57 protein-coding genes and 5 pseudogenes (1 of these 62 only partly in view) are annotated in these 57,671 nt (G+C 36.6%); 42 read left to right on the top strand and 20 right to left on the bottom strand.

Annotation, left to right across the window (positions count from 1 at the left end; genetic code table 11):
* Positions 1–131: 131 nt before the first annotated feature.
* Positions 132–770, top strand: a complete 639-nt coding sequence (locus tag ALFOR1_RS07880) for a peptidoglycan recognition protein family protein (protein ID WP_197709265.1) — start codon at positions 132–134, stop codon at positions 768–770.
* On the top strand, positions 767–1,156 hold the full coding sequence (locus ALFOR1_RS07885) for a hypothetical protein (RefSeq protein ID WP_104642612.1): 390 nt from the start codon (positions 767–769) through the stop codon (positions 1,154–1,156). Before ALFOR1_RS07880 ends, ALFOR1_RS07885 begins: the two co-directional genes overlap by 4 nt.
* Before the next feature lie 49 nt (positions 1,157–1,205).
* On the opposite strand, the pseudogene ALFOR1_RS07890 reads toward ALFOR1_RS07885, so the two are convergent.
* Positions 1,206–1,355 (bottom strand): annotated as a pseudogene (locus tag ALFOR1_RS07890) (IS110 family transposase); the annotation flags it as partial.
* Between ALFOR1_RS07890 and ALFOR1_RS20480 the strand changes: the two are divergent.
* Positions 1,347–1,490, top strand: a pseudogene (locus tag ALFOR1_RS20480) (transposase); the annotation flags it as partial. The pseudogenes ALFOR1_RS07890 and ALFOR1_RS20480 sit on opposite strands and share 9 nt — an antisense overlap.
* Before the next feature lie 84 nt (positions 1,491–1,574).
* Here the strand turns inward: ALFOR1_RS20480 and ALFOR1_RS20485 are convergent.
* A pseudogene (locus ALFOR1_RS20485) lies at positions 1,575–1,889 on the bottom strand (transposase); the annotation flags it as partial.
* Positions 1,890–2,327: 438 nt separating this feature from the next.
* Between ALFOR1_RS20485 and ALFOR1_RS07900 the strand changes: the two are divergent.
* From ALFOR1_RS07900 to ALFOR1_RS07925, 6 genes and pseudogenes are all read left to right on the top strand, one after another.
* On the top strand, positions 2,328–3,485 hold the full coding sequence (locus tag ALFOR1_RS07900; protein WP_104642613.1) for a DUF547 domain-containing protein: 1,158 nt from the start codon (positions 2,328–2,330) through the stop codon (positions 3,483–3,485).
* Positions 3,486–3,613: 128 nt separating this feature from the next.
* Positions 3,614–4,117 (top strand): annotated as a pseudogene (locus ALFOR1_RS07905) (transposase); the annotation flags it as partial.
* A 501-nt stretch (positions 4,118–4,618) separates the two neighbouring features.
* Complete coding sequence (locus ALFOR1_RS20490) at positions 4,619–4,699, top strand: hypothetical protein (protein WP_227006942.1); 81 nt, start codon at positions 4,619–4,621, stop codon at positions 4,697–4,699.
* Between the two features lie 751 nt (positions 4,700–5,450).
* Positions 5,451–6,503 carry an OpgC domain-containing protein gene (gene opgC, locus ALFOR1_RS07915; RefSeq protein ID WP_104642614.1) on the top strand — a complete coding sequence of 351 codons (1,053 nt, stop codon included), beginning with the start codon at positions 5,451–5,453 and terminating at the stop codon, positions 6,501–6,503.
* A 156-nt stretch (positions 6,504–6,659) separates the two neighbouring features.
* Entirely contained in the window at positions 6,660–7,076 is a 417-nt protein-coding gene (locus ALFOR1_RS07920; protein ID WP_104642615.1) for a retropepsin-like aspartic protease, read from the top strand.
* Positions 7,077–7,344: 268 nt separating this feature from the next.
* Complete coding sequence (locus ALFOR1_RS07925) at positions 7,345–8,148, top strand: Stf0 family sulfotransferase (protein WP_104642616.1); 804 nt, start codon at positions 7,345–7,347, stop codon at positions 8,146–8,148.
* Positions 8,149–8,273: 125 nt separating this feature from the next.
* Here the strand turns inward: ALFOR1_RS07925 and ALFOR1_RS07930 are convergent, their stop codons facing one another.
* Together ALFOR1_RS07930 and ALFOR1_RS07935 are read right to left on the bottom strand one after the other, a co-directional pair.
* Positions 8,274–9,317, bottom strand: a complete 1,044-nt coding sequence (locus ALFOR1_RS07930) for a methionine synthase (RefSeq protein WP_104642617.1) — start codon at positions 9,315–9,317, stop codon at positions 8,274–8,276.
* Positions 9,318–9,347: 30 nt separating this feature from the next.
* Positions 9,348–10,322: a DUF1852 domain-containing protein gene (locus tag ALFOR1_RS07935; protein WP_104642618.1), complete on the bottom strand. Its 975-nt coding sequence runs from the start codon at positions 10,320–10,322 to the stop codon at positions 9,348–9,350.
* A gap of 442 nt (positions 10,323–10,764) precedes the next feature.
* Between ALFOR1_RS07935 and ALFOR1_RS07940 the strand changes: the two genes are divergently transcribed.
* From ALFOR1_RS07940 to ALFOR1_RS07955, 4 genes are all read left to right on the top strand, one after another.
* The gene (locus ALFOR1_RS07940) at positions 10,765–11,778 is read left to right on the top strand and encodes a DUF5924 family protein (RefSeq protein ID WP_104642619.1); all 1,014 of its coding nucleotides are present in this window, start codon (positions 10,765–10,767) and stop codon (positions 11,776–11,778) included.
* A 71-nt stretch (positions 11,779–11,849) separates the two neighbouring features.
* The gene (locus ALFOR1_RS07945; RefSeq protein WP_104642620.1) at positions 11,850–12,086 is read left to right on the top strand and encodes a hypothetical protein; all 237 of its coding nucleotides are present in this window, start codon (positions 11,850–11,852) and stop codon (positions 12,084–12,086) included.
* 14 nt (positions 12,087–12,100) lie between these two features.
* A complete protein-coding gene (locus ALFOR1_RS07950) occupies positions 12,101–12,553 on the top strand; it encodes a hypothetical protein (RefSeq protein ID WP_104642621.1) in 453 nt (150 codons plus the stop codon).
* A 128-nt stretch (positions 12,554–12,681) separates the two neighbouring features.
* On the top strand, positions 12,682–13,431 hold the full coding sequence (locus ALFOR1_RS07955) for a hypothetical protein (RefSeq protein ID WP_104642622.1): 750 nt from the start codon (positions 12,682–12,684) through the stop codon (positions 13,429–13,431).
* Between the two features lie 133 nt (positions 13,432–13,564).
* Here the strand turns inward: ALFOR1_RS07955 and ALFOR1_RS07960 are convergent, their stop codons facing one another.
* The gene (locus ALFOR1_RS07960) at positions 13,565–13,873 is read right to left on the bottom strand and encodes a hypothetical protein (protein WP_104642623.1); all 309 of its coding nucleotides are present in this window, start codon (positions 13,871–13,873) and stop codon (positions 13,565–13,567) included.
* 11 nt (positions 13,874–13,884) lie between these two features.
* Entirely contained in the window at positions 13,885–14,928 is a 1,044-nt protein-coding gene (locus ALFOR1_RS07965; protein WP_104642624.1) for a YHYH protein, read from the bottom strand.
* Between the two features lie 227 nt (positions 14,929–15,155).
* Here ALFOR1_RS07965 and ALFOR1_RS07970 point away from each other — a divergent pair, with 227 nt between their 5' ends.
* Both ALFOR1_RS07970 and ALFOR1_RS07975 read left to right on the top strand, forming a co-directional pair.
* A complete protein-coding gene (locus ALFOR1_RS07970) occupies positions 15,156–15,815 on the top strand; it encodes an NADPH-dependent FMN reductase (protein WP_104642625.1) in 660 nt (219 codons plus the stop codon).
* A gap of 121 nt (positions 15,816–15,936) precedes the next feature.
* Positions 15,937–16,383: a hypothetical protein gene (locus ALFOR1_RS07975; RefSeq protein ID WP_104642626.1), complete on the top strand. Its 447-nt coding sequence runs from the start codon at positions 15,937–15,939 to the stop codon at positions 16,381–16,383.
* 114 nt (positions 16,384–16,497) lie between these two features.
* Here ALFOR1_RS07975 and ALFOR1_RS07980 read toward each other — a convergent pair whose 3' ends face one another.
* Positions 16,498–18,513, bottom strand: coding sequence for a TonB-dependent receptor (locus ALFOR1_RS07980; RefSeq protein WP_104642627.1), 2,016 nt, complete (start codon positions 18,511–18,513; stop codon positions 16,498–16,500).
* Positions 18,514–18,739: 226 nt separating this feature from the next.
* Here ALFOR1_RS07980 and ALFOR1_RS07985 point away from each other — a divergent pair, with 226 nt between their 5' ends.
* Complete coding sequence (locus ALFOR1_RS07985; protein WP_104642628.1) at positions 18,740–20,557, top strand: protein kinase domain-containing protein; 1,818 nt, start codon at positions 18,740–18,742, stop codon at positions 20,555–20,557.
* A 52-nt stretch (positions 20,558–20,609) separates the two neighbouring features.
* On the opposite strand, the gene ALFOR1_RS07990 is transcribed toward ALFOR1_RS07985, so the two are convergent.
* Positions 20,610–21,119, bottom strand: coding sequence for a hypothetical protein (locus ALFOR1_RS07990; protein WP_141378470.1), 510 nt, complete (start codon positions 21,117–21,119; stop codon positions 20,610–20,612).
* A 207-nt stretch (positions 21,120–21,326) separates the two neighbouring features.
* Between ALFOR1_RS07990 and ALFOR1_RS07995 the strand changes: the two genes are divergently transcribed.
* Positions 21,327–21,758: a DUF3859 domain-containing protein gene (locus ALFOR1_RS07995; RefSeq protein ID WP_058550019.1), complete on the top strand. Its 432-nt coding sequence runs from the start codon at positions 21,327–21,329 to the stop codon at positions 21,756–21,758.
* Between the two features lie 102 nt (positions 21,759–21,860).
* Here ALFOR1_RS07995 and ALFOR1_RS08000 read toward each other — a convergent pair whose 3' ends face one another.
* From ALFOR1_RS08000 to acuR, 3 genes are all read right to left on the bottom strand, one after another.
* A complete protein-coding gene (locus ALFOR1_RS08000) occupies positions 21,861–22,277 on the bottom strand; it encodes a VF530 family protein (RefSeq protein ID WP_058550020.1) in 417 nt (138 codons plus the stop codon).
* Between the two features lie 73 nt (positions 22,278–22,350).
* Positions 22,351–23,343, bottom strand: a complete 993-nt coding sequence (acuI, locus tag ALFOR1_RS08005; protein WP_104642630.1) for an acrylyl-CoA reductase (NADPH) — start codon at positions 23,341–23,343, stop codon at positions 22,351–22,353.
* A gap of 49 nt (positions 23,344–23,392) precedes the next feature.
* Positions 23,393–24,028 carry an acrylate utilization transcriptional regulator AcuR gene (gene acuR / locus ALFOR1_RS08010; RefSeq protein WP_104642631.1) on the bottom strand — a complete coding sequence of 212 codons (636 nt, stop codon included), beginning with the start codon at positions 24,026–24,028 and terminating at the stop codon, positions 23,393–23,395.
* A gap of 427 nt (positions 24,029–24,455) precedes the next feature.
* Between acuR and rmf the strand changes: the two genes are divergently transcribed.
* Positions 24,456–24,626, top strand: a complete 171-nt coding sequence (gene rmf / locus ALFOR1_RS08015) for a ribosome modulation factor (RefSeq protein ID WP_004586522.1) — start codon at positions 24,456–24,458, stop codon at positions 24,624–24,626.
* Positions 24,627–24,694: 68 nt separating this feature from the next.
* Here the strand turns inward: rmf and fabA are convergent, their stop codons facing one another.
* On the bottom strand, positions 24,695–25,210 hold the full coding sequence (gene fabA, locus ALFOR1_RS08020; RefSeq protein ID WP_058550023.1) for a bifunctional 3-hydroxydecanoyl-ACP dehydratase/trans-2-decenoyl-ACP isomerase: 516 nt from the start codon (positions 25,208–25,210) through the stop codon (positions 24,695–24,697).
* 203 nt (positions 25,211–25,413) lie between these two features.
* Here fabA and ALFOR1_RS08025 point away from each other — a divergent pair, with 203 nt between their 5' ends.
* From ALFOR1_RS08025 to ALFOR1_RS08035, 3 genes are read left to right on the top strand one after another with little or no spacing between them, the layout of a single operon-like run.
* Positions 25,414–26,271, top strand: coding sequence for a 6-carboxytetrahydropterin synthase (locus ALFOR1_RS08025; RefSeq protein ID WP_104642632.1), 858 nt, complete (start codon positions 25,414–25,416; stop codon positions 26,269–26,271).
* Positions 26,264–27,082, top strand: a complete 819-nt coding sequence (locus ALFOR1_RS08030) for a M23 family metallopeptidase (RefSeq protein WP_058550025.1) — start codon at positions 26,264–26,266, stop codon at positions 27,080–27,082. The genes ALFOR1_RS08025 and ALFOR1_RS08030 overlap by 8 nt, the downstream gene beginning before the upstream one ends.
* 5 nt (positions 27,083–27,087) lie before the next feature.
* Complete coding sequence (locus ALFOR1_RS08035) at positions 27,088–27,522, top strand: acyl-CoA thioesterase (protein WP_104642633.1); 435 nt, start codon at positions 27,088–27,090, stop codon at positions 27,520–27,522.
* A gap of 185 nt (positions 27,523–27,707) precedes the next feature.
* Here the strand turns inward: ALFOR1_RS08035 and ALFOR1_RS08040 are convergent, their stop codons facing one another.
* The 5 genes from ALFOR1_RS08040 to ALFOR1_RS08060 are packed head-to-tail and all read right to left on the bottom strand — an operon-like array spanning position 27,708 to position 33,302.
* Positions 27,708–29,030, bottom strand: coding sequence for a Na+/H+ antiporter family protein (locus ALFOR1_RS08040; protein ID WP_104642634.1), 1,323 nt, complete (start codon positions 29,028–29,030; stop codon positions 27,708–27,710).
* Positions 29,031–29,038: 8 nt separating this feature from the next.
* On the bottom strand, positions 29,039–31,009 hold the full coding sequence (locus ALFOR1_RS08045; protein ID WP_104642635.1) for a transglutaminase family protein: 1,971 nt from the start codon (positions 31,007–31,009) through the stop codon (positions 29,039–29,041).
* On the bottom strand, positions 31,009–31,995 hold the full coding sequence (locus tag ALFOR1_RS08050; RefSeq protein WP_104642636.1) for a DUF58 domain-containing protein: 987 nt from the start codon (positions 31,993–31,995) through the stop codon (positions 31,009–31,011). The genes ALFOR1_RS08045 and ALFOR1_RS08050 overlap by 1 nt, the downstream gene beginning before the upstream one ends.
* Positions 31,996–32,000: 5 nt before the next feature.
* On the bottom strand, positions 32,001–32,906 hold the full coding sequence (locus tag ALFOR1_RS08055; RefSeq protein ID WP_104642637.1) for an AAA family ATPase: 906 nt from the start codon (positions 32,904–32,906) through the stop codon (positions 32,001–32,003).
* Between the two features lie 12 nt (positions 32,907–32,918).
* Complete coding sequence (locus ALFOR1_RS08060) at positions 32,919–33,302, bottom strand: response regulator (protein WP_058550031.1); 384 nt, start codon at positions 33,300–33,302, stop codon at positions 32,919–32,921.
* Positions 33,303–34,077: 775 nt separating this feature from the next.
* Here ALFOR1_RS08060 and ALFOR1_RS08065 point away from each other — a divergent pair.
* The 9 genes from ALFOR1_RS08065 to gmtX all read left to right on the top strand — a co-directional run bounded on the left by ALFOR1_RS08065 (position 34,078) and on the right by gmtX (position 46,015).
* The gene (locus ALFOR1_RS08065; protein WP_104642638.1) at positions 34,078–35,409 is read left to right on the top strand and encodes a hypothetical protein; all 1,332 of its coding nucleotides are present in this window, start codon (positions 34,078–34,080) and stop codon (positions 35,407–35,409) included.
* 144 nt (positions 35,410–35,553) lie between these two features.
* Positions 35,554–36,861: an ABC transporter substrate-binding protein gene (locus ALFOR1_RS08070; protein WP_104642639.1), complete on the top strand. Its 1,308-nt coding sequence runs from the start codon at positions 35,554–35,556 to the stop codon at positions 36,859–36,861.
* A gap of 124 nt (positions 36,862–36,985) precedes the next feature.
* Positions 36,986–37,858 (top strand): carbohydrate ABC transporter permease, encoded by an 873-nt coding sequence (locus tag ALFOR1_RS08075; protein WP_058550034.1) that lies wholly within the window; start codon positions 36,986–36,988, stop codon positions 37,856–37,858.
* 3 nt (positions 37,859–37,861) lie between these two features.
* Positions 37,862–38,692 carry a carbohydrate ABC transporter permease gene (locus tag ALFOR1_RS08080; RefSeq protein WP_104642640.1) on the top strand — a complete coding sequence of 277 codons (831 nt, stop codon included), beginning with the start codon at positions 37,862–37,864 and terminating at the stop codon, positions 38,690–38,692.
* Positions 38,693–38,702: 10 nt separating this feature from the next.
* The gene (locus ALFOR1_RS08085; RefSeq protein ID WP_104642641.1) at positions 38,703–39,716 is read left to right on the top strand and encodes an ABC transporter ATP-binding protein; all 1,014 of its coding nucleotides are present in this window, start codon (positions 38,703–38,705) and stop codon (positions 39,714–39,716) included.
* Positions 39,717–39,919: 203 nt separating this feature from the next.
* Entirely contained in the window at positions 39,920–40,879 is a 960-nt protein-coding gene (locus tag ALFOR1_RS08090) for a sugar-binding transcriptional regulator (RefSeq protein WP_104642642.1), read from the top strand.
* 374 nt (positions 40,880–41,253) lie between these two features.
* On the top strand, positions 41,254–42,714 hold the full coding sequence (gene gmtY, locus ALFOR1_RS08095) for a gamma-mobile-trio recombinase GmtY (RefSeq protein ID WP_104642643.1): 1,461 nt from the start codon (positions 41,254–41,256) through the stop codon (positions 42,712–42,714).
* A complete protein-coding gene (gene gmtZ, locus ALFOR1_RS08100; RefSeq protein ID WP_104642644.1) occupies positions 42,711–45,350 on the top strand; it encodes a gamma-mobile-trio integrase GmtZ in 2,640 nt (879 codons plus the stop codon). The genes gmtY and gmtZ overlap by 4 nt, the downstream gene beginning before the upstream one ends.
* Positions 45,350–46,015 carry a gamma-mobile-trio protein GmtX gene (gene gmtX, locus ALFOR1_RS08105; RefSeq protein WP_104642645.1) on the top strand — a complete coding sequence of 222 codons (666 nt, stop codon included), beginning with the start codon at positions 45,350–45,352 and terminating at the stop codon, positions 46,013–46,015. Before gmtZ ends, gmtX begins: the two co-directional genes overlap by 1 nt.
* Before the next feature lie 75 nt (positions 46,016–46,090).
* Here the strand turns inward: gmtX and ALFOR1_RS08110 are convergent.
* Positions 46,091–46,261, bottom strand: a pseudogene (locus tag ALFOR1_RS08110) (IS481 family transposase); the annotation flags it as partial.
* 64 nt (positions 46,262–46,325) lie between these two features.
* Between ALFOR1_RS08110 and ALFOR1_RS20495 the strand changes: the two are divergent.
* The 5 genes from ALFOR1_RS20495 (at position 46,326) to ALFOR1_RS08130 (ending at position 49,614) form a co-directional block, all read left to right on the top strand.
* On the top strand, positions 46,326–46,604 hold the full coding sequence (locus ALFOR1_RS20495; protein WP_208728944.1) for a transposase: 279 nt from the start codon (positions 46,326–46,328) through the stop codon (positions 46,602–46,604).
* A 159-nt stretch (positions 46,605–46,763) separates the two neighbouring features.
* Complete coding sequence (locus ALFOR1_RS20500; RefSeq protein WP_208728945.1) at positions 46,764–47,336, top strand: IS3 family transposase; 573 nt, start codon at positions 46,764–46,766, stop codon at positions 47,334–47,336.
* A 495-nt stretch (positions 47,337–47,831) separates the two neighbouring features.
* Entirely contained in the window at positions 47,832–48,368 is a 537-nt protein-coding gene (locus ALFOR1_RS08120) for a hypothetical protein (protein WP_104642646.1), read from the top strand.
* Between the two features lie 64 nt (positions 48,369–48,432).
* The gene (locus ALFOR1_RS08125; protein WP_104642647.1) at positions 48,433–49,041 is read left to right on the top strand and encodes a hypothetical protein; all 609 of its coding nucleotides are present in this window, start codon (positions 48,433–48,435) and stop codon (positions 49,039–49,041) included.
* A 117-nt stretch (positions 49,042–49,158) separates the two neighbouring features.
* Positions 49,159–49,614, top strand: a complete 456-nt coding sequence (locus tag ALFOR1_RS08130) for a hypothetical protein (RefSeq protein ID WP_104642648.1) — start codon at positions 49,159–49,161, stop codon at positions 49,612–49,614.
* Between the two features lie 119 nt (positions 49,615–49,733).
* Here ALFOR1_RS08130 and ALFOR1_RS08135 read toward each other — a convergent pair whose 3' ends face one another.
* Together ALFOR1_RS08135 and ALFOR1_RS08140 are read right to left on the bottom strand one after the other, a co-directional pair.
* Complete coding sequence (locus ALFOR1_RS08135; protein ID WP_104642649.1) at positions 49,734–51,131, bottom strand: heavy metal sensor histidine kinase; 1,398 nt, start codon at positions 51,129–51,131, stop codon at positions 49,734–49,736.
* Complete coding sequence (locus tag ALFOR1_RS08140; RefSeq protein WP_004588805.1) at positions 51,121–51,807, bottom strand: heavy metal response regulator transcription factor; 687 nt, start codon at positions 51,805–51,807, stop codon at positions 51,121–51,123. The genes ALFOR1_RS08135 and ALFOR1_RS08140 overlap by 11 nt, the downstream gene beginning before the upstream one ends.
* 166 nt (positions 51,808–51,973) lie before the next feature.
* Between ALFOR1_RS08140 and ALFOR1_RS08145 the strand changes: the two genes are divergently transcribed.
* From ALFOR1_RS08145 to ALFOR1_RS08175, 7 genes are all read left to right on the top strand, one after another.
* Positions 51,974–53,797: a copper resistance system multicopper oxidase gene (locus ALFOR1_RS08145; RefSeq protein ID WP_036972186.1), complete on the top strand. Its 1,824-nt coding sequence runs from the start codon at positions 51,974–51,976 to the stop codon at positions 53,795–53,797.
* A complete protein-coding gene (locus tag ALFOR1_RS08150) occupies positions 53,794–54,657 on the top strand; it encodes a copper resistance protein B (RefSeq protein ID WP_036972184.1) in 864 nt (287 codons plus the stop codon). Before ALFOR1_RS08145 ends, ALFOR1_RS08150 begins: the two co-directional genes overlap by 4 nt.
* 22 nt (positions 54,658–54,679) lie before the next feature.
* A complete protein-coding gene (locus ALFOR1_RS08155) occupies positions 54,680–55,087 on the top strand; it encodes a copper resistance CopC family protein (RefSeq protein WP_004588802.1) in 408 nt (135 codons plus the stop codon).
* A gap of 11 nt (positions 55,088–55,098) precedes the next feature.
* Positions 55,099–56,007, top strand: a complete 909-nt coding sequence (locus ALFOR1_RS08160) for a copper resistance D family protein (protein ID WP_055016677.1) — start codon at positions 55,099–55,101, stop codon at positions 56,005–56,007.
* A 22-nt stretch (positions 56,008–56,029) separates the two neighbouring features.
* Positions 56,030–56,518: a YybH family protein gene (locus ALFOR1_RS08165; protein WP_008109928.1), complete on the top strand. Its 489-nt coding sequence runs from the start codon at positions 56,030–56,032 to the stop codon at positions 56,516–56,518.
* Positions 56,519–56,528: 10 nt separating this feature from the next.
* Positions 56,529–57,047, top strand: a complete 519-nt coding sequence (locus ALFOR1_RS08170) for a DUF411 domain-containing protein (RefSeq protein ID WP_024032684.1) — start codon at positions 56,529–56,531, stop codon at positions 57,045–57,047.
* Positions 57,048–57,187: 140 nt separating this feature from the next.
* Positions 57,188–57,671, top strand: the 5' portion of a protein-coding gene (locus ALFOR1_RS08175) for a DUF305 domain-containing protein (RefSeq protein ID WP_024032683.1). It continues 26 nt past the right edge of the window; the window shows 484 of its 510 coding nt (coding positions 1–484); it begins with the start codon at positions 57,188–57,190; its stop codon lies beyond the right edge, outside the window.

The following is a 57,671-nucleotide window of genomic DNA, read 5'->3' on the forward strand; positions in this document are numbered from 1 at the left end:
CTCTGGCTTTGAATTAAGCTAACCCACGAAAAGCGGAGGCTAACACCGTGTGGGAGTCATTATGTCTAGTTTGTTTTCAAGCTAACATGTAAATTTTGATATTTTATAAACACAATTTAAAAGGAACTTTAATGACAACAGTTACAAATGGAATAATCGTAGATAAGCGTATAACAGCCAAGCGATACAACTCTATTGAGCATGGAAATATTAACAACGTAACATCTATAGTACTTCATCGAACTGCAGGTTCGAGTGCTACTTCATCCTTGAATGGTTATGCAGCGGGGCAAAAAACTGGAGCTCATTTTTTAATTGCTAATGATGGAACAATATACCAAACAGCTAGTTTAGAAAAACTCTGTTGGCATGTTGGTATCTTATATTCTCGGTGTACCGACGAAAAGTCATGTGACCCTAAAGAATTAAAAACCGTTAATAGTTTACTTCATCAGAAAGGGTTTTCATTTTCCAAAAGAGTAAAAAATGTATCTAGGCATGAGTTAGCAAAAGCTTACCCTCTTCGTTATCCATCAAATAATGACTCATTAGGAATTGAGGTCGTAGGTCGATTTAACAAAGCTACAAATACCTTTGAACGACCAACAAATGAACAATTTAAATCATTAAAGCTATTAGTGGATATATTAATAAAGGAGTTCTCTTTAAATTTAAATAAAGATGTTTACGCACATGGTGTAATTGCTAGGAAAAAGAAGGCAGAAGGAATCCAGTTGCTTCAATACTTAAAAGTTGGGTTTGCTCCATGATAAAAAATATTATTTGTATAGGTGCTGTTTTTTTTATTACATCTTGTGCCTCTAATCATGAAAATAAAATTCAAATATTGACTACAGCAAAAGTTGTCGATATCACCAAGCAGGGATCTAAGGTTTGTGATAGCTTTCAATTGACAGAAAGCGAAATTACTTTGTACTTCCAAACAGCCGAGGAAGTCAGTAATGAAGAAGCTCATGGAGAGTCAATTATTATGCCTTGTAAATATTCAGGGGAATTAATAATGAATAAGGAAGTCTATTCATATGAGGTTTTTGCTGGGGGGGCTGGGTATATTTTCGATGATAAAGGGTGGGTTCTAAAAAACTTTATTTGTAAAAACAATAATTGCTGTAGTAGTTTTTCAAACCTGTGCTGATACGTTTTTAGGTTAACAACAAACTAACAAGAGACTATGGCGTCAATCGTTAATTATTAACTTTTGGCGCTTCCCACATTACACCGTCTCTTAGCATCGAATTTAATATCACAATCATCTTTCTAATACAGGCGATGATGGCTACTTTTTAGGGTTTCCCTGCCGCCAATAAACGTTGATATGTCACTTTGAAAACTGGTTAAAACTCACCACACAATTTACACGCGTATTTCATGGTGCAGAAGGCAGACCCACTTCACAAATAAGTTACTGTGAAAATTTGAAGCGCAAACGGCGTTCAAATATTAGCAACTGCGAAAAGCTACTCGCTTAAATCAGAAACCACTAAGTAAAAGTTAAAACTGCAATCCTGCAGTTATTTTCATGTATGAAATTTAGATCTAAGAATGCTAATGACTTATTTATTAGATGAAATGAAAAGTGACCGAGCAATAAAAGATAAATTCTTAATCTGATTGGTAAATTTATTGGTACATTTTATTTGTAAATAAAAGAGGGTGTCAAGTTTGGTTCTGCTTACTATAAGCTTTCTTATACAGGCAATAATAGCTACTTTTTTAGGTTTCCCTGCCGTGACTAGCCGATGATAAATAGCTTTAAATTTAGGGTTACATAGGGTAGCTGACATCATTGCCATATATATTGCGGTTCTATTTCTTGGCCGTCCACCTCGTATCATTCGTATACATTGAGACACGCCACTTTCTCGATTAAATAATGGCAAACGACTAGTCTGTATTGAACCGGCTTCCCTTTAAGTAAAAAGCGAAATATTATGGTGAATAAAGGGATAAAAAATCTGACCTTACGAGGTCAGATGAAAGTGAATGCCTTTACTTTATTGTGTAGCAACTGTATTGCCTTGTTCATAAAATAGAAAAGTTGCAAAACACGATGCATTAAGAAGGGTAAGCCCTTTTACTCTAAATTAAAGCTACTCAACCAGCCGCAACCCCTTCCAGAACGCCAATTAAAACAATTTCAAACACTTTTTTATATTCTGCGTAAAATTACAGCAGTCAATTGAACGAAAATAGAAACTCAGCTATGGTTTGTTTATCAATAAAAATAAATAAAAACGAGTTAATCTACAGACTCGTTATGTTGCTCATGAAGAATGTGAGCTATTCTACTAAAATAAGGATTTTTTATGAGTTTATTTAAATTAGTTAGTTTATTGATCAAGTTTAGTTGTTTGTTCTTGCTTTTAAGTGCCCCAAAATATCTTCTTGCTGAAGATAAAGCCTACCCTCAATTTAGCGGTTATTCACCTAAATCTAAGTTATTAATAAACTTTGAACCTGTGAACATATTATTAGAATCGAATGTTCTTGATATGGGGCCATCCAGAAGAATAAATGCTAAACTTGATAAACCCCCGATAGGTACTAAGTTAAGAAATGTTTTCCCCAGAGCTACCCATAATGAAAGTAACAGATTCACATATGAGTTGATAAAATCTCCTAAACAAAAAAGTTTAGTCAATGATGTTAAAAAATATTTAGAATCATTGCCTGACAAAAAAAGCCTTAATTTATATTCGAGACAAGAGCAATTGGCCTATTGGCTTAATCTTTATAACATTACTTTAATTAACGAAATTGTTAAGCGGTATCCAATAGTTGGTTTAGAAAAAATATTAACTGGTCCTGACTCACTATTGGATAAAAAGCTAGTAAATATTGGTAGTCTTCAGTTGAGCCTCAGTGACATACAGTATGGGATTTTAGATAAAAACTATAGTAAAGAACCTTTAATCATTTATGGATTATATCAAGGGTATATCGGCAGCCCAAATATCAATAAAAAAGCCTTTTCAGGTAAAAATGTATATAAGTTATTAAAAAATAATGCAACAGATTTTGTCAATTCAAATAGAGGTACAAACATTGATTCTCTAAATAGTTTAGAGGTCTCTAGTTATTATGCGAGAAATGCTGATTATTTTCCTAATTTTAGCAATGACCTCAAACTTCATCTGTTGCAATTTGCTGATGAAACAACCCAAGAAATAATAAATAAGTCGGATAAAATTGAGCCCATTATAAATAATTGGGCAATTGCTGATCTATTTGGAAGTAAAAGAGTCTTCGGTGGTGCCATGTCTACTAACTCAGCAGCTTCAATAGGAATGTCAAGAAATTATGCATTGACCGATAAAGTCACTAAAGATGCGAACACAGGTGGAGAGTTCAGACTTTCACCTAAAGAAATAACCAGGTTAAAGGAGTTAATGAAAGTAAGAGCTAAGAATTACGGTGAGACATCCGTAACGATAACAGACCTAGAATTACAAGATGAAAACTAAAATTTACAATATATGAACAGTAGCTCAGTATGATGAGCAAAAAAACAAAACAAATAAGGCACCCACCTTAAATTTTGCACTTTACTCAATTAGAGGCTAGCTTTTGCTTAGTGTGAAAAATAAGCAGAGTGTCATATGGCTATCGCAAGAAACGTCACATAAGTTTGGTTGATACAAAATACTATCACTGTATTTCACGTTGCGTGTGACGTGCATTTTTATGTAGCGAAGACCAGTTTTACTGGTCAATCTTACGAGCATCGCAGAGGGTGGGTTGAAGATAAGTTACTTGAATTAGCTAAGGTATTTTGTATCGACGTGTGTGTTTATGCCGTAATGAGTAATCACACCCATTTAGTGCTGTATGTAGATGATAAAAAACAAATTGGCTGAATGATAAAGCGATTGTTATTCGCTGGCATAAACTCTGTAAAGGCACATTGCTAACGCAAAAATATGTACAAGCTGAAAAGCTAAGTAAAGTTGAGCTCATCTTTTTCAATCAAACTGTTAAACAATATTGAGAACGCTCAGCAATTATCATCTGGTTTATGCGTGAATTATCCGAAATCAGAAATGAAGACATTGGTCGCAGAGCTAGTAAAGAAGATAACCGCACAGGTCGATTCTTTCATAGTGCATTAGGCAATCTCACCTCACAAGTGAGTTACTGAGAAAATTTAAAGCGCAAACGACGTTCAAATATTAGCAACTGCGAAAAACTACTCGCATAAATTAAAAACCATTCAGTAAATATTAAAACTGCAATCTTGCAGTTATTTTCATGCGTGTAATTCAGGTTTAAGATTACTAATGACTTATTTATTAGATGAAATGAAAGTGACCCAAGAATAAAAAATAAATTCTGAACCTGATTGGCAAATTTACGGCACTTTTTGTTTGTTACGGTTTAGTTCTGTTTTTTAGATAAATAGCTTAATCTAAATATTAAACAATGTGTTATGCGATTAATTTTTTATTAGTTGATGTAAGTACAGCGTGAGCACTCTAGTAATTTGCATCTATTTTAAATCTAATTAGAAAACAAGCAATGTATATGAATCCAGTATGTAAAAAAAGCAATCATTAAATTTGAAATATCAGAAACAGGACACTAAATTGTTAATGCTAAAATTAATGGCAAGCCTTTACGCTTAATTTTAGATACAGCCGCAGGATCGTCTGTTTTAGATAAAGCCTCCCTTAATGACTAAATATTATAGAAACACTAAGTGATGAAAATGCAGCGGGTTTGGGTACATCTGAGCATGCAATGGGAAATATTGGGGTTTCAGAAATTGAATTAGCTAGCGTTCTTTATAAAAAGCCGAGCTTTTTATCGTTAAATCTTGACTACCTGCAAGTAGCCGCTGGAGAGAAGGGGGCATGGTTTATTTGGCTCCCCTTTTTTTAGTGAGTGCAATGCAGTTATAAATTTTGAGAGGCATACTTGAGCTTTTAATGACAAAATAGGTTTGCTTTTCGTACCATCCATTCCTATTCATTTTTTCCTGAATGTTTAAACAATAATTTTCTTAATTTTGAACTGCTATGAAAGTTTTCTAATTTGGAAGATACACCAAAGATATCAAAGTGACTTTTCTATTAAAATTAAAAACAATTAACAAAACTATGCATTGTAACAATTGGTTTATCTAGCGTTCATATTGAGAGAGGTATAGTTAAATTAATACAAGGAATAAAGTTAATTCTTTCACCGCTGCTGTTTAATCTCATAAAAAATTTATAGATAACTTTTTTATAAAAAGTATGAATTTATATTGAAGTCAATATTGTAAATATACTATTAATGTAGATGGGTTGAAATTAATGTCTTTGACAAGAATGTTAAGCACTTAGTGAGTAGAATTGAGCTCGAAGCATATTTTTTCTGAATGTTAATTTTAGAATCTACACATAAAATAAATTCAAATTTACATTGATATTTTTCTCAAGGAGATGAGAGTGACCACTATAAAAAAAAAGAGAATAGTAGGTTTTGATATTGCTAGAGGAATCGCTATTTTGTTAGCTATGCTTTCCCACACTTTTACTGCTCTCAATTATAGTCCAGCAATGGAAGTTAATTTATTAGTACGTAGTTCAACTCCTACTTTTATTGTTGTATTTGGTTTCTTTTTGTACTTGTTATATTATCCGAAAATAGTAAAGAACGATTTTTATTATGTAAAAACTAAATTGTGGGGAAGGTCCTTACAATGTTATCTACTTTATTTTTTTACTTGTAGTATTTGGGCTTATGTAAACGATTTTAGTTTTATATATTTTATCAGGTTGACCTTATTTTTGAGCTCTACACCTTTTACTGATATTTTACGTTTTTATGCTATATTATTTTTTATATCACCTTACTTACTAATGCTGCTAAATTCACAATATCGTCTTTTTCTAATCCCAATAATAATGATTCCTCACATACTAATCTATTTTATTCCTTTACCGTCTTTAGACTTTATACCGTATGGAGTGTATATTTCAACACTATTGTATGGAGGTGGCAATGTAATAGCTGGCCCATCAATTTTACATTCATTAATTTTTGTTTTTTTAGGTGTCTATATAGCGAAAACGTTTCATGGAAATAGTTTGTTCAACAATAAATATATACTTTTAATAATGATATTATCATTAATTACGATTTTAATTCTTCCCGCTTCATTTAAAGATTTCTCAAGTATGAAATTTCGAAACTCAAACGCCTTTGAATATTTTGTTTTTTCAGCTTTTATGTCTTTAATAGTAATTGAATTATCTTTATTTTTTGCTAAAAATTTAAAAGGTTTATTTTTTGAACCGATACTTGTAGTTAGTCGTTCTTCCTTGGTTTTGTTTTGTTACGGAAATAGTGTGTTGTACGTTCTTTACAAACAGTACGATATTTCTAACGCTTTAATTATACTAATTTTTTCTATTTTTTATATGATTTGTAGGTTTGAATTTTTATTACCGAAATTTGATGTAAATAAGTTTCTATTGAAACCTCGTGGTAATATTTGATATATGTAAAAATTGACATTGCTGTTTATTCCAACGATTCTGCCAACCCGACTGATTTACTCAATTGTAACGATTTAGCAGCATGTGTGTGATGATAAAAAGAGGGCTAAAAAGATTTTAGCTATTTTAAATCTAAATAGAAAACAAGGAATGTATATGAATCCAGTATTTAAAAAAGCAATCATTAAATTTGAAATGTCAGAAACAGGACACCAAATTGTTAATGCTAAAATTAATGGCAAGCCTTTGCGCTTAATTTTAGATACAGCCGCAGGCTCGTCTGTTTTAGATAAGAGCTGCCTTAATGATTTAAACATCATAGAAACACTCAGTGATGAAAATGCAGCGGGTTTAGGTACACCTGAGCATGTAATGGGAAATATTGAGGTTTCAGAAATTGAATTAGCTGGCATTGTATATAAAAACCCGAGCTTTGTATCGTTAAATCTTGACCATGTTCAAGTTGCAGGTGGAGAAGAGGGGGTACATGGTTTACTTGGCTCGCCTTTTTTTAGTCAGCACAAATGCGTTATAGATTTTGAGAATCATACGCTTGAGCTTTTAAAGAGCTAGTTATGATTAATTGAATTTTAAATATGTACATAATTATTCTTTAACTTAGTTGAAGGTTGTATAACTTTTAAATTAAAGTGCTTAGACAGAAATAAAGTTAATATCCTATTGTTTGTTTGTTTTTTGAACTTTTTATATTCTTAAATATCAATTGTTTAAGCTTGCATGGTTGGTTTGGTAAAATTTTCTATATTTACAAGCATAATTTATACGTGTAGAATTTTTAATGCTTTATTACTATTTTTACTAAATAACAAAGGATATGTTTATGCACTTGTATAAGGAACAATTTTTAGAAAAGCATGATTACCCAAGAGTTTCTAAGCCGTCTAAGGTTTTGATTATCGCTTCTACAGAGCGTTGTGGAAGTCATATGCTTGGCCATGCGTTACATAATACTAATTCCTTCGGTTTTCCTCTGGAATATGCAAACCCTGCAAACCTAAATAAATGGAAAGAAAAATTAAAGATAGATGATTTTTTTGAAGTCATTGATGAACTTCAGCAAAGAAGAACATCACCAAATGGGGTTTTTGGAATTAAACTCCACTATCAGCATATTGAACAGTTTGGTGGGTTTGAGAATTTAGTTAAATATTTTCCAGATGCATATTATGTTTTATTAACGAGGGAAAACGTATTAAACCAAGCAGTCTCTTTATCAATTGCCAGTCAAACTGGGGTGTGGATTTCTGGGCAGCAACCTATGACAGAAAACCCTGAATATGATTATTCAAGCATTGATGAAAGTCTTAAAAATATAATAAAAAACAACTCTTCTTGGCGATATGCTTTAGCAGCTAGTGACTGTAAATATATAGAAATGAACTTTGATAATGTTAAGGACAACTTAAATAATACTATTTCTGAAATTGCTGACTTTATGGGGATCAGCGTTAACAACGAAGATATTCCTAAAGAGCAAGTTACAAGTAAACAAAGTAATAAGTTAAATGAAGAGTGGGCAGATCGTTTTTGCTCTGAATTTAATTTATCAAGCCAGTTAATTCCCGAGCAAAAACCTAAATTAATTAAAAAGATTAAGAAAAAGTTTAAGAAAACATTTTCATAACCCTGTAATTTGATTAATTAGTTAAGCTATTCAAACTTTTTTTAAAGTAACCATATTGTAGTGGTCAACTAATTTTATCCATTGTGTTTATTACTTGCTTTAAACACAATGGAGCAATTTTTGATTTAAATATTACTATTTTGTTTTACTAGCTCTTTTCTTACTATTTCAGCACCTTTACTTAGTGCATTGAGCTTACCATTTGCAACTTCATGAGAAAGCGGAGCCATGCCGCAGTTTGTACATGGATAGAGTTTATCAGCGTCTACAAACTGTAGGGCTTTGCGTAAAGTGGCGGCTACCTCTTCAGGTGTTTCTATTTCATTGCTGGCAACATCAATAGCTCCTACCATTACTTTTTTACCGCGAATGAGTTCTAGTAAATCCATAGGCACGTGCGAGTTGTGGCACTCTAGTGAGATAATATCAATATTTGATTGCTGTAATTTAGGAAAGGCTTCTTCGTACTGGCGCCATTCGCTTCCGAGTGTTTTTTTCCAATCGGTGTTGGCTTTAATGCCGTAGCCATAACAAATATGCACAGCAGTTTCGCATTTTAACCCTTCAATTGCGCGCTCTAAACAGGCAATGCCCCAATCGTTTACTTCATCAAAAAATACATTAAAAGCGGGCTCATCAAATTGGATAATATCAACGCCTGCGGCTTCTAGCTCTTTTGCTTCTTGATTAAGGATTATGGCAAATTCCCAGGCTAGTTTTTCGCGGCTTTTGTAATGGTCGTCATACAGTGTGTCTATCATGGTCATTGGGCCAGGTAACGCCCATTTAATAGGTTGGTTAGTTTGCGAACGTAAAAACTTAGCGTCTTGTACAAACACTGGTTTTTGGCGGCTAACAGGGCCCACTACGCTTGGTACACTGGCGTCGTAACGGTCACGTATTTTTACCGTTTTACGTTTTTCAAAATCAACACCGTTGAGGTGCTCTATAAATGTAGTTACAAAATGCTGACGTGTTTGCTCACCATCACTTACTATATCAATGCCTGCTTGCTGCTGGTCGAATAATGATAAGCGTAGGGCGTCGTGTTTGCCTTGGGTTAATTCATCTGCTTGCAACTTCCAAGGTGACCAAAGGGTTTCTGGCTCTGCAAGCCATAATGGCTTTGGTAAACTGCCTGCTGTAGATGTAGGTAATAAAGTTTTCATAATAAGTGATACCGTATAATTTAATTAAATTTAGATGTTTACCGTTGTAAATTGCTCAAGCGCCGATTGGTATGGTTTTATAAAGTGCTCTTCGGCAAACTTACCTTGCTCTGCAGCTAATCTACTGCGCTCATCTCTATCGTAAATAATCTGTGTGAGTGAATGGTCAGCATTTTTTAAATTAGGTTTGTAAGCTTTACCAGCAGTAGCATTTGCGTTGTAAATTTCTGGGCGATAAATTTTTTGAAACGTTTCCATGGTGCTAATTGTGCTTATTAGCTCAAGGTTGGTGTAATCATTAAGTAAATCCCCAAAGAAAAACAATGCAAAAGGCGCAGCGCTATTTGCAGGCATAAAGTAACGAACCTGTAAGCCCATTTTTTTAAAGTATTGCTCTGTGAGTGAAGATTCGTTTGGTTGGTACTCAATACCTAAAATAGGGTGCTCGTTTGCTGTGCGGTGGTAAGTTTTGTTATCAGACACGCTTAGGCATATTACTGGTGGCTTTCTAAAGTTTTGCTTATATGTATTTGAGCTCACGAACGATTGAAACAACTTACCATGCAGCTCACCAAAATTATCAGGAATACAAAACTGTGGTTTATCTTTATTATGTTGCTGTAGGAGTACGCTAAAGTCGTAGTCACGCACGTAAGACGAAAAGTTGTTACCAACAATGCCTTCTATGCATTTGTTTGTTTTGTTATCTACTATGTTGGTTTTAAGTATTTCTATTGATGGAAAGCTTTGGCTGTTTTCATCTAAAGCAATATCAACTGAAATAATTTCGAGTTCGATTGAATAACGATCTGCCGTTGGGTTATCCCAATTAGCTAGCGTATTAAAGCGGTTATTGATCATGTTAAGTGCTTTGCGCAAATTAGATTGACGGTGCTCGCCACGAGCTAAGTTTGCAAAGTTAGTTGTAATACGAGTATTTGTTGATGGCGTATAGTGCTCATCAAGGCGCTGACTTTTAATATTAAAGGTTAAGTTTTTACTCATGATGTTGGTATCCAATTTTTATTTAAAGGCAAAGCCATTGTTTTTAAAAGTGGCTGCTGCTTAGCTATAAACTAGAGGCTAGCTAAGCGCTGTTCGATGAGTAATTTATACGTAAATTGTGCCTTAAATAAAAACGGTATAATTTCACATGAAACATGAGTTTGATTCATTAATAAAATATGGCTCAGCGTTCGCACATAAGATAGGCTGAAATCAGGTATGTAAGTTAGCTGATAGGGTGAGTATTTATAGCGGTTTAGATGTCTAGATGGTTTTGTTGCGTTAATTTCATGTTCGGTATGAGTAATATTCAGGGCTCTGTTTTATAAACTATGTAATGTGTAAAAAGTCAGGTTATCTATCTGTTGTTCATCTACACTTAGTTACACTCGTTTACTAACTTCCTAATAATTAACTACATTGTGTACGCATAAGTAAATAGATGAATAAATTAAAAAACCTTATCACCCAGTTTATAGCTGCAATGCAAAAGCGCCCTGGGTTATTAGCTGTGATGGCGTTTTGCTCTGGTGTAGCAAGCTATGTCATGGTTGACAGGAAAGAGTCGTTTTCGCAGGTTATTGCTATTGTGTTATTAATAAGCTGGCTTTGGCTAATTATAGATAATTGGCTTCGCGAAAAAGTAGAAGAGAGGTTTGGTGTAGCGGTATCGCCAAATGTAATGCGTTTTGCACTGCAAATGGTGCAACAAGAGAGCTTATTTTTTGCGTTACCCTTTTTTTTAGCGGTTACGCAATGGGATCATCCACAAGCAATTTTTACATCCCTTATTGTTTTGTGTGCCGTAGTGTCGGTTATCGACCCGCTTTATTACAAAAAATTAGCTAGAAACCGGACACTATTTAGCGTGTTTCATAACTTTGCGTTATTTGTTGTATTGCTTGTAACACTGCCCATTTTATTGAACCTGACGACTAGCCAAAGTTTGGTAATTGCTCTAATTACGGCTGTTATTGTTACATTGCCGAGTTTAAACAATTTAATGCCTAATGCACGCTGGTGGCGTTTTCCTATTTTAGTTTTAATTTTATGTGCTTTTAGTGCCAGCGTTTGGCAGTTACGCAGCTTTGTGCCACCGGCAGCCCTTAGATTAACCGATATTACCTTAGCGCACAAAGTCGACTTACAACATAAAAAGCCTGTAGGTAGTATTAAAACGCTTGATTTACACACCTTACACCGTGAAGGTTTATACAGCTGGACTGCGGTTAAAGCACCACGGGGTTTAAACGAAAAAATATTTCATGTGTGGATACACAATAAAAAAGAGGTCGATAGAATTACCCTAAATATTAATGGCGGGCGTGAGCAAGGTTATAGAGCGTGGACACACAAAGTAAACTTCCCAAGTGATGCAACGGGTAAGTGGCAAGTAAAGGTAGTAACTGAATCAGGGCAGTTAATAGGTTTAACCAAATTTATTGTTACATCTTAATTATGGTAATAGATTTGTAAATGAATAAATATTTGATAGGCTATTTTTACAGTGTTTAATGGATGAACGTTATGAGTTTGGCATTTGATTTGTTTATTTGGTTAATGATAGAGACAATTTTAGGTTTTTTAATTTACTCAACAGGTTGCGCTATTCTGAAAATAGTTACCTTTGGTAAGTTTAAAAGCGAAATTACCGATTATGTATCGTTTAAGGCGAATAAAGCCAAAGATGTTTACTTAATTTGCTTACTCGGGTTTAGCTTTTATGTGCTGTTAATTGGCTTTATTGCTTATATTAGCCACTAACTTATACAAACCACATGAAACAAAATAGATTTTTGATTGCAGCAAGTGCTTTGAGCTTTATTGCCTCGCTTTTACATGTAGCGTGTATTTTTGGCGGGCCTGACTGGTATCGCTTTTTTGGTGCTGGTGAACAAATGGCTCAACTGGCAGAGCAGGGAAGTACCTATCCTACTTATGTGACTTTAGCTATTGCAGTTATTATTGCTCTTTGGGGCTTATATGCGCTCTCTGGTGCAGGCGTCATTTTAAAACTGCCACTTTTAAAAACAGCTTTGGTATTAATCACCGCAATTTATTTAGTGCGCGGTATTGCGGGTTTAATCATTCCTTTTTTAACTACAAGCCAAATAATTCACCACAACTCTATTAAGTTTTGGATTATAAGCTCGATAATATGCTGTATTTATGGGTTATTTTACTTATTTGGTACCCTTAAATTATGGCGAACGAAAATGTATCAACGCTAATTTCCCCCAACTCTTATACTCAAATTACTAACCACAAATAGCTTATTTTTATTGCTCATTTTTATAAAGGGCAATACTATGTGCGACTATTTTTTACGCGTATTTTTTTCGCTTTTGGTGTTATATAAATGAATAAAACTCTATTGAGTATTTTGTTTACAGCTATGCTTTGTGCATCTTTTTTAGTTAAAGCGCAGACCCAAGACGCACCTGCACTTGAACCTGAATTAGGTGTAGGCGGAAATATTAAGCTCGATGAGGCTAGTACAACGTATATTGATGACGGTGTTGATTTTCATGTGCATCCACTTTGGGAAAGCAGATATATCAGTGAGGGCCGCGACAATTTAGCGGGAAAAGGTATTGCCTCAATCGCATCTGAATTTAATTATAATGCAATAGCTATTATTCCGTGGCTTGCAACGGGTATTGATAGCGATTATACCGAGTTTAACTTAAATGCTATTTACGCAACTCAGTTATTTAATACCGTTGATATGTTTATTGGTTACAACCATTTAAGAACACGTGAAAATGCCTCTAATGCTCATGACAATGAGGTTAGCTTAGATTTATCGTACTTTTACGATAATAAATTTCAGCTTACTAGCAGCGCATATTATTCGTTTGATTCTCAAGGTACATTTATAGAGCTTGCAATTAGTAAAGGCTATGAGGTAAGTGAAGCTGTTAGCATTGATTTTCAAACGGGGGTTGGGTTTAACGCAGGCTATGTAAGTGACGGCCACAACGGTATTAACAACCTTAAGCTTAAAGCTAATGTGTCGTATAAAGTTATTACGCAGCTTGAAGTATACGCATATAGTAGCTACACCATGGCATTGAATAAAAACGCTGAGCGCTTTGTAGGTGATTAAACATTAAAAAATGTGTTGTTCAGTGGTATTGGTCTTAGCTATCAATATCGTTAAAAGTTAGCAGCACAATAAAACGATTGTGCTGCTTATATAAGCTTCCTTTAAAATTAAGCCCTAGATTTACATTGTATTATTAAGGTTGGGTTTTTGAGTCACTCTTTTCTTTATCGTGAGTGTGGCTTTTTATAGGGGTGGAAACTCCCTTATCATTTTTTTGAATTGGCTGACTCCGTACACACATTAAATCATCAGCCATATATTGGCAGCTACCTATATATAAATCATTATGGCTGCCTTCATATTTACATGATTGAGATTTAACTTTATTTGCGCAAGCTTTAACTGCAACACCATTTAACGGCCCTGAATGCGCATTTAAAAATGTAGGTGCTGCAAGTAAACTCATACCAAACAAGCACAAACAACTACTTTTTATAAACATGACTACTTCCTTTAATGTTTGTCAGGACTATTACCTGGCGGCGGACCTTGATGATCTCCCGGTGGACCTCCAGCGGGTCTTACGGACTGGCCATGTAAACAACCAATAAACATGTTTTCGCTAGGGCTTGCTGCATGATAATGATAACCACGGGTAGCGTCTGTATTTCCTCGGCATTCATCAAGTGACTCTTCTTTACCGCTTGCATCGCGCATTGCATAAATACCATAACCATCGATTGCGTAACCTATAAGAGGAGCGTGGCCATCTTCTGTATCATCAGAATTAGTACAGCCCGTTGTAGAATGGTAGTGATATCCTTGGTGTAAATTAATATGCCCACCACAATCATCAAATGCGGCAATTGTATAACTGCCCAAAATGGCATTAATTGGAGCAGGCCCAGATAGCTCGGTACCGTCTAATGCTATACCTACCGTTCTTAAGCGACCTGAACTTTTTGCAGGAATAGGTGTAACAGGAATTAAATACGTTAATGAAAAATTATCTTCTAAGTATGAAAGCTCACACTCAATACAATTTTGTTTATATTGCTCTTCAACATCAGGACGAGCTGCACCTGAGCAAGATTCTTTAGTTGCTGTGTATCTAATTTTATTTGTTTTAGTGTCGTAAAGTACCCACTTTTCATCGCCGTAATATTCATCTAGCTTTAGGATAAATTGGCCAGTTAAATCTACTAAATTGCCTGTTCCTTCTTTGCTAAACCAACTGCCAGACACATCCGCACCATCGGTTGTAGTGCGCGGGCAAAATGGGCCAGGCTCTCTGCCTGCTGGTGCGCCTGATGTAATTAACTCATAACACTTAGTTTTAGTGCCTTGTGCTGTTTCGCAATCAACAATGTTAGGCTCAGATAAAAAAGCACCTTTTTTGAACATTGATAAATTTAGCGAATGTTGAGTGGCCGATTGGCTATTTGAGTCAATATTAGTAGGGGTAATTGGCTTGTCTGTTGCTTCATCACACCCTGTTAGTATTAGGGAGCAAGTAAGGAGGGCTGTAACCTTGCTGCCAAATTTTAATAAGCTCATGCTTTATCCTTTTAAATATAAGTTTGTACTTTATATACAATGGCATACTAACGGCTAAATGTGTAAACACTATGGAAAAAGTATCCATAATAATAAAATACTTCTTATTTTATTTATGCGTTGTGATTTTTATGTTTTATATCAATCAATACTTTGTAATTTATAAAATTAACGAATAAAAATGTTAGGGTAGTGTTGTTGTATAAAAATACAAATGGAGAGTTGAGATGAAATTTTTAGTTTTTTTAGGCACTGTAAGAGATAGCACGCCTCCTAGGCCTGCTCGGTTAGGTGAGCGAGTAGCTAAAGCCTGTATTGAATGTTTAAATGAGCAGTATTCAGAGCACGAGTTTGAACTAATAGATGCACTTGATTATCCGAATGAGCAACTTTTTAAGCCTCACTTTGCGTATGCACAAGGTAAGGCGCCTTCTATGCTCAACACCTTAGCCGACAAGATTAAAGCGGCTGATGGCTATGTTATAATTAGCCCTGAGTATAACCATAGTATGAGCCCAGCCCTGAGCGACTTACTTAATCACTTTGGTAGTTCACTCTTTTCGTACAAACCCAGTGCCATTGTTACTTATTCTGCTGGGCAATGGGGCGGATTAAGAGCTGCAATAAGTATGCGCACATTTTTATCTGAGCTTGGCTGCTTACCTGTATCTGCAATGATCCACGTACCAAAAGCACAAGAAGTTTTTAATGATGACGGCAGTGTACAAACTGGGCAAGAACAATCTTCGTGGTTTAATTATTTTCATCGTACTTTTTCACAGATGGTTTGGTGGGCAAAAGCTACAAAAGAGCATAGTCAAAATGTAGATCCTCATCAAATGTTAAAAAGCTTTAAAACAGATCCTTCTCAGCGAAATGCTCCTTAACGAAAACTTTTAAAATATAATTTATTTAGCCCTTAATTGGGCTAAATTTGTTTCTTTTATAGAAACTTGAAATTTATAAATGCTAGAATTAACATCTACTTATAAAAAAGGATGTTATATATTGAAATACCTTACTCTTTTAAGTGTATTAACACTTAGTGCCTGCAGCTCTGTACAACACTTACCGGCGCTTGGCGAAGGCACTACTGCTAATATGAATTTAATAGCTCTTTCGGAGCAGAGCGCGCCACAAGGTGTTAGCGGTACATTTAAGTTTTATATTAAAACTGCGGGCTCTCAGTATGGTGACGTATTTTTAAATACCGAAGCTGACTATCGTGATCGACGCTCTATTACCATTGCAATTGATTCAAAAGTAGCTAATAAACTCAAAGAAAAATACGGACAACCAGCCGACACATTTTTTATTGATAAAACAATTGAAGTGACAGGTGAAGCAAAGCGGGTAACTATCGACTTTTTAAGTAAAGGAAGAAAAACCAATAAATATTATTATCAAACACATGTTGATGTTAATTCAATAAATCAACTTCGCATTGTTGAGTAACATCAGCCAGCTTGTCGAAGCATCGGATTAATTACTAAGCTACTTATTGGCTAGGGGTATGTTTTACAGGGGTACTGTTTTTATATACAGTACCCCTGTAAATCTCAATGAATACTAAAATAACAAGCTTAATGTTAGTCGCGCTGTTCTTGGCTCTATTGGGTGAAAATGATTACCTTCAACGCCTTGTGCAGTCTCACCGGGTAAACGCGATGCATAATAGTAGTCAATATCATGGTCGGTACTGTTAAATAAGTTAAGTAATTCAAAGTCTACTTTCCAATGGGTTTGCTTATAGCTTATTGAGCTATTAACAACCGTTAAGGGGTCTGAGCGTTTACTTCCATCGTCGGTTAATGTGCGCTTGCCAATATGACGAACTCTAATTGATGACTGCCATTGTTGTGTTATATGCCAATTTAAGCCTGTACTGGCAACAACAGGTACAGCGCCTTCAATGTAATTATTATCACCATTTATATCTAAGCGAGAATGTGTAAACGAGGCTTCTAAATCGATACTAAATTTGTCGTTAATCCAGTAATAAGCACTCATTTCTAAGCCATAGCGTTTTGATGCATCACTTGGCTCTGTATTACCGGCATCACCTACAAACAAGAGCTCTGAGTCGAGTGTTAACCACCAAAGTGCAGCCGATAAATTAAACTTTTGCTCATCAGCAAATCGTAATCCAATTTCAGCGCCTTCACTTTTTACTAATAAATCTACTTGCTCTGTTTGCTCACCTGTAACAGGGTCAATATTAATTGTAGATCCACGCGCATCATTAGAATGAAAAGATTGCCCCCAATTAGCATATGCAGCTAGTAAATCAGTTAAGCGGTAATTTAAACTTCCTTTAAAGCTGACTAAATCATCGTTTGCTTTACCTGAGTTTGCACCAGTATTACTGGTAACGTTAGTATCAAAGTAGTCGTACCTCACACCAGCAGTGGCCTCTAATTTTGGGGTAAGTAAAAATTTAGACTCCCAAAAGCTTGAGTAGCTAGTTTGCTTTAGTTCATCTTGCCTTACAGTGCTAAGTCGCTTTCTTGCTTGCGTGTTATAAAGCCCTACGTTATCTATGTCGTCGTGTCGAAGCTCAATCCCTGCAGTGTGTTGCATGTTTATATCTGATGTTTTAGTTTCAAACTCATAGCTTATATTAGTGCCATAGATATTGCGGCTATCTTGCTGATTAAACTGATCACCATTAATTGGATCATTTAAAAAATAACTAAAATTAGAATACAGGTTTAAATCGTAATTAATTACATAAGCGCTGGCTTTTATATGATCTCCTTGCCAGTTACTCGATAAGCTATAACGGCTAGAGCTACCGCCAAGCGTAGTATCAAGTGAACCAAACTGAGATATTAAATTTTGCGAGACCGCACGCTGTGGAATTTGATCTGCTGAATTCCATGTATTGTCGTATGCCATAGCAGTTATTGAGAGATCACCATTAAAAGCTTTACCAACATAGCGAAGTAGGGCATTTTTTTTATTTACGTCTTCGTTTATATCATCCCACGGGCCGTCATAGCCTTGCCATTCTGCTGCTGCAATAATTTTGCCTTTTGTTAAGTTAGTAGAGCCAAGTACAACAGCACGTTTATAGTTGTCCTCTCCAATACTGAGTTCTATTTGTTGATGCTTTTGGTTATCAGCCAATTTAAACTGTGCGCTACCTGCGGCTGAAAAATCGCCTTGGCTTGCGCTATATGAGCCTTTTTGATAGTTAATTGTTGAAATAGACTCAGGAATTATAAAATTTAGGTCGGTATAGCCTTGGCCGTGTCCGTGGCTTCGCATATTAATGGGCATGCCATCTATGCTGGTTGAAAAGTCGGTACCGTGATCTAAATTAAAGCCTCTAATAAAATACTGATTAGCCTTACCTGAGCCACTGTGTTGAGTAACCGCCATACCCGGTATTAGCTCTAACATTTCGGCGCTTCTTAACATAGGGCGCTGCTCTATTTCTCCTTGGCCAATAATGCCGCTAGATGCGCTGATTGACTCACCAATTAACCCATCTCGGTGGCCATATACAGTTAGTTTTTCTATGTTTGCGTGTACATAGCCGCTATATAAAGTGCCTATAGTTAAAATTGCTAATGTTTTCATGCTTAAAGTCCCTATTTAATATGCTTACTATTCAGTGCTGTTAAATTAAATACGGCTAAGTAATTTTTTTGGATGCAACATTTGTTGTTTAATTGTAATTATTTAAACACATTCTCTGTTTTGTAATTTAAAAACTACATTGCAAGCTATTGTAATATCGTTATATAAAACTAATAATCAGCGTGTTAAAAAATTCTACACAAATCACTCAATTAGAGAGTCTGTATTGAAAGCCAAAGAAATTCGCAATTTTTACATTAACGAAGAGCAATCTGTTTATTTGCTTTCGCACCGCGATGCTAAAAAGCATCGTCAGTGGCTTAACATTTGTATTAAACAATTAACGCTGCTTGGTTATAAAAATGTAGAAATGATAGGCTCTGGTGCCTTTGGTTTTGTGTTCGCCGGTGATGACGATAATGGCTTACCTTGGGTTTTTAAGTTCTCGCGTATTACGCTTGCCCAAAGTGTGCGCGATCGCCTTGAAGACGAAGCGTATATGCTCTCACAAATTAACAATCCGCTTGTGCCAACCTTTTACGCGTTTGAGCGCATTAAAAAGCAAGGCATATTAATGATGGCACGCGCTATAGGCGAAGATCTTGAAAAAGTATCTTTAAAAAAAGGGCGTTTTAGTGCATCGCAAATAATGGCACTTGCTCTAAGGCTTCGTAATGTTTTAGTTGATTTACGTAGTCATAAAAATGGCATTAGCCCACAACCTATTGTACATGGTGATATTAAGCCTTCGAACCTTGTGTGGGATGAAAAAACCGATGCGCTTTCACTTGTTGATTGGGGAAGCTCTGTGTATGCGCAAGTTGATAGTAACAGTGAGCCTATTTCCAGTAACTTTATGGATTTAATGTCGGGAGATTTAAGCACGACTAATGCGCGTATGGGGGATGTGTACTTCATTGGCGAAGCACAAATGTCGGGGGAGCAATCATCCCCACGTTTTGATGAGCAAGGTGTGGCAGCAACCTTGTATGCGCTAGCGTCGGCACAATCATGTCGTTTTGGATCGCAAGCTATTCCTGCGAGTTCTTTAGGCTTACCTAAAGAGCTGGCTAAAGTGATTGATGGCATGCTTTCTAAAAACAAAGAAGAGCGTGACGGTGCGGGCGATTACTTTATGCGTAATATTACCACTATGGCCAAAGCGTATTTACCAGAAATAAAAACACAACAACCACGACCCGCTGTACCATATTGGTTTGGTGGCGGCGATAAGCCTGACACGGTAGTTTATAGTTCACGTAAACAGTTTTTACGCCAAGCAGATCATAAACAACAGCTATTAGATGTAAACGATGCGCAGCTTGACCGTTACTATAAAGAATTTTTGTTTGATACCGGTGATACCGAAAAGGCCTTTTTAGCGTCTATTAGTCGTTTAGCTAAATATCCTGTAGTAGGGGGGTTAAGTTTTCATTGGAAGGATGAGTCTTTATTTGTTGAGTCATCACTTATTATGCACGAAGAAACACTCGCAAACGCATTTACAGATGCAATAAACAACACGGTAATGCTTGCACAAGGTATTACACAAAAAGGGCTTTTTAAATGTTGTTTATTTGATGCGCGTAAAACTATTCAATTAGAGCGAGACGGTACTGGAGCATTTAAATTTGATAGCTTACCAGAGCTTGATTACGAAATAGTAAGCATGAAAGCTAACGAAATAACACGCCCACATTCATACTTTGAAGATGGAAAAGACCCAGACGAGCAATTACAACTGCCTAAAAAAGTTATTAAATGTGTATTTGAACTTAATCAGATTCACCATACGGGGTGTATTATTTTTGAAGCGCTGCCCGATAGAATGAAGATTCATCATTACTACCGACTATTAGACTCTACTAAAGAGGTAGAGTTTAAGCGCTTACTTAATAAATTAATGCAATACGCAGTTAATATTACAGATGTAGGTGTTGCTGGGTTTATGAAGCTACCTTATAAAAATACCCGCGAGTTTGAGCTATGCGCTAAACAAGTTGAGAATTTTTTTCCTAAAAATCCAAAGCTTTTGCAAAGCTGAATCTATAACATTACAGAGCATTATTAATTTTAAATCCAATTTTTCTAATTATTTACAACTCATTTTTAAATATCGAGTTATAAGGTGAACTTTGAGAAATTGTAAATTGATGTACAGGTTTTTGGTTGTTTTTTGTAGTGATTAAGTAGCTGCTATCAGGCTTATTTTGACTAAATAATTTCATATTTAGTTTTAAGCTTTTTGTAATAATAGGCATCGTAAATTTACCGCTTAAGGCTAGAGTGTTAATGCCTGCATTATTTACTTTTACTGCGTTAGGGGTGATTTTAAGGTCTTTAACAGTAAATTTATAAAGTTGATTACTTAAATATAAGTGCGTGTGTATTTTTCGTTTTATCCTGCTTTTATGCGTATTAAATTCATCAATAGAAATTATGCCATTTTGGTTATTATCCACGTTGTAAAACACTGATATAGGAAGGGTAGCGCTAATAAAAATAGTGTCATCTTCGATGTTAAGTACTGCGTTATATTTATTCTCATTCGCAATGCTTGTATCTATAGAAAGTAAGCAAAGCATAACAACGAATAGCATTGTCACATATTTAGACTTTGAGCTTAGGTAAAGGGTCGTATTGTTCATTTTTTAAAAGTCATGAGTTTAGATAAGTCACTTTTAAATAATATTGTGCAAGTAATGTGTAAAAATAAGTCAACATTAAACAGATTAGTAATGTGTCGGATTTTACTATTGACTTAACTGTTATAAAATCAGCTTATTAGCACTCTACGGTAATTAATATAAGTTATGGCAAAGTCTAAACCTGAGGTTTCTATTCAAAGTTATGGGATTTATTCAACGTGGGATAGCAAAAGCAAAGCGTTACCGCAAATTGAGCAATTTACAACTAATGTTACTGCCAAACTTGATGTGGAGTTTGGCTTAATAGTTAATATTAAAAAAGCCAAAGGCGAAAAGCTCCATTTTTGTATTTATCATCCTGATATACCCAATGAAGAGGGCGAGGTAATGGCTCCGTTTGATGGAGTTGAATACGTTAAAGACAATGACTGGCATTTTTATTTAGGCGATACATTGTGGGAGCCTATTGAAAATAAACTCGGTGATTGGCGAATGACGCTTACATTAAATAATAAAGTTATTGCAGATAAAACGTTTAATATAGCCCTTGAACAACAAGGCTCTGAAAATGAATTTTGGAGAAAAAGAGGGTATTAATATAGAAGCTATCCGCTTTATACAATTTACTACTAAAGCAAAATTTACCCACAAAAAAAGCCAATATAGATTGGCTTTTTAGTTTAAATTTTTCACTAAAGCTTAGTTACCCCAAGGGTTGCTTGCATTAGAGCGTTGTTTACGAGCGCGGGCACGTTGTTTAGTCTCTTTTTTTTCCATGATACGTTTTGCATCACTAAAGCTTAATTCGCATGGTTCACCTGGTTTATGATCCTCAGGGATCACTCTATCGCGTGGTGGCAACTCGTACTGAACATCGTCCGGTTTAGGTAAGTTTTTAAGGCGGTAAAGATAAAAATTGTCTACCTTTTCTTGTGCCCATTGGGTTTTACGCAAAAATTTTACCGCAGATTTAATGTCTGGATTGTTTTTAAAACAATTAAGTTGCAAATAAGCGTGAAGAAGTTCCCACCCATATTGTTCAACCAGCTCTTCAACCACTTGTTCTAATTTTACGCCTTGCAGTGGGTTATTACTGAAAAGTTCTTGGTTGCTCATAGGTGTTGCCTCGTTATTAAAAATACAAAGCGTATTATAAATTTAATACCGAGGCTTTAACAGGATAATTAGCCTAACTTTGACAATTAACTACTACACGGCCACGAATTTTCCCTTGCATAAGTAACTCAGCGTTATCAATTACTTGATCTAGCGTGATTTCGCTAGAGATTTTATCAAGGTAATCTGCTTTAACTAATGTGGCTAATTTATTCCACGCTTCTACTCGGTCAGCTTTAGGGCGCATTACGCTATCAATGCCAATTAACGATACACCACGTAAAATAAAAGGCGCAACTGATGCGGGTAAATCCATGCCTTGGGCAAGTCCACATGCTGTAACAACGCCACCATATTTTAATGAGGCACAAATGTTGGCGAGTGTATGGCTTCCTACAGAGTCTATTGCGCCAGCAAAGCGCTCTTTTTGTAATGGTTTGCCTGGGCTTGAAAGCTCGTTTCTATCTATTACTTGCGAAGCCCCTAACTCTTTTAAATAATCGCTTTGATCTAATCTACCTGTTGCAGCCGTTACGTTAAAGCCAAGTTGATTTAATAAATAAATAGCAAAGCTACCCACACCACCATTAGCACCGGTTACGAGCACTTCGCCTGAGCTTGGAGTAATACCTTGTTTTTCAAGCGCGATAACACTGAGCATTGCAGTGTATCCTGCGGTGCCTATTTGCATAGCTTGCTTTGGTGAAATTGCAGCTGGAAGAGGAATTAACCAATCACTATTTAGTGCCGCTTTTTGAGCAAGGCCACCCCAATGTTTTTCGCCAACACCAAAGCCATTTAAAATAACATTATCGCCACTTTTAAATTCATCGCTGGTGGACTCAGTAACACTCCCTACTAAGTCAATGCCAGGCACCATAGGGAAGCTTCGTACAACAGGGCCTTTACCAGTAATAGCTAATCCATCTTTATAGTTAAGCGTACTGTAAAGCACATCTATCGATACATTTTCGTTTGGTAAATCACTGTTTTCGATAGTTGTTAAAGTAGCGCTATAGTTATTTTCGTCTTTGTTAATAACAACTGCTTTAATTGGGTTGCTCATGGGATATCCTTTTAGACCGATCGTCTTTTAATGTGTAAAAAAAAGCGCATTAAGTTAGTAATGCGCGTAAAAACATTTCTGTATACAAAGTAAGCGGGGTGCTTGTTTTGGTAAGTTTAGCGCGCATAACCGCGCCTTCCCAACCAATCCAAAAGTACTCGCTCATCAAAGAGCTGTTAACGTTATTAGCAATAGTGCCTTGTTGTTTTGCTTGGTTTAAACACAGCTCAAGGTGTTTTTGCCATGTAACATAGCTTTGCATTAACCGTATTTTAAAATCGTCACTTAGGTGGTTAAGTTCTTGATTTAAATTACCAACTAAACAACCACGTTTAAATTCGTATTTTTGCATTCCTTTAATGGCACTTTGCGTAAAATTAACAATGCGCTCTAAAGGGGGCGTGGCCTCATCTTTTAAATAATAATTTAGCTTAGCAATAAAGTAAGTGTCGTAGGCATCTACTAAAGCTATACCGTATGCTTCTTTACTTTTAAAGTAGTGATAAAAAGAGCCCTTAGGTACCGCTGCTTTTTTTAAAATTGTATCTAAGCCAGTAGCGCTAAAGCCAAACTCAGTAAGTGTTTCAAGCCCTGTTCTTATTAAAAGCGCTTTTGTATCTGCGTTTTCGCGTGGCACTTTAGGAGGGCGCCCACGCCTTACTGGACTTTTATCGTTACTTTGCATAAATAAATAAACTGGTTGTTTTTTGTTAAGTACAATATAGACCGATCGACTTTAAATAATCAAGTATAAATTTAAATTGTATAAAATTAATTCAATATAGAATTTTTACTAGATAGAAATAAAAATGTCATAGTTACAATTTTGTTTGGAACTAAGTGAAAATAGGTGAGTCGTAATTTATGTACTTAAGTACATTTTAGCGATTATTAAGTCGCATTTTATTTAGCATAAAACCGGTCAAATTAAATGTTGTATGACCACTTACTTTTTTAAATGTTAATTCATTTTTGCATCAGCAGCTTAGTTAAAGTCAAATAATTTAATTGCTTTTACGATTTGAATTTTACATTTTTATTAACTATTCATTAACTGTAGATTTCACTAATGCTACAAAAAACATACAAATAAAAAGGTGAGGATATTACCGATGAAGAGACAGAAAAGAGATCGTTTAGAAAGAGCTCATTCTCAAGGTTTTAAAGCAGGTTTAGCTGGTCGCTCTAAAGAGCTATGCCCTTATCAACAAATCGATCCTAAGTCAGAGTGGTTAGGAGGTTGGCGTGAAGCGATTGAAAACCGCAACATGTACAAAACCTAATTAGTTACAACCGAATTAAAGCAAAAAGGCCTCCAAATGGAGGCCTTTTTGTTTAGCAATTTAATAAATTAAAACGCACTAGTGTCTTGAAATAAGCCCACTTTTAAATCTTTTGCTTCGTAGATCACTCGGCCATCTACTTCAACAGTACCATCTGCTACGCCCATAAACAGTTTACGTTTAATTACACGTTTCATTTCAAGACGGTATGTTACTTTTTTATTGGTTGGTAATATTTGGCCTGTAAACTTAACTTCGCCCACACCAAGTGCACGACCAAGACCAGGGCCACCAGACCAACCTAAGTAAAAGCCAACTAGCTGCCACATTGCATCTAGGCCTAAACAACCAGGCATTACAGGGTCACCTTTAAAGTGACAATCGAAAAACCAAAGGCTCGGGTCAATATCAAGCTCAGCAATAATTTCCCCTTTACCATGGCTTCCGCCGTCAGCAGTAATAGAAGTAATGCGGTCCATCATTAACATGTTGTCACTTGGTAAACGACAGTTGCCTTCACCAAACATTTCACCTTGACCACAAAGGATCAACTCTTCTTTTGTATAGCTATTTTTAGGTTCCATAACACTTATCTTCGCTTAGAAATTGCCAAGTACTTTAGCGTACACTTGTACGCTAAACAACTCGGAGCAGTTAAAAAATCAAATAATTGCGTGTTTTATCACCAATCAATCAATACGATTGGTTTTTGCACTATAAAACCGCGCAATTACAATCAGAAATCATTATAATTACCCCTGACTTATAACCAGTTTAAAGGAAGTTTATGATCCTTTTTGTTAACTCACTAACAGTGATTGATTTTTCTTACTTATGTAACAAACGTGGCGCCGTTGGCGAGAGCTGGATTGTTGATTTAACTTTGCACGGTAAGCTAAACGACAAGTCTATGGTATTAGACTTTGGCTTAGTTAAAAAGCAAATCAAAGGCATTATTGATGACTGTATTGATCACCGATTAGCCATTCCATCAGGCCTTACAGGTTCAGTTAATGAATTCGAAAATCACAAAACACTTGATTGTACGTTTGGTGATAACAAGCATTTAGCAATGAGTGCTCCTCATCAAGCTTATTGCATGATAGATGCAGAGCAAGTAAATGTTGAATCGGTAACAGAATTTTTAATTGCTACTATTTTACCTAAATTACCAGACAACATAGAAAAAATTGAGCTTGAACTCAAACCTGAGCATAGCCAAAGTTTTTATTATCATTACAGTCACGGGCTTAAAAAGCACGACGGTAATTGTCAGCGCATTATTCATGGCCATCGTTCACAAATTGGTATTAGCCTTGATGGTATTTCTATGCCTCGCCTGCAAAAAGAATGGTCTCAAAAATGGGAAGATATTTACCTAGCCACGAGTGAAGATAAAATTGATGCTAAAGATTTAAAACACGTATCAGCTAAATCTGATGATGTGTGTTTTGCATATACATCTGCACAAGGCTATTTTGAAATGGCCATTAGTGAGTCGCGATGCGATATTTTACCTGTTGATACTACGGTTGAATGTATTGCTGAGCACGTAGCTGGCCAAGTAAAAGCTCAATACCCTGATAAAGACGTAAAAATAACGGCTTATGAAGGAGTCGGAAAAGGATCGATTAGTTATGCTTAAAACACTTTTGGCAACAGCACTAATTACCTCTGCAAGTTTTAACGCGATGGCGCTTGAACTAAAAGGGCACCTTACGCAAGGTGGCTTGGTTACCGGTAAGTTAGATAATGTTAAATCTGTAACTTTAGATGGCACTGAGTTAAAGCTTTCAAAAAATGGCCATTTTGTATTTGGTTTTGGCAGAGATGCTGACACTGCTCATACGTTAACTTGGGTAGACAGCTCTGGCATAGAACATACTCAACACTTAGCAATAACAAAGCGCGACTACAAAATTGACAAAATTACAGGTGTGGCAAAAAAATATGTGTCGCCACCAAAAGAAGTAAGTGCTCGAATTAGCCGCGAAGCTTTAGCAGTGCGTAAAGCGCGTGAAGTAAATTCAGACTTAGAATACTTTTTAGATCCCGTTTTGAAGCCAGCAGAGGGACGTATTTCGGGTGTTTATGGGAGCCAGCGTTATTTCAATGGCGAGCCGCGCAGACCTCACTTTGGGTTAGATATAGCTAATAAAACAGGTTCACCTGTGTATGCACCAATAAGTGGAACTGTAGTCTATGCTGAGCCTGATTTATATTATTCAGGTGGCACTTTAATTATTGATCATGGCCACGGTGTTACCTCTACATATATTCATTTAAGTAAGTTAGATGTAAAAGTAGGTGATAAAATTATTCAAGGTAATAAAGTAGCTGAAATTGGTGCAACTGGTCGTGTTACTGGCCCACATTTAGATTGGCGTTTTAACTGGAAAGGTGAACGTCTAGATCCAGCATTACTAATGCAAGATACCCTTGCAAATAAAAAGTAGAGACTATGACTAACATTGAGCGTGATGCTGTAATTGCACAACGAATAGAAGATTCAACTACATCGGTTACTAAAACGGTGTTTCCGGGTCGTACTAATCACCATAATACACTTTTTGGTGGTGATGCTTTAGCTTGGATGGACGAGGTGGCTTTTATTGCAGCTACTCGTTTTTGTAGAAAGCCATTAGTGACTATTTCTTCTGACCGTGTTGATTTTAAAGAAGCAATACCTGCGGGTACATTTGCAGAGTTAATAGCAAAAGTAGTGCATGTTGGTAATACGAGCTTAAAGGTAGATGTAGATATTTTATTAGAGACAATGCATAAAGATGATAAGCACTCTGCTATAAGCGGTAGCTTTACATTTGTAGCAGTTGATGATGATCACAGACCAACACCAGTAGTCTGTGATAAAATGCTTAATGGATTTAAAGAATAACTTTTTATTTAAAGTTATTAAGAAAAATATAAGCACCATTTAGGTGCTTATATTTTCAGACAAAAAGAACACATCATACTAATTATGTCTATATAATAAACTAAGCAATCTAGCTAAATAAAAAAGTTTCTATCAATGTGGTAGTAGGAGAGGTATGGCAGTTCCATACCTCATTTAAAGCGTACTTAAAGTACCATAGCAGCTATCCAACCAAATATAATTAGTGGGATGTTAAAGTGGATGAAGGTTGGAATAACAGAATCTCTAATATGATCGTGTTGACCATCTGCATTTAAACCAGATGTCGGGCCAAGTGTTGAATCTGATGCGGGAGAGCCAGCATCACCTAAAGCACCCGCTGTACCAACAAGGGCTGCGGTTGCCATAACTGAAAAACCAAGGTCTAAACATAAAGGTACAAACAAAGTGGCAATAATCGGCACTGTAGAAAATGAACTACCAATTCCCATTGTTATTAATAAGCCTACTAGCAAAATAACACCTGCAGCTAATGGTTTATTGCCATCAAAAAGAGCGGCACCGCTGTGAACTAAACTTGCAACGTCGCCAGTTGCTTGCATAACAGACGCAAAGCCTTGTGCAGAAATCATAATAAAGCCTATCATGGCCATCATCGCAACGCCTTTGCTAAATACGTCGCCATTTTCTTCCCATTTCACAACACCAAATACACTAAATATCATTACACCGACTAAGCCACCTAAAATCATTGAGCCACTTAAATTTTGTGCAATTAGTGAAGAAAGCACTGCAAATAAGCCAACTATCATTACTTTTTTAGGGTTTTCAATGTCTGAATCTTTAGTTTGCGTAGTTAAAGGCATTGCATTGTATTCGCGGCGTTTTCTATATGTAATAAATACCGCGATGAGTAAGCCTATAAACATACCAATTGCAGGAATAATCATAGCCATTGGTACTTGTGTATTAACTATATCAAGTCCGTTATCAACCAAGTTTTTATGAAGTATTGAGTACAAGTAAATACCACCAAAACCATAAGGTAGTACCATGTAAGAGGTGGCTAATCCAAACGTTAAAATACATGCTATTGCGCGTCTATCTAATTTTAATTGATTAAAGACAACAAGTAAGGGAGGTATTAGTATAGGGATAAACGCAATATGTACTGGTACTAAGTTTTGCGAAGAAATAGCACACCCTAAAATAATTAATAAAATAAAGTAGCTCAAAAACGTTTGGTTAGTGCTACCTTTTGCATTTACTTTATCTAATAATTTATCGGCAAGGATACGTGTCAGTCCAGATTTAGAAATAGCGACTGCAAATGCACCTAACATTGCGTAACTCAACGCAATTTCTGCACCAGCTGAAAGCCCTGAATTAAATGCATCAACACTTTCTTTTATACCTAAACCTGCAGTTAAGCCTGCAACTAAGGCACTAATTGTCATTGCAACAATGACATTTACACGGGCCAATGATAGCCCCAGCATTAAAATAACGCCTATAACAACAGCATTCATAGTTTTCTCTATTTGGATGTTTTAATTAATTTTATCAGATCTTTAGCCTGAGTTTTACGCTCATTAGTAAACGATTTTTTACCATAACGTACTTGGTTAAATAACTGGCTAAATGCGCTCAGTGATTGCGCAGATTGTGGGGATTGTTCCATATACACTTGTAACTGTTGGCTTGGTGTTAAGTGCTTTGGCGTTTTTATATTTTGTTTTTGAGCCCATTTATGTATTTCGTAAAACTCTTTAACCATAGGCGCTAATTTAGTAGCACGTTTAGGTAAGTTTAAATAAACAAAATAAGCTATAAAACATATTCCGATAGTAAGTAAAACTATTAGCGGTACCAACCAAATATTACGGCTGCCAAATAACGATTTTAAAAAATCATTTTGCTTTTGTTTATCGAAACCTAGTACCCAACTAGACCATTGATAGTCAAGGTTTTCAAGCTCTAAGCGGAGCCAGTTAATGCCAGGGAAGTTACTTAAGCTAACTAAGCCAAAATCTAAATTACTTTTAAACTCTGTATTTAGCGCTTCATTTTGCGAAAGCGACCCGTTTAAGCGTTCAGGTGCTACTACTGCTGTAGCATCAAAAACAACCCAGCCTTCACTGTGTATATATACTTCTACCCAAGCGTGTGCATCGTATTGGCGAACGGATAGGGTGCTGTTATCTAGATTTAATTCTCCGCCTAAATACCCACTTGCTAAACGTGCTGGAATACCCGCACTTCTAAAAATATACGCAGCGGCACTTGCATAATGGCCGCAAAAACCTCGTTTATTATCAAATAAAAACTGATCTATTGTGTTATCACCACTCATAGGGGTTGGCGTCAAAGTATAAGTAAATTTGTTATCTACAAAATACTGTAATAGATGATTATAAAACTGGCGATCCGTTTGCGTATTTTGTTTTAAATCTTTAGCGAGTGAAGCCGCTTTAACATTTTTTTTATGAGCGAGGTAAGTGTAACGTTTGTTTTCAAAGTCATTAAGAGGCGTGCTTGTTAAGCCTGTACTAGTTACATCGTACTGTAAACTTTTTGCCTGATAGTTTTTTTTACGCAATAACCCCAATGTATTTGATTCAACATTTTGCGATTCGCTACGTGAATAAAAGAGCCCATAAAGCCATTTTTGCGAAGCAGGCTCGGCTATAACAGAGTAGCTTGCAATAAATTGCTCATCAATATCATTTTTAGAGTTTGATTTTAAATTATTGTATTTTAAAAAGTCAGACGTAAGCCATGCGTTGCCATTAAATTCATCATGTACAATTGCACGCCAATAATATGGAGCATTAGGCGCTGAGTTATTAAACGTTGCTCTGAAGACGAGCTCATCAGAGTTAGAAAGTTTTGCAATATCAAAGGGGTCAACCTGCTCAGAAAGCCCCGTTTTAGCTAATTTTGGCCCTGGTAATTGCCAAAATGCCGGCATTTTAGGTAAAAACAGTAATAAGAAGATCGCTAAAGGCAGTGCTAATAGTAGTAATTTACCACTTTGCTTAGAGGCTATTTTTAAATTATGTTTTGATTCTAATAAACCAAGTACTGCAAAATTTAAAATGTATAAACCACTCACCGTAAGTGTGGTTAAAATACTTTGATTAAATAAATAAACGGACGAAAGCGAGAAAAACGTAAGTGTTGTAATTACGTGGTAATGTTTTTTAGTTTTAGCCTGCAGTAATTTAAATAAGCTCGAAAGCATTAACATGGCTACAAACAAAATAACAGTATCGGACATTCCAACACTAAATAACATTAATACCAATGCAGCGCCTGCAAGTATGTTTGCCAAAATAGAGTTAGGCTTAGGTTTATTGTTATATGTTAAGTAAAAGTTCCACGCACAAATAACAGCCAAAACACTTATAAAAACAACAGGTAGATGAGCAATAAAAAATATGACTAAACATGCATAAATAAAGCACATGGAGTAATTAATAACTTTTTCGTTTTTAATTTCGTGCACTACACACCACCTTTAAATGTGCTTAATAATGCTAAGCAATGTTGCTTATGCTCAAGTCCGGTATTGGTATTAACTATTTTACCTGGGAGTTTTAACATAAAAGGCGTGTTTTGCTCACTTGCTTCGCAAACTAAAAAACATAACTGACTCAAACGCTGCTCTGTGTCGCCATTCATAAAAGTAAAATCAAATAGGGCATTCGCTTTTTTATAATCAACGAATTCTTTTACTAAAAGTTGCTGCGTTTTAGCATAATGTTTCCACGATACTCTATGTAACCCCGTCTCTGGTAAGTGAGGCAAGAGAGATTCAAATTCGTCACTGCCAACTTCTTTAGCTATACCATTATCACTTTGCTCGTCTAACGCATTAACGTGAGCATCACTTAACACCTTTTCAAGTGATGGATATACAAATACGTACGTTTGTAATTGAATGTAGCTCCATACACTTACTAAACCAAAAGGGTAGTTACTTGAAATTTTAATTCGTTGTATGTCGTATTTACCCCGTAAAAAATAAGGTAAAGGCAGTGATAATAGCTGAGTCTTACTACTTACCTGATCAACGTGTTGACTAGTTTGTACTGTACCTTGGTAGGTTAAGCTTACTGATTGGCACACATTAGGGCTTTGTAGTTCAAACTTTATTTGAGGTTTTTGAGGGGAGAAACTATTAAACGTGTCTTTAAATTTGACCGTTAAACCTTTTGCGTTGCTATAACCCATAAGTACAGCAATTATAATTACAACAAACATTAAGTAAGCCATTATCAAAATTAAATTATTTTGATAATTAATACCCATAACAAAATTTAATACAGCTACAACTATAAAATACCAACCAAGTGATGAAGGTAATACGTAAATTGTTTTATGTTCTAGTGTAATAGTGTTTTTTAAATGCTTATTTTTTAAAAATTTATTGAATACACGAGTTTTAAATGACTTAAATAAAGAAGGGCCTTTAGCTACTTTTTTTGGCATAAAGCTTATACCGGAACCAAAACAGCATTTAATATACTATTTACTTGCTCATCCCCAGATTCATTATGTAAACCTAAGCGGTGCTGACACACACTTGCAAAAATAGCTTGTAAATCTTCAGGCATTACAAAGTCACGTCCGTCAATATAAGCCCAGGCTTTTGCTGCTTTAGCTAGTGCCATACTGGCACGAGGCGATAAAGACGCTGCAAATGCATTACTGTTTCGTGTGTAATTAACCAGTTCAATTATGTAGTCAACCACAGGGCTACTTAGTGTTATGTCGCTTATTTGTGCTTGAATTTGTGCTAATTCTTGCTGGTTAATCCGCTGCGGTAGCTGGCTATAATCGCGCTTTTGCATATTTAAAATAAGACGCTTTTCAGCTTCTTTAGGAGGAAAACCTAAACTAATACGCATTAAAAAACGGTCGAGTTGAGACTCTGGTAGAGGGTAAGTTCCTGACTGATAAAGAGGGTTTTGTGTGGCAATGACAAAGAATGGATCGGGTAGGGAATATTTTTTGCCATCAACGGTTACTTGTTGCTCTTCCATTGCCTCAAGTAAAGCGCTTTGTGTTTTAGGGCCCGCGCGGTTAATTTCATCGGCTAAAACTACCTGGCTAAAAATAGGGCCTTTATGAAACGTAAAACTGTGTTCGCTGGCGTTAAAAACATTAGTACCAATAATATCGGCTGGTAATAGATCACTCGTAAACTGAACCCGCTGATAGGTTAACCCTAAAACAGCCGACAGCGCATGCGAAAGCGTTGTTTTACCCATACCAGGCAAATCTTCAATTAGTAAATGCCCTTGACTAAATAAGCAGGTAAGAGCCAGCTTTATTTGCTGCTTTTTTCCAAAAATAACACTCGACAGATCGTCGATTATCGCTGTAACAGTACTTTGCATGCTCACCTTATTTTATTCTATTAATTCAAGACGCTTCATTACCGTATCTACTTTTTTTGCATTAAATGGTTTTGCAATAAAGCCTTTAGCGCCAAGTTCCCATGTGTTTTGTACATTTTCGAGATTATTATGACCTGAACACATAACAACGTGAGTGTGTGGGTAGGTAGTATTAATGTAATCTAAAATATCGGTGCCATCAGAGTCAGGAAGGTCGACATCTACAAATATAACGCTTGGGGATTTTTTATCCATAACAGGTTTAGCAGAGCTAAAATCTGCACTTTCTAAAATATCTTCAAAGCCTAACTCGGTTAATATTTGATTTAAATAATCACGAATTTCCTTAACATCATCAATAATGAGGATAGGCTCTAACGGGCGAACAAATTCCATATGTTATTACTTCTAATTTAAATACATCTAAAGTTACTCAATACTAAGCTAAGCCCCCCATAAGCTCAAGAACACATCAATAAATAACTAGATTATTTGTGCGCCAATACTTACTAGGGCGTATTGAACTTCGTGGATTGAAATTTGTTCAATCTAAGGAAGATTAAATCGCGATGCGAGTTTTGTAACCTAGTGGGCTTGGTAACTGCTCTGCGTTACTCTACTGGCTTATACCCATGTAAGAATAAGTAAAAACCAATCAACAAAGAGTTAATTGTTCCTATAAAAAACCTAAATGGCAGCGCATGCTTGGTATTTATGTTGCGTTATTGCCTATTCATGGGGAATAACCACGCTACATAGGCTCTGCCTTGCCTAAAAACCAATCAGTTTGCTGTAAGTTCGCCCACTAAAGATCAACACACCTTGATGCCTAACATGTTAACTCTTTTTTATTTTGCAACAGAAGTAACAAAAAGGGCTAATCAAACAATTTTATCTACGTTAATACAAGACCTTAGATATATATATAAAATTAATAATCTTTTAAATATATCCTCAACTACTTGAAAATTAATGTTTTAAATTATTATTCACGCACATTGTAAATTCTTTGTAATAAATATTCGTTGACGTAACATTATCTATTTGTGATTATGCTCATCAGTTGAGCTAATGCTCATTAAGCTTTAATTGCCTACACAGCAATTGTTTGTAAGGCTTTGATAGGTTCAACACGCTGAATAAACACAACACACTATAAAGAGAGTTTAAAATGTTAAATAATAAAAAAACTAAATTTGCAGTTAGTTTAATTGCAGCTGCTATGGCAGCATCTACTCCTGCTCAAGCAGAAGTTTCAGATTACTTAGATCGACTTGAAGTTAACTTTCTTGCAATGCAAAACTTCCAGTCGATTCAAGCAAAAGACGGTGCTTTTCGCCCTGAAGATGAAGAACAATCGTCTGGTTTTGGCCGCATACGCGCTAACTTAATGCTTAAATTTCATATCAACGAATTTATTACTGCAGATATAGACATCGCTGAAGAGCCAAATGACTTTGGTGGTGGTGATCGGGATTTTTCATTTCATAACGATTACGCGGGTGTCGAGTTTGACCTATTAGGTTTAACTGATAATTTACGAGAAAATGAAAACCTTACACTTCGTTTAGGTAACATTGGCGGATCACCTTTTCAGTTTAAAGGTTTCCAAGATGGCGCTGATAACCAAGCCAATGCACTTATTGGTAATGGGATGACCGATTACGCAACTGCAGAAAACGGTGCACAACTTAGTTACACTAAAAGCTATGATAGTGGCTTGATCCGCTCTTACAATGTAACCGGTCACATTACTACATCAAGCTTTGGCGAAGCATTTCAAGAAGACAGAGGATACAATTACCGCCTTCAAGGTACTTTAGAATTTGAAGGTGGTTTTAAAGCTGGCCTTAACTATTTACAAGCAAATCAAGGCGACCAATTACGCTTTGAAAATGGTGTAGCTAGCCTAGATGGCGTTACTACAACAAACTACCGTTTTGGTGATGGTGAAAACTATAACTTCTCTGCTTCACCATCAAGTGAGCGTGATACACACGTAGGTGTAATGCCAGGTCTTGATCAAACAACAATTCAATTAAACCTAGCGTACCAACCAACTTCACAAACAAGTGTTATTTTAATGCTTGGTAAATCATCAGACGATTTTACTTTTGCTGATTCAGCAGGTAATGCAGTTGCGGGTATTACTTACTTTGGTAATTCAAATGGCGTAGCTGATGCAAACGGCACAACTTACGATTCTAATAGCGTAATTGAGGGCGAAAGCTCAGTACAATACTATGTTGTAGAAGCACAACAATACATCATTCCTGAAAAACTATACGTAGCAGCACGTTACGCAGAAGCAGAAAACACTTCAGATCTTATCTCTCAAGACGACAATACGGTTGAGCGTTTACAAGTAGCCGCCGGTTACTGGTTTAACGATAGCACACTTCTAAAAGTTGAATATGTAAACCAGGAAGAAGGTGCTAACTCAGGTGGCCAAATTGGTACAGGTTTTGACGGATTCACCTCAGAAATCTCAGTTAAATTTTAAATAAGTAGCAAGTATTAGCTTGCTTAAAAATGCAGTATTCACATTTTTCATAGTGTGAATATTGGCTATCGCTTTATTTTCTAAGGCGTTTAACACTTAAACTATTTAAGCGTCTTATTTAACAAATTTATGAGGGTTACCCTGATGAAAACTAAACTATTAATGCTAGCATGCGGTGTTATGGCTATGAGTAATGCTGTAGCAAAAGAAACCATTACCATCGCAACTGTAAATAATGGTGACATGATCACCATGAAAGAGTTAAGTAATAACTTTGAACAAAAATACCCAGACATCTCATTAAAGTGGGTAACACTTGAAGAGAATATTTTGCGCCAACGTGTAACTACTGATGTAGCGACAAAAGGCGGTCAATATGATGTGATGACAATTGGTACTTATGAAGTGCCAATTTGGGGCAAGCAAAACTGGCTAACCGAGCTTAACGACTTAGGCGAAAACTACGATGTAGACGATTTACTGCCTGCTATTCGTAGTGGCTTAACCATAGATAACAAATTATACGCTGCACCATTTTACGGTGAAAGCTCTATGGTTATGTACCGTACTGATCTGATGGAAAAAGCGGGTCTTGAAATGCCAAAAGCGCCGACCTGGAGCTTTATTCAAAAAGCGGCAAAAGCTATGACCAATAAAGAAGACGGAGTATACGGTCTTTGTTTACGCGGTAAAGCAGGTTGGGGCGAAAATGTTGCATTAATTACCTCAATGGCTAATTCATTTGGCGCACGTTGGTTTGATGAAAACTGGAAACCACAATTTAATACACCACAGTGGAAAGAAACACTTCAATACTACGTAGATGTAATGAAAGAGTCGGGTCCTGCTGGATCTTCAGCTAATGGTTTTAACGAAAATTTAGCGTTATTTCAAACCGGTAAATGTGGTATTTGGATTGATGCAACCGTAGCTGGCGCATTTGTTACGAACAAAAAAGACTCAGAAGTTGCCGATAAAGTTGGCTTTGCGCTCGCACCCGACAACGGCTTAGGTAAACGTGGTAACTGGTTATGGTCGTGGACCCTTGCTATTCCATCGAGCAGTAAAAAATCAGATGCTGCTATGAAATTTATTAGCTGGGCAACCTCTAAAGAATACAGCCAACTTGTGGCCGACAACAAAGGTTGGGCAAAAGTACCACCCGGTACGCGTGCTTCACTTTACGAAAACGAGCAATACATGAGTGCTGCCCCATTTGCACAAATTACGCTTGATTCAATTAATTCAGCCGACCCTAAAAACCCTACAGTTAAACCGGTACCTTATGTAGGTATTCAGTTTGTGGCCATTCCTGAATTCCAGGGAATTGGTACCGCAGTTGGGCAGCAATTTTCAGCCGCACTTACGGGGCAAATGACCGTTGAGCAAGCGCTTAATGCATCTCAACGCCTTGTTGAGCGCACAATGCGAAAAGCGCGCTACCCAAAATAATTAAGTAGGTGGGTAAGCTCCTAACTTACCCCATATTTTTCGTCAGCATTTACTATGTTATTTGGTAAGCCCCACATTGGGTATTTACTAGGGTTAATGCTGACTTTTTAAAGGTCACCACACTATGGCAACGACACAGTCACGTACGCTTGCACGCATGATGCTATTTCCTAGCGTAATTTTATTACTCGGTTGGATGATAGTACCGCTGTGCATGACATTGTATTTCTCATTTGTAGATTACAACTTACTCATTCCTGGAGAGCGTGAATTTGTAGGGTTTTTAAACTACGAATTCTTTTTAACTGATCCGGCTTTTTTTGAGTCATTTTTTAACACCCTTTACTTAGTAACTGGTGTATTAGCTATCACTATTTGTGGTGGTATAGGTTTAGCTGTTCTCCTCGACCAAGCGATATGGGGGCGAAACTATGTTCGAATTATGGTTCTCGCCCCATTTTTTGTAATGCCAACTGTATCGGCATTGGTATGGAAGAACATGTTAATGAACCCTGTTAATGGTTTATTTGCTCACTTTGCCCTTTGGCTTGGCTTAGATCCAATTGATTTTTTTGCACAAATGCCTTTGTTTTCAATAATTATTATTGTGTCTTGGCAGTGGCTTCCATTTGCAGCGCTTATTTTACTTACTGCTATTCAGTCGTTAGATCGCGAACAGCTAGAAGCCGCAGACTTAGACGGTGCAGGGCCTTTTAGTAAGTTTTTTTACATTGTTTTACCGCACTTATCACGTGCAGTTACCGCTGTAATATTAATTGAAACAATATTTTTACTGTCTATTTTTGCCGAAATATTAGTAACAACAAGTGGTGGCCCAGGTTACGCCTCTACCAATATTACTTACTTAATTTATACCCAATCGCTATTACAGTTTGATGTTGGCGGCGGATCAGCAGGGGGCATAGTGGCAGTTATTATTGCCAACATAGTAGCCATATTTTTAATGCGCCTTATTGGCAAAAACTTGGAGGGTTGATTCATGGCTATTACATCAACTAAAAAATCAAAAATAATTTATACCCTTGCCGCGTGGACAATTAGCGGGATGATATTTTTCCCAATTTTATGGACGCTAATCACAAGCTTTAAAACAGAAGCTGAAGCTATATCAGCAACCCCTGCGTTATTTGCATTCGATTGGACGCTTGAAAACTATAAAGATGTATTAGCACGTTCGCCTTATTTTGATCACTTTTGGAACTCGGTTGTAATTTCACTTGGTTCAAGTTTATTAGGGCTAATGATTGCCGTACCTGCAGCATGGTCAATGGCATTTGTGCAAACTAAAAAAACTAAAAACCTTCTAATGTGGATGCTTTCTACAAAAATGTTACCACCTGTTGGGGTGTTAATTCCGATTTACTTATTATTCAGAGACTTTGCACTACTTGATACAAAGCTCGGCTTAGTCATTGTAATGACATTAATTAACTTACCAATAATGGTGTGGATGTTATACACCTATTTTAGAGAGATCCCAGGGGAGATTTTAGAAGCATCACGCATGGATGGCGCAACAATTGGTGAAGAAATATTTCATGTTTTACTCCCAATTGCCTTACCAGGTATTGCCTCAACATTACTATTAAACGTAATTTTGGCATGGAATGAAGCATTTTGGACACTTATATTAACCGCTGCAAATGCCGCACCGTTAACGGCATTTATTGCCAGTTACTCAAGCCCTGAAGGGTTATTTTACGCCAAATTATCGGCAGCTTCTGCCATGGCCATTGTGCCAATATTAATTCTTGGTTGGTTTAGTCAAAAACAATTAGTGCGCGGCTTAAGCTTTGGCGCAGTAAAGTAGGAGAACACACATGGGCAGCATCACACTAAAAAAAGTAACTAAAAACTTTGATGAAGTAAACGTAATAAAACCTCTCGATTTAGAGATTAAAGACGGTGAATTTATTGTATTTGTTGGGCCATCGGGCTGCGGTAAATCAACACTTTTACGCATGATTGCTGGGCTTGAAGACACAACAAGTGGCAATATTGAAATAGACGGGCAAGATGCAACACATACACCACCTGCAAAGCGTGGTTTGGCAATGGTATTTCAATCATATGCTTTATACCCGCATATGAGCGTGCGTAATAATATTGCTTTTCCACTAAAACGTGCAAAAGTGAGCCCAGCTGAAATAGAGTCTAAAATAGCGAACGCCGCTAAAATATTAAATTTAACAGACTACTTAGACCGTAAACCAGGTCAGTTATCTGGTGGTCAACGCCAACGTGTAGCGATAGGGCGTGCAATTGTTAGGCAGCCATCGGCGTTTTTATTCGATGAACCACTGTCAAATTTAGATGCATCGCTTCGTGTAAATATGCGTTTAGAAATATCTGAGTTACATAAAAGCTTAGCTACAACAATGATTTATGTTACTCACGACCAAGTTGAAGCCATGACAATGGCTGACAGAATCGCAGTATTTAATGGTGGAATTATAGAGCAAGTAGGGACTCCGCTTGAGCTATACCAACACCCGGTAAATAAATTTGTAGCGGGCTTTATTGGCTCTCCAAAAATGAACTTTATTGATGTAACTAACGATAGCAATGCGCAAACACACAGTTTAGGTGTACGCCCAGAGCACTTTGAAATTTCCACTGACTCTGGTACTTGGCAAGGTACTGTAGGTGTTATAGAGCATTTAGGTTCTGAAAGCTTTTTACATGTAACTATCGAAGATGGCAGTACAGTAACAGTAAAAGCGGATGGTGATTGCCCTTTAAAATATGGTGATACTATTTACTTAAGTGCGCCTGAGCATAAAGTACATTGGTTTGATAAAAACGGCTTAACTATTAAAAACGCCGCACCTTAAAGCGTAAAAATACACCAATACTTTATACTAGCTCGTTTACGTATATAGTATTGGTTATTAACTTAATGTGGCGCTTCGGCATTTTATAAATCAATGATATATTTACGAATATTATAAAATGATTAATTGCGGTGTATTTTTAGTAATTTTTTCTAAAAGTTATCGAACCCAAGGACACGATCCTTTGATATTAAGAGGTTTAAGTGGCAAAGCTATCAAATACAGAAATACGTAAGCTTGATGATGCAGCAAGAGCAGGGTGGTTATATTACGTTGCCGGTAAAACCCAGGACGAAATAGCTAAAAAGCTAAATGTATCTCGCCAATCTGCACAACGAATGGTCGCTTTATCTGTAAGCCAAGGGCTAATTAAAGTCAGGCTTGAACATCCAATAGCTAAATGCATGGATTTAGCTGAAAAAATAAAAAATCGATTTGGATTAGAATCATGTGAAGTTGTACCAAGTGACGGCTCAGATCCAAACTCTACCGTTGGTTTAGCACAAGCTGGCGCGGCAGAAATTCAGCGCCATTTAAAATCAAAAACACCAAAAATATTAGCTATGGGTACTGGGCGTGTATTACGTGCATGTGTTGATGAATTACCAACGCTTGATTGTAGTCAACATAAAGTAGTGGCCATGCTTGGTAATATGGCACTTGATGGGTCGGCGTCACCATACGATGTTGTGGTAAGAATGGCCGAGCATATTAATGCTAAACATTATCCAATGCCATTGCCGGTATTACCAAGAAGTATTGAAGAAAAACAACAACTCCATGCACAGCATAACATTACCAGTAACTTAAGACTGGCTACTAAAGCCGATGTTACATTTGTGGGTGTAGGTAGCTTAGGTGAAAAATCGCCACTGCATATTGATGGATTTATTGATGAGCAAGAACTTAAAGAGCTACAAAATTTAGGAGCCGTTGGCGAAATGATTAGCTGGGTTTACGATAAGCGTGGCCAACTAATTGATTGCACGGTAAACCAACGTGTTGCCAGTACGCCTTTAAAAATTGAAGGTAATAAACAAATTTACGCAATTGCTGCTGGTGAAGATAAAGTTTTAGCAATACTTGGCGCTGTTAGGTCTAATATGATCAGCGGTTTAATTACTAACGAATACACAGCAGAACGATTGCTAAGTATTGAATAATAATTTGCTAATGTTTAAAACTCATATACCAGTAAATTAAAATGGGTTATTTAAGTTTAAGTGATTAGGAAAATATCTAAGCTTTATTAAGTTTTATTCAGCTATTAAGAAAATATGGATTTATGATAGCCGCTGTAGTTATTAGTTATAGCTTTTTTTTTAGTTAGCCTTTGTAAGTATTTACATAAAGCACTAATTTTTAAAGTAATACACCACATGTACAAACCTAGCTTATGTCCGATACCGTCTATAATATATAGTAACTTATAAAGTGTATATTGTGTATATAAGTTACTAATTTATATGTGTATTTGACTTTTAATATCCAAGCTATATAGTTAATCGGATGTATATAGTGTATTTAAGAGTTAAGGTTGACTACAGTAAAAGTTAGAGCAACATTAGTAGAAGATAATACTGGTGTAAAAAGCCAAATACCTACATTACTCACCGATGAGGGGGAAATAAGTTCCGTAACTGATTACTTGCTATTAATGGAGGTAAATGGTGCAAGTAATTCGTCTATGTTGAGTCTAATCAGAGCCATATCTTTATTATTAGATTACATGGAAGCTAATAAATATCTATTTGATAACCCCACCACACTCTTTCAAACTTTCGCCAAACGTTTATATACAGGGAGTATAGGTGATGATGGTTTAGATCCTTCAGGCTTATATTGGATGCCTACTTCAACAATTAATGTAAATAAACATATCAATAGACTAACTGCATTTACGGATTGGCAGGCGAACAAAATTGGTAAGGTTTCAATGAATCCTCTACATGATGCGACATCACATGAATATAGGTTAAATTACGCATCATGGTTTCGAAAGAATCAAAATGATTACTTAGGACATATTGAAGATAAAGCTATTAATAGAACCATTCAGAAAGCAAGACATATCAAGGGGCGTTCAGTACTAACACAGCTCGAAGGGGATGCGACTGCATTTCCAGAGAAGTATTGGGAAAAGTTGTTTAAGCATGGCTTAGGGGGCTCCACTGACCCTAGGGTAGTACTTAGAGATAAATTGGTTTTATTATTAATTCATGGTGGTGGTCTACGCTTAAGTGAAGCGCTTACTTTATGGATTACAGATGTGTTTGAGGACCCTTATAATCCTGATGTTGCTGTTGTCAGAGTCTATAATGAAGTAGACGGTAAGGCCCCCTATAATTGGAAATGCCGCTCAGGTACTCAAAGCAGGCAAGCATATTTAAAAGAAAACTATGTAAGAATTCCGCGTATTAAAATGAAGGGAACTAATTATCTAGGTTGGAAGAGTACGGTTGTTGATCATAAAGATAATTATTTACAAGTGCATTGGTTTCCTTCTGATTACGGTAAGGTTTTTATGTCATTATGGACTAGCTATCAGAAGTTCCGAGCCAATGTAGATTGTTATCATCCTTACGCTTTTATATCTTTTCACCACAGCAGTTTAAGTTCTCCATATACAATTAATGCTTTTAACCATAATTATTCAGTTGGATTAAAAAGAATTGGATTGAGATCTAACAAATCAGAAGGAATTTGTCCTCATGGACATCGTCATAACTATGGAAGACGCCTTGAGCGAGCAGGGCTGAGTCCACTTATAATACGTCGTTGTATGCATCACAAGTCTTTAGAATCTCAAATACCCTATACAGCTAAGAGCCAGATGGAAATATCTAAAGAACTAGATAGAGCCACGTATCAACTATCAAACATAGAGTCAATTGTTAAACCATTGAATTGGAATGAATTAGTTGATGATGGATTCAGAGATATAGATCCTGAAGGTTACTTTACTGGTAAACACCCTAAATTTAGAAGCTTAAAATGAACAATAATACTGAAGTAAAAAAAAGAGATAATCGTGCATCAGATATAACTTTCCGTTGGATGTTAAACACATTTGGACCTGAATGGGAGGAGTGGCAAAAATTAGCTTCCGAATGGATGGAAACACAGCAAACTGGTGTTGGCCCTAAACAGGTCGCACTGACACGTTTTTTTGAAACATACCTCTATAAGCAAGTTCCCTACGCTGTTGATGTGAAGCTTTTTTTTAGTGGCTTCAACGGCCATAAATGCTCTACTGAAGAATTTGAAAAGATAATAAGAAAAACAGTTAATCAACCCGCAGCAATACAAAAGTCGGTTAATGTCCCATGCGACTTTATTGACTATATTATTGAGTCTCACCTATCTGAAAAAAATGATAACGGTGTTTCTATCCCACTTGTAGTTAATCCTTTATCTAAAATAAAGATAGCCCGTTCGTTCACAGAAACTGTTCGCAATCCTCTACCTTATCGATATATTCAAGATTTACGTCAGATTATCTGCCCATTACCAAGTAAAAAAGAAATGCTACAGATTTCTGAAAGCTTAGAGTTAAATGAAGAGTTGAAACCATCATATCACTACCGAAACTTCTGTGATTGGGTTTGGTCCCATGATGTACAAAAAAGTGATTGGTACGAAGTCGGTGAAGAAGTTATCGATAAATCAGACCCAGATTGTGTGTGGCGTATAAAAAATAAAGGTAAAAAGGAAATATATCAAATTTGGTCGCCTGTTAGGCATATGATACTGTTTATTAAACTTCATTTACCTTTGCGTACATATCAAATAAGTATGTTAGATAGTGGCGAAGCTGATACATGGAGATATGAGAATCAAGATTGGATACTAAATGAAAAGCATAGATTCACATTAGGAAATGAGAAAAGACCATATGGTAAAGGCGTTTTTCGCCGAGTATATGATTCTGTTTCTGCGGCTTATTCAACAGCCTTATATATAAATACTAATAAATCAGCTGACAATAATAAAGAGGAACTCGAACGGGGATATACAATTCCCTGGCAGAATGAAGAAGTCCTATATTGGTTAGAAAAATTACGCAATTGGCAGGAAAAATACAATCCTATTCAAAAGCCAACAGACTGTACTACTTTAAAAAATAAACATATAGCAGATCAAAAAAAATCTGAAGTTCAGTTAAAAAGTATGGGCGATATTTCCTTTCTTTTTCGCGATGCCTCTGCCACGGGTACAGATACATCTAAACCAACTTATTATAAGGCAATAAATCGATTATGGTATCAATTATTACTTAAATTGGAATCCAATCTAGAATCAAATGGGGACACACTAGATAATGGGGAAAAATTAAAGTTAGTTCACGAATGTCCACCTGGTGTATCTTTGGCTTCAATGACTAGTACGTACTTTCCGCTTCATAGCTTACGTGTTTCTTTAATAACTGCATACACGATGGATACACAGCTACCCATTGCTGTTATTTCAAAAATGCTTGCTGGCCACAGTAGATTACTGATGACAATTTACTACAACAAAATCACTCCTTCTGTATTTGCACATAAAATGGGGGAGGCAGAACTTCAATTAGAAGAAAAATCTACTCAAAGTGTCAGAAATTTTTTGAAAGATGCTTCTGCCGAGCAAATTCAAATGAAAATGGCATATCATAAGTCTGATAGTATCGAAGCCGCGTTAGTTAACCGTGCACCTATAGGGTGGGAAGAAAGAGCTACAGGCCTATGCTTAGTTGGCGGTAATACCGTTAAATCTAGTGAATCTAGTTCACTGGGTGGCTGCTGGAATGGGGGAGAAGAACTAACTGAAGCAATATATGCCCAAAACCGTATTTACGCTGCTGTACCTCATGGCCCAGAGAACTGTATTAGATGTAGGTGGTTTATAACTGAAGCACGCTACCTTCCAACTCTTAATGCACAATTCAATCAACTCAGCTATAAAGCTCACCAAGCCGCAAACCTATTTATTGAAATCGAAGGTGAATTAGATAACTTAAAAGATGAAAGTTTTTTTGCCGAAGAACAAGGAATTCCTTTTATTAAACATAATGAACTTCAAGTTTTACAGCGTAGATATGAAAAGCAAAAAGTTGAAGCAGATGAATATACTAAAGATTGGATGGCCTGTTTTGAGCTTATAAACAAAATTATTCGAATAGAAGAAACACGCAAAGATGATGAAAAACAGGATAAATTAATTGCTGTTGGCGATGAAAGAGATGTTACTAAGGCACTGAAATTTATAGAAACAAAATCAGAGTTCTTACACTTATCATTACTTTGCGAGGATGCTGAGTTTTATCCGGATCTCAAAGATGAACTTCGTAAAACACCAGCAATACATAAACGCACAATGCAATTAAGTAGGGTGCTTATGAAAAGTGGTTTCAAGCCAGTTTTTATGGAAATTGACGAAAATCAACAGTTAATCGCAGTAAATGCAATGATGAGAAAAATGGCTAAAATTGCTGATCCTGAAGATAAAATGGAAGGTTATAGAAAAGTAGCAAATCATATTGAAGCTGAAGAATATCTTGTAAACAATAAACTTTTGTCTGCCGGTATATCTGCAATCAAAAATAATGTAATAAATTTAGCAAAATTAACCTTGCCTTTGAATTTGGAGAGCTAATGAATATTAATATCGACGATATTCTGGCTGATTTAAAGGATGGAAAGGCTACTAGGACTCAAAAAAATTTAGAAAAATTAAATGAAATCATGAGAAACTATTCAGCTTTAGGTAATTGTAACTTTTCAATAACACAGATAGGTCATTACTCCAAGTTAAATAGTGGTCCAGGATATGAAGCTTTGAGAGCGACAAGAAACGACCACTATCGTGTACTCATTGAAGCGTGGGCTGAGAAAAGCAAAGATAGAGTTCAAAGAGCAAATAACAAAACCAAACCAAACAGCAAACTCCCATCCGATAATATTTTACTCCAGCGTATTACAGACCCTGCAGTAAGAGCTTTGTTTGGACAAATTATAGCCGAGAGAAACAGGTACAGAAAAGAGGTCAACTTACTAAAACAACATGCAAATATTGTGATAGACAGACGCCCAATCAAACAATCAAATGAATCTTATAATTTAGAATCTTCGTTGATAAGCAACTTAACAGAATCTGAGAGTAAAACACTAAATTATGCTATATCTGAAGAATGCATGGATAATAATGACTGGTATTCAACACCAGCTGGGCAAATAAAATGTAAAGAAAGTAACATTGAAGTACTGCCTCGTGGCTTTATTACAGGTTTAACAAAACTGCTCGGTGTTAAAGTAGAATAATTTATATGTGTGATTAATTGTACTAGCTCAGACTTGATCTGGCAGTTACCCATATTTTAATCGGTGACTGTCAGTCTAGATTTGAGCTAAATTTTTCTCAGCCCAGATTAATTTTCCATCTAATAAAGTTTCTAATGACGTTCTGGCACATCATATTTTTCCTTGATGAGGTCGGTCATTATTGAAATAAATCATCCATTCGTCCAGATCCTTTTGCAATTCCTCTAATGAGCTATATAGCTTTTTGGACTTCCCATAGTTTGCTAGACACCCAATAAGTTACATTGTAACTTCTAATAAGAGGTGTTTTATGAGCAAAGGCAAACGTTATACCCAAGAGTTTAAAGAAGCGGCTGTTAAACAAATTACTGAGCGCGGATATTCAGTTGCAGAAGTCGCTGAACGATTAGATATTTCTACCAAAACGCTATATCACTGGCGGAGCCAATTATCAGATAAACCTAAAGCCGTTCAATCATCCGATGAAAAATTGAAGATTGCTAAATTAGAAGCACAATTGAAACGTGTCACGGAGGAACGGGATATTTTAAAAAAGGCCGCAAGGTACTTTGCCAGCAACTCCGAGTAAAGTACGGCTTCATTCGTGATCACCAAAATGAGTTTTCTATCACGGCGATGTACCGCCTTTTTAAAATGCATCGCAGTGGTTTTTATGCGTGGTTAAAAAAGCCTTTAAGTGATAGAGCGCTTGAAGATAATCGTTTGTTGAAGCTCATTAAAGAGTTTTATGTGGCCAGTGGTGGCACGTATCAGCGTAAACCGTGTTGCGAAGATCATGCGACAAGATAAGCTTAAAGCGCAAATTGGATATAAGCATCGCCATCTTAAAGGCGGTAAGATATCGCGGATTGCAGATAACTTATTAGCGCGTCAATTTAACTCGCCAGCGCAGAATAAGTCGTGGGTGAGCGACATAACTTATATAAGAACCTATGAAGGTTTTTTATATGTGGCAACAGTGATGGATTTATTCTCTCGGCGCATTTTGGGCTGGTCGATGGATAAAAATATGAATAAGCAGTTGGTGATAAATGCACTGTTGATGGCTGTATATCAACGTCAACCGAAGGCAGAGGTAATGGTGCATAGTTATCAAGGTAGTCAATACGGTAGCGCTGACTATCTCGCATTTTTGAAAGAACATAATCTTGCGCCTTCGATGAGTCGAGCTGGGAACTGTCATGATAATACAGTTGCTGAAAGCGTTTTTGCGACAATTAAAAAGCGAATAATTAAGCGTAAGATATACTCGACACGCGAAGATGTGAAAGCTGGGAAGTCCAAACCCCCTGAAAAGTAGCTCATATAGCTATCTAGGTTAACACTGCTATCAAAAACAGAAGTATATTTTTGTTAACTACCTTTGAAGCCCTAGAAACGGAAGTTTACTTCCGAAATATGGCAATATAGGCTTAAAATCGGAAGTCTACTTCCGTTTTGTACTTTAAGATTATAGCCGGTGTCTAGTGAAAACTGGGAAATCCAAACTCGTTTCAGCCCCAAAACGAGCTAATTTAAATGCTCTAAGGGCGGTTTTGAGCGAATAGCGGTCATTAGAAAATTATTTTTCAACACTGATTTTGTGTTCAATTGCTATGTGTTTCTCCTATATTCAGGAAAACGACCCATTTGGTCGTTTTTACCTTTTTCATAATCTCTATAATGATTAAAAGTTTATCTGCAGCAACAAGTTAGTTAGTGTGGTAGAACTGGTACAATGATAAAAATGACCCGCGGCTCGGTAGAAAAACGACCCAATGGGTCGATATTAAATTGTTAGCTTCCAAGGAGTAACATGCAACCAATTTGGATTGACAAGATAGAAGTTGCTAGACGACAGATTACTGAAGCAGTGACTCTGTTTTTTGAGTTACGTGATTTTGTAGTGATTCATACTGTTATTGCATCTGCTCATCAGGTGTTAATTGATGTGGGCAAAGAGCAAGGAATAGTAAGTGTAGTCAAGAACCCAAAAGGCATGACGAGAGAGGAATTCAGGAAGCATGTAAGAACTGTCAATGAACCTTATAATTTTTTCAAACATGCAGATAAAGATCCTGAAGGAAAGATAAATATCGCTCCAATTGAGAGATTTACATCTGATTTCATGCTTGATGCAATACTAATGCTTCAAAATATTTCGGGTGAAATTCCTCTCGAAGCAAAGGTCTTCTGGAGTTGGTTTGTCAGTACATACCCAGATGAGTTCAGCGATAGTCCTGAAGATGGAGCCCTTAAGCACCTGATGTCTTTAGGGCTAAATGAGTGGGATTTTCCTACAATCAGGCAGTTTCTAACATTTGGTGAAATCATGCAGGAAGCTAACAAGTAAATCCAGGTGACGCCTAGGGCGCACCTAATTTAGGCATTATGTAACTCAATTTTAAGGTGTATCAATGAATGTAATTGTACCTGCAAGTGAAAGAGTATTTAGGCTGTATCATTCACATTGCATTTCCCCTGATTTAGATACTTTATTCAATTTATTAAATGCAATTCATAGCCTTAATGACAAGTTAACAAAAGCTAAACTGTTTAATTTCTTTGATATGGATGAATTTATTGCACTGAAAGCACTGCGCAATGTATTTCATCATCAAGAGGAGTTGTTAAATGAGTTGAGACTAATTCCAGTACAAGAGTTACCACCTATTACAACTGATTTATTGTACTTGTGTTTGGTTCCATCAGAATTGGTAGATAAATCCATTGAAACTATCCCCAAAAAATATCGAGTCAGCGAAGAACCTATTATTAGATCTACTTTGGGGTGGTATGGTGAAGTTGTTAATATAAATCCATGTGTTTTCAATTTTATGGTAAAGCTTTATGAAGCAATATCTAACACTGAAATTGAATTAACTGGTGATGAATACTTGGATTTTGATAACTCCTATAAATTTGAAGCTGATAATGGGCATTCGCACTTTATAACTGGTGTTATCAGTTGCCACGCTGGCAGTGTAAATGTCGTATTAGAAAAGGCGTTTGCCAACGTTACATAACAAGACCTTAAAGTAGAATTCGTATTTGTTGGCTCGGTTTCGTTTCACTTTAGATTTTGTCAACTCTTACACAGTGCTTAGGGCGAGTTATAACGCAAGTGAAATTTGGAGTTTCGATTGAATAAAAATATAGAAAAAAAGATCTATCAAATTCGAGAGATTCTAGCTCAATTTGAAAAGGCTGACTTTCATAGTATGACTAGCTTTTATTTGTCATCAGGCTTTCCTGCTGGCTGCTGTGGAGATGCTACTGATTTACTTGGCATATATTTATTGAAGCATCACAGTCTAGAAAGTGACTATGTTTGTGGACATGGGTTAGGGGATAACTCAAACCAGACACATGCATGGCTAGTATGCCAAGATTACATTATTGATATTACAGCTGACCAGTTTAACGATGATGGCTATGAGCTACCTTCTGTCATCATTGAAAAACAAAGTCCATTTCATGAACTATTTTATGAACTTACCAGTCGCCCAATAAGTGTTGAATATCTCAAAGGTACTGGTATTCCAAGTGTATTGGCAAAAGTAATGTCAGTAATACAAGCACGGGAAAATGAACTATAAAGGAACTTGGTGGCGCGTCTTGCAATGAGCATGATAAAGATGCTCAGCGTCCGCTTCTGGCACTTAGCTGAACTTCGCCAAAGAGCTACAAGCAAACATTGAGTTATTGGTTTTAATAATTAGCTTTTAACTAAATTTAAATAAACTTTAAAGCTGGTAGTTTGATTATTTGAACTGACCTCTATATCTCCACCGTTTGCTTGCGCTAGAGCTTTAACTATTGCAAGCCCTAAACCTGCTCCGTCACTGTGTCGTTGCCGCGACTTATCAGGTCGATAAAAGCGGTCAAATAAATAAGGTAAATGCTCAGAAGGTATTCTCTCCCCTGTATTAATCACTGAAATGCATATTTTTTCAGCGGTGGTCATTTCACTGTTTACAGTGATTGATGAGCCTTTTGGGGCATACCTTATTGCATTGGATAGGAGGTTTGATAATAATTGGCGAAAGTGTAATTTGTCACAATAAAAACAAAGGTTTTGACCTTTTTTCTTAAATGTAATCAATGAGTCTTCAGCCAAAGCATCAAAGTACTCAAATAATGCTTCAATTTCATCATGGCTTTTTAGAGTATTTTGAACGGGTTTAACCAGTCCATTCTGAGTTTTTGCAAGCCAAAGCATATCACTAACCATCTTAGTTAGTCGTTCCAGCTCTTCTAGATTAGAAAACAATAATTCTTGATACTCTAACAACTGTCTTTTTTTAGATAAACCAACCTGTGTTTGAGTGATTATATTTGTTAGTGGAGTACGTAACTCATGCGCAATATCACTAGAGAAATTTGATAAACGAATAAATTCACTTTGGAGCCTGTCGAGCATCGAGTTAAACGACTGCACCATATTAACAAGCTCAATAGGCACTTTATTTTCATCAAGCCTTACATCCATCTTATTAGTTTGGATGTCATGCATTTTCTGACTCAAACCTCGTAAAGGGTTCAATCCTTGATGTATAGCAAACCAAGCCACCAATAAAATGAGTACCGCAGAGCCAAACATAATAGCCCAAAGACTTTGTTGAAATTGATTGAGAAAGTGTAAATGAAAGCTCATGTCTATCGCTGTAGTAATTTTGTATTGCTGTTGCCCAGTACTTAAATTACTCACCAGAGCTCGGTAGGTGTGGGTATCATTTTGCCATGAGGTAATGTTGTTACGGTTAAAGCCAGCTGAAGCATTAGCACTCATTACAAAATCACTAAAATCTCGTTCAGAACTTTGAAAAATGAGCTCTCCTTTTGCGGTATTTACCTGATAGTAAACACCGTGATGACCCGCTACAGCGTTAGATAATTCATTTTTAAGTTTCAGGTTTGATTTATACTGTTGTCTTAAAACTAATTCAATAGATTGATTAATAACATGCAGTTCACTACTATCTTGCTGGAAAAAATGATGTTTTATCGAACTATTTATTAAGGTGGCAACTAAAGTTAAGCACGCAATAACGGTTACAGCGACAAACAACACAACACGCATCGTAAGTGATAAAGGCCGTGACTTAATAGCCATCAGTTTCAACCTCTAATTTATAGCCCATACCACGAACCGTATGAATTAATTTAACAGTAAAGTCATCATCAACTTTTGCTCTTAGCCTACGAATGGCAACATCAATCACATTGGTGTCGCTATCAAAATTCATATCCCATACTTGAGAAGCAATTAACGAACGTGGCAGTACTTCACCTTCGCGCCGTAACAATAGTTCAAGTAAGCTAAACTCTTTATTACTCAATAAAATACGCTTGCCTGCACGTTGTATTTTTCGCTTTGGAATATCCATTTCTAAATCAGCAACTATCAGTATATCGTCAACTGTTTGTACTACACCACGGCGAATAAGAGTGCGTACTCTTGCTAAAACTTCAGCAAAAGCAAAAGGCTTTATTAAATAGTCATCAGCACCAAGTTCGAGCCCCTTTACTCTATCGTCTATACTATCGCGAGCAGATAAAAATAGTACTGGGGTTTTGTTATCTGCTTCACGTAGCGACTGTAAAATTTTCCAACCGGATACGTCAGGTAACATGACATCAAGTATTATTACATCAAATAAGTCGGTCATTGCTAGGTGATGACCGTCAAGTCCATTGCGCGCCAAAGAAACCTGAAAACCAGCTTCACTTAGCCCCTGTTTTAAATAATCTCCTGTCTTTGATTCATCTTCAACAACTAATAAGCGCATACAATTCCTTCATTAAAGTCCTAACAACTACCTCTGCAAATATTATGCAGTATCTGTCACTACAGCAACATGACACCAACATTACAACTTTGTAATGTTCGCGTCATGTTTAAGACAGGTCTATTTTCTATACTCAATACATATTCTGGTATGAAGGAGTAAGGAAATGGGGTTTAAAAAGTCATCACAACAGGTTAGCACACCACGAAGACGATTTGTTCAAGGCTTAATTGCAGGAGGTGTACTTGCTGCTTTTCCGAGTGTATTACATGCTGCATCATCTTTAGTAACAGGAACAATAACAGGCACTGTGCCCGAACTTAGCGGCAAAGTAATTGATCTGGTTATAGATGAATCGCCGGTTAACTTTACTGGCGTAGTACGTATGGCGACAACTATCAATGGCTCTATACCCGCCCCTACCTTGCGCCTCAAAGAAGGCGATGACGTTACTATTAGAGTAACAAATAAGTTATCAGTACCGAGTTCAATTCATTGGCATGGCATTATTTTACCGTACCAAATGGATGGCGTACCTGGTATCAGTTTTAAAGGCATTATGCCTGGCGAAACCTTTGTTTATAAATTTAAATTACAACAAAGCGGTACATATTGGTATCACTCACATAGTGGCTTTCAAGAAATGACTGGCATGTACGGTGCATTAATTATTGAACCGCGAGAAAAAGATATTATTAGTGCAGATAACGAGCATGTTATTCAATTATCTGATTGGACTGATGATGACCCAATGGCGCTGTTCCGCAAATTAAAAATACAGAGTGATGTATTTAACTTCAATCAGCCCACTGTTCCAGAATTTTTTGATGACGTTTCAAATAGCGGTGTTTCGAATGCTTTGCAACGCCGCAAAATGTGGAATCAAATGAGAATGAATCCTACAGATTTAGCTGACTTATCTGCATCAGCAATGACCTTTTTAATGAACGGTAGTACGCCAATGTCAAATTGGCGAGGAATGTTTAAAGTTGGAGAAAAAGTAAGACTTAGGTTTATTAATGGCTCAAGCAATACTTTTTTTGACGTTCGTATTCCAGAACTAAAACTAACAGTTGTACAAGCTGATGGGCAAAACGTTGAACCAGTGACAGTTGATGAATTTAGATTCGGCCCTGGTGAGACCTACGACGTAATTGTTGAGCCTAAAAATGATGCCTATACGATTTTTGCTCAAAGTATGGATCGCTCTGGTTACGCAAAAGGAACTTTATCAAGCTCGCCTAATATTGATGCGCCAGTACCTGCACTTGACCCTGTTGAATGGTTAACGATGACCGATATGATGGGCAATATGACCCACGGCGGTGAGCATTCTGCAATGGCAGGTATGGCTGGCATGTCAGGTATGAACTCTAAAGAAATGGATCATAGCGCTATGGAGCACGGTGCAATGGCGATGGATCATAGCAAACATGGTATGTCTGAAAACCCATTGGCAGTTGCCAGCCCTAAAGTGCGTCATGCCAAAACGGAGTATGGAGCTTCAGTTGATATGCGCGTTGATATGCCTAGAACAAATCTTGATGATCCTGGTATTGGTTTACGTAAAAATGGTCGCCGTGTTTTAACACTTGCAGATTTACACTCACTTGAAGGGGTCACTAACCAGCAAGAGCCAGAAGCTGAAATTGAGTTGCATTTAACCGGAAATATGGAACGTTATAGCTGGTCATTTGATGGCTTAGAATTTGGTAAAAGCACGCCAGTGCATATGAAGCATAACCAACGTTTAAGAGTTATTTTACAAAACGATACCATGATGACGCACCCTATGCATCTGCATGGTATGTGGAGTGATTTAGAAAACGAGCAAGGTGATGTGCAAGTGCGACGTCATACAATACCTGTTCAACCCGCACAAAGAATCAGCTTTTTAACCACCCCTCACGATGTAGGGCGCTGGGCTTGGCATTGCCATTTATTATTCCATATGGATGCCGGCATGTTTAGAGAGGTAGTCGTATCATGAAACAATTAAAACTATCTAAATCATTTAGTTTATTAATGTTAACTGGGGCTTCATTAATTAGTTTCCCTTTATTAGCGCAAAGTGAAATGGCACAAATGAATAGCGCTAAGATGCAACCACAAGGAGGAAGTGCACCTAAAGATGCAAGAGACCCCCATGCTTACTCTGCGGGAACAACTTTAACAGAAGGCCCATATGCGCTTGAGGGCAATGAGCGATTAACACTCGCTGATGAGCATCCATTTTACGCATTACTAGGCGATCGTCTTGAATATAACGAGCAAGCAAACGCAGGTGTATTTGACTTACAAGCATGGTACGGCACTACCTTTGATCGATTGGTAATTAAAACCGAGGGTGATTTCAGCGAAGGAAGTATTGAAGAAAACCAAACCGATATTTTATGGGGTCACGCCGTATCAGCATATTGGGATACTCAAGCAGGTGTTCGTCTTGATTACAATAAAGAAGGTGAAAATCGGCAATGGTTGGCTTTTGGCTTACAAGGTTTAGCCCCTTATTGGTTTGAACTTGATATGACAGCATACGTAGGTGAGCGAGGCAATACCGCATTTACGTTAGAGGCAGAGTACGAACTACTACTCACGCAAAAGCTAATTATACAACCGCGAGCCGAAATTACACTTTATGGCAAAAACGATAAACAAAACGAGCTTGGAAGTGGCCTATCAAGCAGCGCGATTGGCTTTAGGGTTCGTTATGAATTTACACGCCAGTTTGCGCCCTATATTGGCGTTGAATGGGGCAATAAATTTGGCAATACCGCCGACTATGCCACATCAAGTGGACAAAGTAGCAACAACACCGCATTTGTTGCGGGTATTAAATTTTGGTTTTAATCATTTTAAATAAGAGGTAATTATGAAGTTTTTTAACTCTGCAGTAGCCATTTTAGGTTTAGTGCTTACATTTTCCGCATCAGCGCATATATCACTCAAGCAATCAATACCTGCACAAGAAGCCATGTTAATGCAAGGACCAGAGGAACTTTCGTTAATTTTTAGTGGTGAAGTAAGGCTAGCAAAAGTCATCATCAAAGATGAAAAAAATAAAACAATAAACTTTGATTTCAAACCCAGCGCCACCCCAAGCACAGACTTTAATTGGTCATTACCGAGCCTAGCCCAAGGCACTTACACGGTTAAATGGACAGCACTGGGTGGTGATGGACATAAAATGACTGGCACGTTTAGATTTATGGTACATAAAAATGAATCGCATAAGATGATGCAAGAACAATCTAATACCCACAGCAAACATAATCATTAAGTAGCAACATCATGCAATTAAGTGAATGGTCAGTGCTCTTACTATTATTAAAACTAGCAAGCTATATAGCAATTGTAGGGCTTGCGGGCACTTTATTAATGCGCTTTATGTGTGGCAACAGCAATGTTGCAGGGCATCACTTAATTAGCTTTCATCAGTTCTTAAAACGTTGGCAAATTACGTGTGTAGTTACAGGTAGTATTGCTGCACTTTTACAAGTACCTATAGAAGCTGGAGCAATGGCTGAATTAGGCTTTATGGGAATGTTTGACCCCTTTATGCTTGAAATTGTTTGGCAATCAGTCATAGGTGACCAAGCAAGGTTTAGAATACCAGCGCTTATTATTGCTCTAATTAGCGCATGTATGTGGAATGTGGAATCAGATGATAACGTAGCAGGTTATAAAAACGATGCCGTTATACTAATCATGCTTGGGTTTATCGCTTATAGCTTCACTTTTACTGGGCACAGTGCAAACGAAAATGGGTTAGTGAAAAGTATTTTAACCTTTCACCTTATTGCCATTGCGAGCTGGTTAGGGTCATTGTGGCCGCTTTACAAAAGCTGCACTTTACTACCTACCAGTGAAGTAAAGCGGTTAATGCATTACTTTGGTCAACTCGCTATTGTTATTGTATTTGTACTACTTATTTCGGGCTTAACTCTGCTCCTGCAGTACCTAGAGTCATTTTCTGCATTGTTTACATCAGATTATGGGCAACTAATTTTATTAAAGCTGTTACTCGTCAGCGCGATGCTGCTCCTAGGTGCATGGCATAAGCTTTTTTTAGTCCCGCAAATCACTCAACAACACCATATAAGTATATTAAAACGCTCGATTACTGTTGAAATAGTAATTGCCCTGTTTGTACTTATTACAACAAGTGTATTTACCACACTTGTTGGTCCGCCTATTTAACGATTAATAAAAAGGGAAACGTATGTTAATTAAATCCTTTAATTTAAAAATTTTATTGCTACTAATTTTTAGCACTGTTAGTTCTTTTACTGTTAGTGCACATGACGATGAAAAATATTCAAAAAAAGGCAAGGCCTTTGTCAATGTTGATAGCGAGGCTGCAAAAACAGTCAGCCTATTTCATGCATCTCTAAAACAAGGTAATCGCGAAGCTGCACGTAAATTACTGGCCGACGATGTCATCATTTTTGAAGGCGGAAGTGTTGAGCGTTCTGCAGATGAATACGCGAAACATCATATGATAGCGGATATGAAATTCTTAAGTGCTGTTAATAGTGAACTACTAGAGCATCAAGTTTACACAAATGGAGACATAGCTTACTCAATTTCAAGAAGTAAAACTCAAGGAAAGTACAAAGGAAAAGATATTAAGTCTATGGGAATGGAATCAATCACATTAAAAAACACCGATACAGGTTGGAAAATCACTCATATTCATTGGTCAAATTAAGGAGTTAAGAATGCGAGTAATCTACATTACCTCAGCGTTATTTTTATCATTAACTATGTCATTTTCGGCGATAAGTATCGAAAAACAACATAAAGCATTAATAACTTATGAGAATTCAGAAAAACCTAAAATTGAGCTTACCGTTTATAAAAGTAAAAATTGTGGATGTTGTAATAAGTGGATTGCTCATTTGAGCGAAAACAATATTCAAACAAAAGCAATTAACGTCAATGACATGGGGACGATTAAATCTCAGTATCAAATAAAATCAAATATGCGGTCATGCCATACAGCCGTTTCAGCCGATGGATTTGTATTTGAAGGTCATGTTCCCGCCAAACATATAAAACAGTTTTTAGCTGAACAACATCCTGAAAAGACGATAGGGCTCTCTGTTCCCGCTATGCCTGCTGGTACGCCAGGTATGGAAATGGGCGATCGCTTTTATAAATATAATATTGAAATGCTTACGCACGATTTACAGCAAAATACTTATAAGCATATTAGCAAATACGCTGAGCAGTTTTAACACTTATGGCACAACTCTTGATGTAATATTAAACATTGATTCAATGATTAAATATATAGTGGGTTTACGCCTAATAACCTGTAAGAATTACCCATTGGTATAAATGATATACAAAGTAAATGATAGAAAGGAGCCATCTAATGTCGCAGTATTTAAAGTTTTTCTTAATGATAGCCACATCAACATTAGTCATGTTTGTACTGATGTATTTGAATACTTATCAGCTAAGTCATGTTTTTTTTAGTGAAACTCGCACTTATATGGCGCTTTATATGGGAGCCATGATGGCAGTGATAATGCTACTTTTCATGCTCAATATGTATAAAGATAAAAAGAAAAATATAACAGTACTCATTGCTAGTGTTACCGTATTTGCGGGAAGTTTATTTTTAGTTCGATCACAAGCGACTGTTGATGATAGCTCATGGATGTCGGCGATGATCCCACATCATTCAATTGCAATACTCACCAGTGAAAGGGCAAAAATCAAAGATAAGCGAGTCCAAGAGCTTGCAACAAATATTATTGAGGCACAGCGTCGTGAGATTAAAGAAATGCAGTGGTTACTAAAGGATATAGAGAAAAATGGCCTAGCAGAAACTCAGGAGCAAGCACAATCTAGGA

Origin of the sequence: Pseudoalteromonas carrageenovora IAM 12662 (genome assembly GCF_900239935.1) — a bacterium.
GTDB lineage: Bacteria > Pseudomonadota > Gammaproteobacteria > Enterobacterales > Alteromonadaceae > Pseudoalteromonas > Pseudoalteromonas carrageenovora.

Bases quoted from the DNA above. Each gene is read 5' to 3' on its own strand.
- fabA (WP_058550023.1), bottom strand. From the start codon at position 25,210: ATGGAACCTAAAAATAGCTATACAAAAGAAGAGTTGATCCTTTGTGGT.
- ALFOR1_RS08145 (WP_036972186.1), top strand. From the start codon at position 51,974: ATGGGGTTTAAAAAGTCATCACAACAGGTTAGCACACCACGAAGACGA.
- gmtX (WP_104642645.1), top strand. From the start codon at position 45,350: ATGAATATTAATATCGACGATATTCTGGCTGATTTAAAGGATGGAAAG.
- ALFOR1_RS08155 (WP_004588802.1), top strand. From the start codon at position 54,680: ATGAAGTTTTTTAACTCTGCAGTAGCCATTTTAGGTTTAGTGCTTACA.
- ALFOR1_RS08030 (WP_058550025.1), top strand. From the start codon at position 26,264: ATGCTTAAAACACTTTTGGCAACAGCACTAATTACCTCTGCAAGTTTT.
- ALFOR1_RS08070 (WP_104642639.1), top strand. From the start codon at position 35,554: ATGAAAACTAAACTATTAATGCTAGCATGCGGTGTTATGGCTATGAGT.
- ALFOR1_RS08050 (WP_104642636.1), bottom strand. From the start codon at position 31,995: ATGCCAAAAAAAGTAGCTAAAGGCCCTTCTTTATTTAAGTCATTTAAA.
- ALFOR1_RS07885 (WP_104642612.1), top strand. From the start codon at position 767: ATGATAAAAAATATTATTTGTATAGGTGCTGTTTTTTTTATTACATCT.
- acuR (WP_104642631.1), bottom strand. From the start codon at position 24,028: ATGCAAAGTAACGATAAAAGTCCAGTAAGGCGTGGGCGCCCTCCTAAA.
- ALFOR1_RS07880 (WP_197709265.1), top strand. From the start codon at position 132: ATGACAACAGTTACAAATGGAATAATCGTAGATAAGCGTATAACAGCC.
- ALFOR1_RS08125 (WP_104642647.1), top strand. From the start codon at position 48,433: ATGAATGTAATTGTACCTGCAAGTGAAAGAGTATTTAGGCTGTATCAT.
- ALFOR1_RS08035 (WP_104642633.1), top strand. From the start codon at position 27,088: ATGACTAACATTGAGCGTGATGCTGTAATTGCACAACGAATAGAAGAT.
- ALFOR1_RS08135 (WP_104642649.1), bottom strand. From the start codon at position 51,131: ATGGCTATTAAGTCACGGCCTTTATCACTTACGATGCGTGTTGTGTTG.
- acuI (WP_104642630.1), bottom strand. From the start codon at position 23,343: ATGAGCAACCCAATTAAAGCAGTTGTTATTAACAAAGACGAAAATAAC.
- ALFOR1_RS08085 (WP_104642641.1), top strand. From the start codon at position 38,703: ATGGGCAGCATCACACTAAAAAAAGTAACTAAAAACTTTGATGAAGTA.
- ALFOR1_RS07995 (WP_058550019.1), top strand. From the start codon at position 21,327: ATGGCAAAGTCTAAACCTGAGGTTTCTATTCAAAGTTATGGGATTTAT.
- ALFOR1_RS08060 (WP_058550031.1), bottom strand. From the start codon at position 33,302: ATGGAATTTGTTCGCCCGTTAGAGCCTATCCTCATTATTGATGATGTT.
- ALFOR1_RS07935 (WP_104642618.1), bottom strand. From the start codon at position 10,322: ATGAGTAAAAACTTAACCTTTAATATTAAAAGTCAGCGCCTTGATGAG.
- ALFOR1_RS08120 (WP_104642646.1), top strand. From the start codon at position 47,832: ATGCAACCAATTTGGATTGACAAGATAGAAGTTGCTAGACGACAGATT.
- ALFOR1_RS20500 (WP_208728945.1), top strand. From the start codon at position 46,764: ATGTGGCCAGTGGTGGCACGTATCAGCGTAAACCGTGTTGCGAAGATC.
- ALFOR1_RS07960 (WP_104642623.1), bottom strand. From the start codon at position 13,873: ATGTTTATAAAAAGTAGTTGTTTGTGCTTGTTTGGTATGAGTTTACTT.
- ALFOR1_RS07980 (WP_104642627.1), bottom strand. From the start codon at position 18,513: ATGAAAACATTAGCAATTTTAACTATAGGCACTTTATATAGCGGCTAT.
- ALFOR1_RS08055 (WP_104642637.1), bottom strand. From the start codon at position 32,906: ATGCAAAGTACTGTTACAGCGATAATCGACGATCTGTCGAGTGTTATT.
- ALFOR1_RS07970 (WP_104642625.1), top strand. From the start codon at position 15,156: ATGAAATTTTTAGTTTTTTTAGGCACTGTAAGAGATAGCACGCCTCCT.
- ALFOR1_RS08075 (WP_058550034.1), top strand. From the start codon at position 36,986: ATGGCAACGACACAGTCACGTACGCTTGCACGCATGATGCTATTTCCT.
- ALFOR1_RS07900 (WP_104642613.1), top strand. From the start codon at position 2,328: ATGAGTTTATTTAAATTAGTTAGTTTATTGATCAAGTTTAGTTGTTTG.
- ALFOR1_RS07940 (WP_104642619.1), top strand. From the start codon at position 10,765: ATGAATAAATTAAAAAACCTTATCACCCAGTTTATAGCTGCAATGCAA.
- ALFOR1_RS08160 (WP_055016677.1), top strand. From the start codon at position 55,099: ATGCAATTAAGTGAATGGTCAGTGCTCTTACTATTATTAAAACTAGCA.
- ALFOR1_RS20495 (WP_208728944.1), top strand. From the start codon at position 46,326: ATGAGCAAAGGCAAACGTTATACCCAAGAGTTTAAAGAAGCGGCTGTT.
- ALFOR1_RS07920 (WP_104642615.1), top strand. From the start codon at position 6,660: ATGAATCCAGTATTTAAAAAAGCAATCATTAAATTTGAAATGTCAGAA.
- rmf (WP_004586522.1), top strand. From the start codon at position 24,456: ATGAAGAGACAGAAAAGAGATCGTTTAGAAAGAGCTCATTCTCAAGGT.
- ALFOR1_RS07925 (WP_104642616.1), top strand. From the start codon at position 7,345: ATGCACTTGTATAAGGAACAATTTTTAGAAAAGCATGATTACCCAAGA.
- ALFOR1_RS07950 (WP_104642621.1), top strand. From the start codon at position 12,101: ATGAAACAAAATAGATTTTTGATTGCAGCAAGTGCTTTGAGCTTTATT.
- ALFOR1_RS08150 (WP_036972184.1), top strand. From the start codon at position 53,794: ATGAAACAATTAAAACTATCTAAATCATTTAGTTTATTAATGTTAACT.
- gmtZ (WP_104642644.1), top strand. From the start codon at position 42,711: ATGAACAATAATACTGAAGTAAAAAAAAGAGATAATCGTGCATCAGAT.
- ALFOR1_RS07955 (WP_104642622.1), top strand. From the start codon at position 12,682: ATGAATAAAACTCTATTGAGTATTTTGTTTACAGCTATGCTTTGTGCA.
- ALFOR1_RS07930 (WP_104642617.1), bottom strand. From the start codon at position 9,317: ATGAAAACTTTATTACCTACATCTACAGCAGGCAGTTTACCAAAGCCA.
- ALFOR1_RS08080 (WP_104642640.1), top strand. From the start codon at position 37,862: ATGGCTATTACATCAACTAAAAAATCAAAAATAATTTATACCCTTGCC.
- ALFOR1_RS08025 (WP_104642632.1), top strand. From the start codon at position 25,414: ATGATCCTTTTTGTTAACTCACTAACAGTGATTGATTTTTCTTACTTA.
- ALFOR1_RS08000 (WP_058550020.1), bottom strand. From the start codon at position 22,277: ATGAGCAACCAAGAACTTTTCAGTAATAACCCACTGCAAGGCGTAAAA.
- ALFOR1_RS08165 (WP_008109928.1), top strand. From the start codon at position 56,030: ATGTTAATTAAATCCTTTAATTTAAAAATTTTATTGCTACTAATTTTT.
- ALFOR1_RS08040 (WP_104642634.1), bottom strand. From the start codon at position 29,030: ATGAATGCTGTTGTTATAGGCGTTATTTTAATGCTGGGGCTATCATTG.
- ALFOR1_RS07945 (WP_104642620.1), top strand. From the start codon at position 11,850: ATGAGTTTGGCATTTGATTTGTTTATTTGGTTAATGATAGAGACAATT.
- ALFOR1_RS08065 (WP_104642638.1), top strand. From the start codon at position 34,078: ATGTTAAATAATAAAAAAACTAAATTTGCAGTTAGTTTAATTGCAGCT.
- ALFOR1_RS08170 (WP_024032684.1), top strand. From the start codon at position 56,529: ATGCGAGTAATCTACATTACCTCAGCGTTATTTTTATCATTAACTATG.
- ALFOR1_RS07965 (WP_104642624.1), bottom strand. From the start codon at position 14,928: ATGAGCTTATTAAAATTTGGCAGCAAGGTTACAGCCCTCCTTACTTGC.
- ALFOR1_RS08140 (WP_004588805.1), bottom strand. From the start codon at position 51,807: ATGCGCTTATTAGTTGTTGAAGATGAATCAAAGACAGGAGATTATTTA.